Origin of the sequence: Pseudomonas sp. R11F (genome assembly GCF_050312575.1) — a bacterium.
In the GTDB taxonomy this organism is placed as follows: domain Bacteria; phylum Pseudomonadota; class Gammaproteobacteria; order Pseudomonadales; family Pseudomonadaceae; genus Aquipseudomonas; species Aquipseudomonas palleroniana.
Genome location: NZ_JBNPJU010000012.1, coordinates 57,409 through 113,241, shown reverse-complemented (window position 1 = coordinate 113,241; position 55,833 = coordinate 57,409). Strand labels below are relative to the sequence as shown.

The 55,833-nt window shown below is 61.2% G+C and carries 52 protein-coding genes (2 of these 52 cut by a window edge); 30 read left to right on the top strand and 22 right to left on the bottom strand.

From position 1 onward, the window contains the following. From tsaA to rimO, 5 genes are all read right to left on the bottom strand, one after another. Positions 1 to 202: the start of a tRNA (N6-threonylcarbamoyladenosine(37)-N6)-methyltransferase TrmO gene (tsaA, locus tag ACQRBV_RS03045; RefSeq protein WP_090366449.1), read on the bottom strand. The gene continues 494 nt to the left of window position 1, outside the view; 202 of the gene's 696 nt are visible here — the first part of the coding sequence; it begins with the start codon at positions 200 to 202; its stop codon lies off the left edge, out of view. A 3-nt stretch (positions 203 to 205) separates the two neighbouring features. After that, on the bottom strand, positions 206 to 667 hold the full coding sequence (locus ACQRBV_RS03040; RefSeq protein WP_411984420.1) for a DUF1456 family protein: 462 nt from the start codon (positions 665 to 667) through the stop codon (positions 206 to 208). 72 nt (positions 668 to 739) lie between these two features. Continuing rightward, on the bottom strand, positions 740 to 1,450 hold the full coding sequence (locus ACQRBV_RS03035) for an rRNA pseudouridine synthase (protein ID WP_411984421.1): 711 nt from the start codon (positions 1,448 to 1,450) through the stop codon (positions 740 to 742). Between the two features lie 71 nt (positions 1,451 to 1,521). After that, positions 1,522 to 1,995, bottom strand: coding sequence for a GNAT family N-acetyltransferase (locus tag ACQRBV_RS03030; protein ID WP_060753990.1), 474 nt, complete (start codon positions 1,993 to 1,995; stop codon positions 1,522 to 1,524). A gap of 110 nt (positions 1,996 to 2,105) precedes the next feature. Further along, positions 2,106 to 3,446 carry a 30S ribosomal protein S12 methylthiotransferase RimO gene (gene rimO, locus ACQRBV_RS03025; RefSeq protein WP_060753991.1) on the bottom strand — a complete coding sequence of 447 codons (1,341 nt, stop codon included), beginning with the start codon at positions 3,444 to 3,446 and terminating at the stop codon, positions 2,106 to 2,108. Between the two features lie 289 nt (positions 3,447 to 3,735). On the opposite strand from rimO, the gene ACQRBV_RS03020 reads away from it, so the two are divergent. From ACQRBV_RS03020 to ACQRBV_RS03010, 3 genes are all read left to right on the top strand, one after another. Continuing rightward, the gene (locus tag ACQRBV_RS03020; protein WP_090366440.1) at positions 3,736 to 5,637 is read left to right on the top strand and encodes a potassium transporter Kup; all 1,902 of its coding nucleotides are present in this window, start codon (positions 3,736 to 3,738) and stop codon (positions 5,635 to 5,637) included. 225 nt (positions 5,638 to 5,862) lie between these two features. Beyond that, the gene (locus ACQRBV_RS03015; RefSeq protein WP_060753993.1) at positions 5,863 to 6,969 is read left to right on the top strand and encodes an NADH:flavin oxidoreductase/NADH oxidase; all 1,107 of its coding nucleotides are present in this window, start codon (positions 5,863 to 5,865) and stop codon (positions 6,967 to 6,969) included. Between the two features lie 380 nt (positions 6,970 to 7,349). Beyond that, entirely contained in the window at positions 7,350 to 7,535 is a 186-nt protein-coding gene (locus ACQRBV_RS03010) for a hypothetical protein (RefSeq protein WP_060753994.1), read from the top strand. Between the two features lie 60 nt (positions 7,536 to 7,595). On the opposite strand, the gene ACQRBV_RS03005 is transcribed toward ACQRBV_RS03010, so the two are convergent. Further along, positions 7,596 to 9,221 (bottom strand): glucan biosynthesis protein D, encoded by a 1,626-nt coding sequence (locus tag ACQRBV_RS03005; protein WP_411984422.1) that lies wholly within the window; start codon positions 9,219 to 9,221, stop codon positions 7,596 to 7,598. 325 nt (positions 9,222 to 9,546) lie between these two features. Between ACQRBV_RS03005 and ACQRBV_RS03000 the strand changes: the two genes are divergently transcribed. The 15 genes from ACQRBV_RS03000 to ACQRBV_RS02930 all read left to right on the top strand — a co-directional run bounded on the left by ACQRBV_RS03000 (position 9,547) and on the right by ACQRBV_RS02930 (position 25,370). Then, complete coding sequence (locus ACQRBV_RS03000; protein WP_411984423.1) at positions 9,547 to 10,254, top strand: tellurite resistance TerB family protein; 708 nt, start codon at positions 9,547 to 9,549, stop codon at positions 10,252 to 10,254. A 190-nt stretch (positions 10,255 to 10,444) separates the two neighbouring features. Beyond that, positions 10,445 to 12,088: a methyl-accepting chemotaxis protein gene (locus ACQRBV_RS02995; protein WP_218580631.1), complete on the top strand. Its 1,644-nt coding sequence runs from the start codon at positions 10,445 to 10,447 to the stop codon at positions 12,086 to 12,088. Next, entirely contained in the window at positions 12,088 to 12,600 is a 513-nt protein-coding gene (locus tag ACQRBV_RS02990) for a chemotaxis protein CheW (RefSeq protein WP_161549873.1), read from the top strand. Before ACQRBV_RS02995 ends, ACQRBV_RS02990 begins: the two co-directional genes overlap by 1 nt. After that, positions 12,597 to 13,856, top strand: a complete 1,260-nt coding sequence (locus ACQRBV_RS02985; RefSeq protein WP_090366431.1) for a CheR family methyltransferase — start codon at positions 12,597 to 12,599, stop codon at positions 13,854 to 13,856. Before ACQRBV_RS02990 ends, ACQRBV_RS02985 begins: the two co-directional genes overlap by 4 nt. After that, a complete protein-coding gene (locus ACQRBV_RS02980; protein WP_244384136.1) occupies positions 13,853 to 14,554 on the top strand; it encodes a chemotaxis protein CheW in 702 nt (233 codons plus the stop codon). Before ACQRBV_RS02985 ends, ACQRBV_RS02980 begins: the two co-directional genes overlap by 4 nt. Then, complete coding sequence (locus ACQRBV_RS02975) at positions 14,551 to 16,815, top strand: hybrid sensor histidine kinase/response regulator (RefSeq protein ID WP_411984425.1); 2,265 nt, start codon at positions 14,551 to 14,553, stop codon at positions 16,813 to 16,815. Before ACQRBV_RS02980 ends, ACQRBV_RS02975 begins: the two co-directional genes overlap by 4 nt. Then, on the top strand, positions 16,812 to 17,822 hold the full coding sequence (locus ACQRBV_RS02970) for a chemotaxis response regulator protein-glutamate methylesterase (RefSeq protein WP_060754002.1): 1,011 nt from the start codon (positions 16,812 to 16,814) through the stop codon (positions 17,820 to 17,822). Before ACQRBV_RS02975 ends, ACQRBV_RS02970 begins: the two co-directional genes overlap by 4 nt. A gap of 51 nt (positions 17,823 to 17,873) precedes the next feature. Further along, a complete protein-coding gene (locus ACQRBV_RS02965; protein WP_411984426.1) occupies positions 17,874 to 18,875 on the top strand; it encodes a diguanylate cyclase in 1,002 nt (333 codons plus the stop codon). A gap of 110 nt (positions 18,876 to 18,985) precedes the next feature. Continuing rightward, positions 18,986 to 20,081 (top strand): peptide chain release factor 2 gene (prfB, locus tag ACQRBV_RS02960; RefSeq protein ID WP_104995687.1). Its coding sequence is split into 2 segments (ribosomal slippage): positions 18,986 to 19,057 and positions 19,059 to 20,081, totalling 1,095 coding nucleotides; the frame shifts between segments, so codons are not numbered across the junction. A 63-nt stretch (positions 20,082 to 20,144) separates the two neighbouring features. Beyond that, complete coding sequence (gene lysS, locus ACQRBV_RS02955) at positions 20,145 to 21,647, top strand: lysine--tRNA ligase (protein ID WP_060754004.1); 1,503 nt, start codon at positions 20,145 to 20,147, stop codon at positions 21,645 to 21,647. 106 nt (positions 21,648 to 21,753) lie between these two features. Continuing rightward, entirely contained in the window at positions 21,754 to 22,470 is a 717-nt protein-coding gene (locus tag ACQRBV_RS02950; protein ID WP_174554022.1) for a TetR/AcrR family transcriptional regulator, read from the top strand. A gap of 73 nt (positions 22,471 to 22,543) precedes the next feature. After that, positions 22,544 to 23,821, top strand: a complete 1,278-nt coding sequence (locus tag ACQRBV_RS02945; protein ID WP_060754006.1) for a flavohemoglobin expression-modulating QEGLA motif protein — start codon at positions 22,544 to 22,546, stop codon at positions 23,819 to 23,821. A 27-nt stretch (positions 23,822 to 23,848) separates the two neighbouring features. After that, positions 23,849 to 24,754, top strand: a complete 906-nt coding sequence (locus tag ACQRBV_RS02940; RefSeq protein ID WP_060754007.1) for an alpha/beta hydrolase — start codon at positions 23,849 to 23,851, stop codon at positions 24,752 to 24,754. Next, positions 24,751 to 25,077, top strand: a complete 327-nt coding sequence (locus tag ACQRBV_RS02935; protein ID WP_104995690.1) for a hypothetical protein — start codon at positions 24,751 to 24,753, stop codon at positions 25,075 to 25,077. Before ACQRBV_RS02940 ends, ACQRBV_RS02935 begins: the two co-directional genes overlap by 4 nt. A 152-nt stretch (positions 25,078 to 25,229) precedes the next feature. Beyond that, positions 25,230 to 25,370: a hypothetical protein gene (locus tag ACQRBV_RS02930; RefSeq protein ID WP_158510685.1), complete on the top strand. Its 141-nt coding sequence runs from the start codon at positions 25,230 to 25,232 to the stop codon at positions 25,368 to 25,370. Positions 25,371 to 25,420: 50 nt separating this feature from the next. Here the strand turns inward: ACQRBV_RS02930 and ACQRBV_RS02925 are convergent, their stop codons facing one another. The 3 genes from ACQRBV_RS02925 to ACQRBV_RS02915 all read right to left on the bottom strand — a co-directional run bounded on the left by ACQRBV_RS02925 (position 25,421) and on the right by ACQRBV_RS02915 (position 27,315). Next, a complete protein-coding gene (locus tag ACQRBV_RS02925) occupies positions 25,421 to 26,206 on the bottom strand; it encodes an OmpA family protein (protein WP_060754009.1) in 786 nt (261 codons plus the stop codon). A gap of 55 nt (positions 26,207 to 26,261) precedes the next feature. Further along, complete coding sequence (locus ACQRBV_RS02920) at positions 26,262 to 26,687, bottom strand: DUF4398 domain-containing protein (protein WP_060754010.1); 426 nt, start codon at positions 26,685 to 26,687, stop codon at positions 26,262 to 26,264. A gap of 283 nt (positions 26,688 to 26,970) precedes the next feature. Then, positions 26,971 to 27,315, bottom strand: coding sequence for a hypothetical protein (locus tag ACQRBV_RS02915; protein WP_060754011.1), 345 nt, complete (start codon positions 27,313 to 27,315; stop codon positions 26,971 to 26,973). A 183-nt stretch (positions 27,316 to 27,498) separates the two neighbouring features. On the opposite strand from ACQRBV_RS02915, the gene ppc reads away from it, so the two are divergent. From ppc to ACQRBV_RS02885, 6 genes are all read left to right on the top strand, one after another. Continuing rightward, the gene (ppc, locus tag ACQRBV_RS02910; RefSeq protein ID WP_244384134.1) at positions 27,499 to 30,126 is read left to right on the top strand and encodes a phosphoenolpyruvate carboxylase; all 2,628 of its coding nucleotides are present in this window, start codon (positions 27,499 to 27,501) and stop codon (positions 30,124 to 30,126) included. Between the two features lie 297 nt (positions 30,127 to 30,423). Next, complete coding sequence (gene adk, locus ACQRBV_RS02905) at positions 30,424 to 31,071, top strand: adenylate kinase (protein ID WP_010212617.1); 648 nt, start codon at positions 30,424 to 30,426, stop codon at positions 31,069 to 31,071. Positions 31,072 to 31,161: 90 nt separating this feature from the next. After that, positions 31,162 to 31,848, top strand: a complete 687-nt coding sequence (tsaB, locus tag ACQRBV_RS02900) for a tRNA (adenosine(37)-N6)-threonylcarbamoyltransferase complex dimerization subunit type 1 TsaB (protein WP_060754013.1) — start codon at positions 31,162 to 31,164, stop codon at positions 31,846 to 31,848. Positions 31,849 to 32,008: 160 nt separating this feature from the next. Beyond that, positions 32,009 to 32,311, top strand: coding sequence for a hypothetical protein (locus tag ACQRBV_RS02895; protein WP_060754014.1), 303 nt, complete (start codon positions 32,009 to 32,011; stop codon positions 32,309 to 32,311). Next, positions 32,311 to 33,171, top strand: a complete 861-nt coding sequence (locus tag ACQRBV_RS02890) for a DUF72 domain-containing protein (protein ID WP_090366420.1) — start codon at positions 32,311 to 32,313, stop codon at positions 33,169 to 33,171. The genes ACQRBV_RS02895 and ACQRBV_RS02890 overlap by 1 nt, the downstream gene beginning before the upstream one ends. A gap of 27 nt (positions 33,172 to 33,198) precedes the next feature. Next, the gene (locus ACQRBV_RS02885) at positions 33,199 to 34,026 is read left to right on the top strand and encodes an isocitrate lyase/PEP mutase family protein (protein WP_411984427.1); all 828 of its coding nucleotides are present in this window, start codon (positions 33,199 to 33,201) and stop codon (positions 34,024 to 34,026) included. 1 nt (position 34,027) lies between these two features. Here the strand turns inward: ACQRBV_RS02885 and ACQRBV_RS02880 are convergent, their stop codons facing one another. Next, a complete protein-coding gene (locus ACQRBV_RS02880) occupies positions 34,028 to 34,648 on the bottom strand; it encodes an energy transducer TonB (RefSeq protein ID WP_198762310.1) in 621 nt (206 codons plus the stop codon). 96 nt (positions 34,649 to 34,744) lie between these two features. Between ACQRBV_RS02880 and ACQRBV_RS02875 the strand changes: the two genes are divergently transcribed. Further along, entirely contained in the window at positions 34,745 to 35,527 is a 783-nt protein-coding gene (locus ACQRBV_RS02875; protein ID WP_060754018.1) for a class I SAM-dependent methyltransferase, read from the top strand. 121 nt (positions 35,528 to 35,648) lie between these two features. On the opposite strand, the gene ACQRBV_RS02870 is transcribed toward ACQRBV_RS02875, so the two are convergent. Continuing rightward, complete coding sequence (locus ACQRBV_RS02870) at positions 35,649 to 36,284, bottom strand: TetR/AcrR family transcriptional regulator (protein WP_060754019.1); 636 nt, start codon at positions 36,282 to 36,284, stop codon at positions 35,649 to 35,651. 93 nt (positions 36,285 to 36,377) lie between these two features. Between ACQRBV_RS02870 and ACQRBV_RS02865 the strand changes: the two genes are divergently transcribed. Both ACQRBV_RS02865 and ACQRBV_RS02860 read left to right on the top strand, forming a co-directional pair. Beyond that, positions 36,378 to 37,478: an efflux RND transporter periplasmic adaptor subunit gene (locus ACQRBV_RS02865; RefSeq protein WP_244697758.1), complete on the top strand. Its 1,101-nt coding sequence runs from the start codon at positions 36,378 to 36,380 to the stop codon at positions 37,476 to 37,478. A 6-nt stretch (positions 37,479 to 37,484) separates the two neighbouring features. Next, positions 37,485 to 40,547 carry an efflux RND transporter permease subunit gene (locus ACQRBV_RS02860; protein ID WP_104995697.1) on the top strand — a complete coding sequence of 1,021 codons (3,063 nt, stop codon included), beginning with the start codon at positions 37,485 to 37,487 and terminating at the stop codon, positions 40,545 to 40,547. A 68-nt stretch (positions 40,548 to 40,615) separates the two neighbouring features. On the opposite strand, the gene ACQRBV_RS02855 is transcribed toward ACQRBV_RS02860, so the two are convergent. Genes ACQRBV_RS02855 through plsB form a run of 3 tightly spaced genes read right to left on the bottom strand, consistent with a single transcriptional unit; the run spans position 40,616 to position 44,287 of the window. Further along, entirely contained in the window at positions 40,616 to 41,305 is a 690-nt protein-coding gene (locus ACQRBV_RS02855; RefSeq protein WP_090366411.1) for a DUF4197 domain-containing protein, read from the bottom strand. Positions 41,306 to 41,328: 23 nt separating this feature from the next. Then, on the bottom strand, positions 41,329 to 41,730 hold the full coding sequence (locus ACQRBV_RS02850; RefSeq protein WP_411984428.1) for a YbaY family lipoprotein: 402 nt from the start codon (positions 41,728 to 41,730) through the stop codon (positions 41,329 to 41,331). Between the two features lie 52 nt (positions 41,731 to 41,782). After that, positions 41,783 to 44,287, bottom strand: a complete 2,505-nt coding sequence (gene plsB / locus ACQRBV_RS02845; protein WP_060754024.1) for a glycerol-3-phosphate 1-O-acyltransferase PlsB — start codon at positions 44,285 to 44,287, stop codon at positions 41,783 to 41,785. 180 nt (positions 44,288 to 44,467) lie between these two features. Between plsB and ACQRBV_RS02840 the strand changes: the two genes are divergently transcribed. Further along, positions 44,468 to 44,677 carry a cold-shock protein gene (locus ACQRBV_RS02840; RefSeq protein ID WP_017844724.1) on the top strand — a complete coding sequence of 70 codons (210 nt, stop codon included), beginning with the start codon at positions 44,468 to 44,470 and terminating at the stop codon, positions 44,675 to 44,677. Between the two features lie 132 nt (positions 44,678 to 44,809). Here ACQRBV_RS02840 and ACQRBV_RS02835 read toward each other — a convergent pair whose 3' ends face one another. The 4 genes from ACQRBV_RS02835 to ACQRBV_RS02820 form a co-directional block, all read right to left on the bottom strand. Then, on the bottom strand, positions 44,810 to 45,187 hold the full coding sequence (locus ACQRBV_RS02835; RefSeq protein ID WP_060754025.1) for a hypothetical protein: 378 nt from the start codon (positions 45,185 to 45,187) through the stop codon (positions 44,810 to 44,812). A 55-nt stretch (positions 45,188 to 45,242) separates the two neighbouring features. Beyond that, positions 45,243 to 46,052, bottom strand: coding sequence for a putative RNA methyltransferase (locus ACQRBV_RS02830; RefSeq protein WP_411984429.1), 810 nt, complete (start codon positions 46,050 to 46,052; stop codon positions 45,243 to 45,245). Continuing rightward, complete coding sequence (gene dapE, locus ACQRBV_RS02825; RefSeq protein ID WP_161549860.1) at positions 46,052 to 47,203, bottom strand: succinyl-diaminopimelate desuccinylase; 1,152 nt, start codon at positions 47,201 to 47,203, stop codon at positions 46,052 to 46,054. The genes ACQRBV_RS02830 and dapE overlap by 1 nt, the downstream gene beginning before the upstream one ends. A gap of 259 nt (positions 47,204 to 47,462) precedes the next feature. Beyond that, positions 47,463 to 50,054, bottom strand: a complete 2,592-nt coding sequence (locus ACQRBV_RS02820; protein ID WP_161549859.1) for a glycosyltransferase — start codon at positions 50,052 to 50,054, stop codon at positions 47,463 to 47,465. A 211-nt stretch (positions 50,055 to 50,265) separates the two neighbouring features. Between ACQRBV_RS02820 and tcdA the strand changes: the two genes are divergently transcribed. After that, the gene (gene tcdA / locus ACQRBV_RS02815) at positions 50,266 to 51,081 is read left to right on the top strand and encodes a tRNA cyclic N6-threonylcarbamoyladenosine(37) synthase TcdA (protein WP_081086991.1); all 816 of its coding nucleotides are present in this window, start codon (positions 50,266 to 50,268) and stop codon (positions 51,079 to 51,081) included. A gap of 85 nt (positions 51,082 to 51,166) precedes the next feature. Here tcdA and ACQRBV_RS02810 read toward each other — a convergent pair whose 3' ends face one another. From ACQRBV_RS02810 to ACQRBV_RS02795, 4 genes are all read right to left on the bottom strand, one after another. Further along, positions 51,167 to 51,592, bottom strand: a complete 426-nt coding sequence (locus ACQRBV_RS02810; protein WP_104995700.1) for a SufE family protein — start codon at positions 51,590 to 51,592, stop codon at positions 51,167 to 51,169. Next, positions 51,589 to 52,794, bottom strand: coding sequence for an aminotransferase class V-fold PLP-dependent enzyme (locus tag ACQRBV_RS02805; RefSeq protein WP_090366399.1), 1,206 nt, complete (start codon positions 52,792 to 52,794; stop codon positions 51,589 to 51,591). Before ACQRBV_RS02805 ends, ACQRBV_RS02810 begins: the two co-directional genes overlap by 4 nt. A gap of 69 nt (positions 52,795 to 52,863) precedes the next feature. After that, on the bottom strand, positions 52,864 to 53,898 hold the full coding sequence (dapD, locus tag ACQRBV_RS02800; protein WP_198762316.1) for a 2,3,4,5-tetrahydropyridine-2,6-dicarboxylate N-succinyltransferase: 1,035 nt from the start codon (positions 53,896 to 53,898) through the stop codon (positions 52,864 to 52,866). A gap of 32 nt (positions 53,899 to 53,930) precedes the next feature. Beyond that, positions 53,931 to 54,239, bottom strand: a complete 309-nt coding sequence (locus ACQRBV_RS02795) for an arsenate reductase (RefSeq protein ID WP_229999207.1) — start codon at positions 54,237 to 54,239, stop codon at positions 53,931 to 53,933. Between the two features lie 267 nt (positions 54,240 to 54,506). On the opposite strand from ACQRBV_RS02795, the gene ACQRBV_RS02790 reads away from it, so the two are divergent. Beyond that, on the top strand, positions 54,507 to 55,833 hold the 5' portion of the coding sequence (locus ACQRBV_RS02790) for a Na+/H+ antiporter (protein ID WP_104995702.1). The gene runs 317 nt beyond the window's last position; the window shows 1,327 of its 1,644 coding nt (coding positions 1–1,327); the start codon lies at positions 54,507 to 54,509; the stop codon falls past the right edge of the window.

Below are 55,833 nucleotides of genomic sequence, written 5' to 3'. Positions count from 1 at the left end.
CTTCCAGGGCCTGATGAAACAGGAACAGCAGCCACACATGGCTGACCTGTTCCAGGCCCTGCACCGCCTCACCGCCGTCAAACGGCGCCACCAGTTCCAGCACGCCACGCGCGGCAGGCGCCAATTGTGGCTGGCGTGGAATGGCGAATTTCTCCTTGAAGCAGGAGCGCACAAAGCCGACGGGGGAGACGTTGTAACCCATGGTTCAGGGGCGAACGCGCAGCGTCAGGCCCTTGAGGAAGTTACGCAGCAACTGATCGCCGCACGGGCGATAGTTGGTGTGGCCGAACTTGCGGAACAGTGCGCTCAGTTCCGGTTTGGACACTGGGAACTCGGCGGCCTTGAGGATCGCGTGCATGTCGTCTTCCTTCAGTTCGAAGGCCACACGCAGTTTCTTGAGGATGATGTTGTTGGTCACCGGGGTTTCGATCGGTTGCGGCGGACGACTTTCGTCCTTGCCGCGCTTGAAGATCACCAGGCCATCGAGGAAGTGAGCCATGACTTCGTCCGGGCAGAACACAAAGCCTTCTTCCTCATCCTTCTTGAGGTAGGTCAGCAAATCGTCCTTGGTCACGTCCATGCCGCCGAGCTTGATGATTTCGACCATCTTGTTGTCGCTGATGTCGAGCATGTAGCGCACGCTGCGCAGTACGTCGTTGTGAATCATGGTAGGCAATCCTGGTATTCAACTGAGGACACCGCCGCCATGGGGGCGATGTCGATAAAAAGGGGCAGTGGCTTAGAACTTCTCTTTGGCGGACAGGTAGCGCCATTGGCCCACCGGCACTTTGCCGATGGACACGCCGCCGATGCGGATGCGCCGGATGGCGATGACTTTCAAGCCGACCGCTTCGCAGAACAAGGCAATCACGCCCGGTTGCGGGTTTTTCATCGCAAAACGCAGGCGGTTTTCGTTCTGCCAGCTGGCTTTGACCGCCGGCAGTTCCTTGCCTTTGTAAGTCAGGCCGTGGTTCAGACGGTTCAGGCCATGGGCAACCATCTCGCCTTCGACCTCCACCACATATTCCTGCTCGATCTTGGCGGCGTCGGCGGTCAACTTGCGCAGAATTTTCCAGTCCTGGGTAAACACCAGCAGGCCGCTGGCGTTGGCTTGCAGATCGGCGCTGGCGGTCAGGCGCAGGAAGTGGCCCTTGAGCGGGCGTTTGCCGAAACGGTGTTCGTCCGACAAGGTTTCTGCGCTGATCGAGGCCATGGCGGTCTCGGCATCCACGCCGGCAGGCGCGTGCAGCAGGAGGGTCACCGGCTCTGGCGCGGTGGCCTTGGCCTCGGGGTCGAGTTCGACTTTTTGGGTGGTGACCTTGAACTGCGGTTCGTCGATCACTTCACTGTCCACCGAGACCCAGCCGCCTTCGATAAACAGCTCAGCCTCCCGACGGGAGCAGCCAACCAGTTCGATCAGACGTTTGGAGAGGCGTATGGGGTCAGTCATGACAAGGGCCGTAACAAAAGGGGGCAGCTATTGTACCTGTGTGGGCGCGGTTAATCCCGGCTCCATTTCATTTAGCCGGGTTGGGCTCGTTGCTGCACCTGGCGCAAACGCATGTGCAGCAGAGGATACGGCTGGCCCAAGCCATCCTGCTCTGCGCGTCCGATCACCTCGAACCCTTGTTTGAAGTAGAAGCCCAGGGCCTGCGGGTTCTGTTCGTTGACGTCCAATTCATCGGCATTCAGGTGCTCGATCGCGTATCGCAACAGTTGGCGGCCCAGGCCCTGGCCACGGTGCTGGGGGGCGATAAACAACATCTCGACCTTGCCGCCCGCTACCCCGGCAAACCCGGTGATGCGTTGGTTCCGGTCTTTGGTGCAGATCAGCATGACCGAGTCCAGGTAACGCGTCAGCACCAGTTCCTTAAGCAATACGATGTAACTGTCCGGCAGGAAATCGTGGGTCGCCCGCACCGAGTCTTCCCAGAGCTGCGCCAGGTGCGTGTAGTCGCTGCTTTTGGGTGTATGGATAACTGAATGCTGACGCATGCCCGCTGCCCCTTGCCGATGATCGGCGACGATGGGCAAACGATAGACCTAAAAAAGCCCCGCATCTTGTCCAGAGGCAGGGCTTTTTCAAAATATTTCAAAGGCGCTGATCAGTCGCGCTTTTCAGCCCACAAATCGTATTCGTCGGCATCGGTCACGGTGCACCAGACCTTGTCGCCTGGCTTCAAGCCGCTGGCATCGTCGATGAACACGTTACCGTCGATCTCCGGCGCATCGAAGAAGCAGCGGCCCACCGCGCCTTGCTCGTCGACTTCGTCGATCAGCACTTCGATTTCCTTGCCGATGCGCAGTTGCAGGCGCGCCGAGCTGATGGCCTGCTGGTGCGCCATGAAACGCTCCCAACGGTCCTGCTTGACGTCATCCGGCACCACGGCCAGGTCCAGCAGGTTGGCCGGGGCACCTTCGACCGGCGAGTACTGGAAGCATCCGACGCGGTCCAGCTGCGCCTCAGTCAACCAGTCCAGCAGGTACTGGAAGTCCTCTTCGGTTTCGCCAGGGAAGCCGACGATGAAGGTGGAGCGGATGATCAATTCCGGGCAGATCTCGCGCCAGTTCTTGATGCGCGCCAGGGTCTTGTCTTCGAAGGCCGGACGTTTCATGGCCTTGAGCACTTTCGGGCTGGCGTGCTGGAACGGGATGTCCAGGTACGGCAGGATCTTGCCGGCGGCCATCAACGGGATCAGTTCGTCGACGTGCGGGTACGGGTAAACGTAGTGCAGGCGCACCCACACGCCCAGGCTGCTGAGGGCTTCGCACAGTTCGGTCATGCGGGTTTTCACCGGCGCGCCGTTCCAGAACCCGGTGCGGTACTTCACGTCGACACCGTAGGCGCTGGTGTCCTGGGAGATGACCAGCAGCTCTTTCACGCCGGATTTGACCAGGCGCTGGGCTTCGTCGAGGACGTCACCCACCGGGCGGCTGACCAGCTTGCCGCGCATCGAGGGGATGATGCAGAAGCTGCAGCTATGGTTGCAGCCCTCGGAAATCTTCAGGTACGCGTAGTGGCGCGGGGTCAGCTTGATACCTTGCGGTGGCACCAGGTCGATCAGCGGGTTGTGGTCCTGCTTGGGCGGCACCACTTCGTGCACGGCATTGACCACCTGCTCGTACTGCTGCGGGCCGGTCACGGCCAGCACGCTTGGGTGCACGTTGCGGATGTTGCCTTCTTCCACGCCCATGCAGCCGGTCACGATGACCTTGCCGTTTTCCTTGATGGCTTCGCCGATCACTTCCAGGGATTCGGCCTTGGCCGAGTCGATGAAACCGCAGGTGTTGACCACCACTACGTCGGCGTCCTGATAAGTGGACACCACGTCATAGCCTTCCATGCGCAGTTGCGTCAGGATGCGCTCGGAGTCTACGAGCGCCTTCGGGCAACCCAGGGAAACAAAGCCGACCTTGGGATTGGCCGTTGCGGGAGTGGTGGACATGTCTAACCTCGGTATTGAATGACGCCGCCAGTCGGGCACGACAAGGCGGTAGACGGGCGCTTGGCGCGCCTCTGATCAAAAAGTGCGCAATTCTAGCGACGGGCAACGCACTTGACCAGCTTTATACAGGGAAATACGACGAGTGCTGCGCTATGCTTCGCGCCGTTGCGCACGGGTAAAACCCCGAGGTCAATAAAACGTCTGTTACGAGAAGTAAATCAGCGCATGCTAGGGTCAGCTCAGATGCGCTGGTTATATAAGACCTCAGGTCAAAGGGCAGGAGTGGTTGATGGGTCAGGCAAGTAGTCAGGCAGCAGGTGCCGAGCATTCCAACGCAAAGCCGATTGGCATGCTGGTGGCGGCGGTCGGGGTGGTTTACGGCGATATCGGTACCAGCCCGCTCTATACCCTTAAAGAAGTGTTCACAGGTGGTTACGGGGTTCAGGTCAACCATGACGGGGTCTTCGGCATTCTCGCGCTGATCTTCTGGTCACTGATCTGGGTGGTGTCGATCAAATATGTACTGTTCATTCTGCGTGCCGATAACCAGGGCGAGGGCGGCATCATGGCCCTGACGGCGCTGGCGCGGCGGGCGGCGTCGCCGTACCCGAAACTGCGTTCGGTGCTGGTGATCCTCGGCTTGATCGGCGCTGCGCTGTTCTACGGCGACAGCATGATCACCCCGGCGATCTCGGTATTGTCGGCGGTCGAGGGTCTGGAGCTGGCCTTTGACGGTCTCGAACGCTGGGTGGTGCCGCTGTCGCTGGTGGTACTGGTCGGGCTGTTCCTGATCCAGAAGCACGGCACCGACCGCATCGGCAAGCTCTTCGGGCCGGTGATGGTGGTGTGGTTCCTGGTATTGGCCGGGCTTGGCATCCACGGCATTTTGCAACACCCGGAAGTGCTCAATGCACTGAACCCGGCGTGGGGCGTGCGTTTCTTCGTGTCCCATCCCGGCATGGGCGTGGCGATTCTCGGCGCCGTGGTACTGGCGCTGACCGGTGCCGAAGCCCTGTATGCCGACATGGGCCACTTCGGGCGCAAACCAATCGCCCGTGCCTGGTTTGCCCTGGTACTGCCGGCGCTGGTGCTCAACTACTTCGGCCAAGGTGCTTTGCTGCTGGAAAACCCCGAGGCGGCGCGTAACCCGTTCTACCTGCTGGCACCGGACTGGGCATTGATCCCGCTGGTCGCGCTGTCGACGCTGGCCACGGTGATTGCGTCCCAGGCCGTGATTTCCGGGGCGTTTTCCCTGACCCGCCAGGCGATCCAGCTGGGTTACATCCCGCGCATGCACATCCAGCACACCTCCAGCGCCGAGCAAGGCCAGATCTACATCGGCGCGGTGAACTGGTCGCTGATGGTCGGCGTGATCCTGCTGGTGCTGGGTTTTGAATCCTCCAACGCCTTGGCTTCGGCTTACGGGGTGGCGGTGACGGGCACGATGCTGATCACCAGCATCCTGGTATCGGCGGTGATGCTGTTGCTGTGGAAATGGCCACCGGTGCTGGCGATTCCGGTCCTGATCGGTTTCCTGCTGGTGGACGGCCTGTTCTTCGCCGCCAACGTACCCAAGATCGTCCAGGGCGGCGCCTTCCCGGTGTTGGCGGGGATTGTGCTGTTCATTCTCATGACCACCTGGAAGCGCGGCAAAGAGCTGCTGATGGATCGCCTTGAGGAAGGCGGGCTGCCGCTGCCGATTTTTATCAGCAGCATCCGCGTGCAGCCGCCGCATCGCGTGCAGGGCACGGCTGTGTTCCTTACCGCGCGGCCTGACGCAGTGCCCCATGCGCTGTTGCACAACCTGTTGCATAACCAGGTGCTGCATGAGCAGGTGGTGATGCTGACGGTGGTCTACGAAGATATACCGCGCGTGCCCGCTTCACGGCGCTTCGAAGTGGACGCCTACGGGGAAGGGTTCTTCCGGGTGATCCTGCATTTCGGCTTTACCGATGAGCCGGATGTGCCCGAAGCCTTGAAACTGTGCCATCTGGACGACCTGGATTTCAGCCCGATGCGTACCACCTACTTCCTCAGCCGCGAAACGGTGATCGCCTCGCGTATCAAGGGCATGGCGCGGTGGCGTGAAAGCTTGTTTGCCTTCATGTTGAAGAATGCCAACGGCAACCTGCGCTTCTTCAAGCTGCCGGTAAACCGGGTGATCGAGCTGGGCACCCAGGTCGAGATGTAAGTTTTTGCAGCACGGGAGCCGGCAATCGGCTCCCGCTTTGTTTCTGAACCCTGTGCAATCCATCGTTGTCGACTAGGCTCTAAGCACTGTTATGCAGGAGCGCGCTTGCCCACGAAAAACGTCAACGTTAACGCGTTTATCCTGGATGAGCGCGGCGCCCGTGAGGCTTTCGCGAGCAAGCGCGCTCCTGCAAAAAGTGCCCAAAAAGTCCAGAAGAGGTGCGCCATGAGTCAGCTGCTCGAACCTTACACACTGCGCCAATTGACCCTGCTCAATCGTATTGCGGTGTCGCCGATGTGCCAGTATTCCAGCGAAAACGGCCTGGCCAATGACTGGCACCTGGTGCACCTCGGCAGCCGTGCCGTGGGGGGCGCCGGCCTGATATTTACCGAAGCCACCGCCGTCACTGCCGATGGCCGCATCACTGCCCAGGACCTGGGCCTGTGGAACGACGAACAGATCGAACCCCTGCAGCGCATCACGCGGTTTATTGCGGCCCAGGGGGCAGTGGCCGGTATTCAACTGGCCCATGCCGGGCGCAAGGCAAGCACCCATCGGCCGTGGATCGGCAAACACGGGAGTGTCACGCCGCAAGAAGGCGGCTGGGTGCCGGTGGGGCCGTCGCCGATCGCCTTTGATCCCAACCATACCCAACCCAAGCCGCTGGACGAGGGGCAGATCCAGCAGGTGATAGCCGATTTTGTCGCTGCCGCCAAGCGCGCCTTGACCGCCGGGTTCGAAGTGGTGGAAATCCACGCCGCCCACGGCTACCTGCTGCACCAATTCCTGTCGCCCCTGAGCAATCAGCGTCAGGACCGCTATGGCGGTTCCTTTGAAAACCGCATCCGGCTGGTGCTGGAGGTGACCGAGGCCGTCCGCGCCGTGTGGCCCCAGGAGTTGCCGTTGTTTGTGCGGGTGTCGGCCACCGACTGGGTGGAAGATGGCTGGAACCCCGATGAAACCGTGGAGCTGGCGCGCCGCCTCAAAGACCTCGGCGTGGACTTGATCGACGTGTCTTCCGGCGGCACCGCCGCCAATGCCGAGATTCCCACCGGCCCGGGCTACCAGACCCGTTTTGCCGAGCGAGTGCGCAAAGAGTCCGGTATTGCCACCGGCACTGTCGGCATGATCACGGAGCCGGCCCAGGCCGAACACATCCTGCGTACCTGCCAGGCGGACATCATTTTCCTCGCTCGTGAACTGCTGCGTGACCCTTATTGGCCGTTGCATGCCGACGATGATCTGGGCGGGCGCAAAGCCATCTGGCCGGCGCAGTACCAACGGGCGACCCATCGCGACCAGCCGATACACGAGTCGGATCTCAGGGACTGATCACCTGCACACGCAGCCAAAACCCACCCTGGCACGGTGGGTTTTTTCTTGCCTGCGTTTAACTGGCATGTCGATCCTGGATCGCTGAAAAGGGACTTCTCAATGTAGGTCGAAGGCGTATTAAAAGGTCCGCGCAGGCTTATGAACGCCCGCTGTATCGTCCTCTTCGTGAGAATGCCCTGTAGGTGTTTGTTACCGAAGAAAAATTTTAAGTGAATACTCTAAAAAAATCCCACGCATGGCGAGATAGTTTCTACGCTTAGGGGAAGCCCGGTTTCTGGCCCAGGGAATCAGGCTGTGAGTCCTTGAAGGCATTGCGTTTCACGGCAGGCGGGTAATGGGCATGAGGAATATTTGATCGATTTCAGGAGAAGCAGTCCATGGCCAAGTCCTATGGTGTAGCGGGTGTGGTGGTGTCTTTTCTGACCCGCAGGGTGTTCTTGCGTAGCCGAAGGTTGAGTTCGGATGAGGCCGAATTACTGGCGCAGTACCGCGCCTTGACCGAGAGCGATCAAGTGGCGATGCGGTATCTGATCGGGGCGATGAAGAGTGTTTCGCGGTTCTGAGCCACCCGCTTGATAATGTGGGAGGCGCGATGCCCCTCCCACATTATGGCAACCGGTGCGTCAGGTGTACTTGCGCTGTTCCGGTGCCGGCGGGAAGTATTGATACAGCCAGGTTTCACTCAGGGTACGGTCCTGCGTGCGGATAAACAGCCGCAATTCCACGGGCTCGACGCTGTCGCTGGTGGGGTACCAATCGAACAGAATGCGATAGCCCTTGATGTTGTCGAGCACCAGCACGCTGAAATCCTTCACCTGGCCATGGGAGCAGGTCACGACCGGCTCAATCCCGGTGCCGGCCGGCAGGCGGTCCAGGCCGCCGCCCTTGAAGTCCACGGCAAACCGGCGCGCCCACACTTCAGGGTAGTGCTCGCCCGGTGCCCAACCTTCGGTAAAGCCACCCATGCCTGAGCGTGTGGCGTCGACCTGCGCCAACGGTGTGCTGACCGGCGGTAATGCGCTCCAGTAAAGCTTGTAGCCATAGTTGAGCGAATCGCCGGCGGCCACGGGCTTTTTTGGGGTCCAGAAGGCCACGATGTTGTCCAGGGTTTCGCCGGTGGTGGGGATTTCCAACAGGTCAATGGAGCCTTCACCCCAAGCGGTCGTCGGTTCGACCCACAGGCTTGGACGCTTGCTGTACCAGTCGACGGTGTCCTGGTAACTGGCAAACTCATGGTCGGTCTGGACCAGGCCGAAACCTTTCGGATCGGTATCGGCAAAGGCGTTGAACTGCAGTTTGGCCGGGTTGTTCAGCGGGCGGCAGATCCACTCACCGTTGCCGCGCCACATCGCCAGGCGGTCCGAGTCGTGGATTTGCGGGTGAATGGTGTCGCACATGCGACGCTCGTGAGTGCCGCAACTGAACATGCTGGTCATCGGTGCGATGCCCAGCTGTTCGATGGCGGTGCGCGCATTGATATGCGCATCGATGGCCATCACCACTTGGTTGGCCTGGCAGTCGATATCGAAGCGGTAAGCCCCGGTGGCGCTCGGCGAGTCGAGCAGGGCGTACACCACAAAGCGCGTGGCGTCCTTGTCCGGCGTTTCAAACCAGAACTGCGTGAAGTCAGGGAATTCCTCGCGTTTTTTCGCGTAGGTATCTATCGCCAGGCCGCGTGCGGAAAGGCCGTATTGGCCAGTGGAGTCCACGGCTCTGAAGTAGCTGGCGCCGAGAAACGACAGCACGTCATGCCGATCCAGTTCCGGCGCCTTGAACAGCTTGAACCCGGAGAAACCCAGGTCGCCGGTCAACTGCTGGGTGTCCACGGTGGTTTTGGCATAGTTGAACAGTGAAGGGCGGAAATGCACCTCGCGCGCCTCACGGGTCTTGGGGTCGACGCTGTGCATGCGCACGGGCGTCTTGAAACCCATGCCGACGTGGAAGAACTGCACGTCCAGTTGGCCGTTCAATTCCTTCCACAGCGAATGGTTACCGTCGTAGCCGATGGCGTTGAAATTCTGCGGTGTCATGTTCGCCAGGGTCGGCGGCAGCACCTGCTTGGTGTCCTTGTATGCGGTCCCGGCGAGTTGTGTGGCCTGGGCCTTCAGCGACTCAAAATCGAAGGCCACGGCCTTGCCATCGGCGGCGCGGTTGCCGGCCCAAGCCTGTGCGGCCAACAGGCCGCTGGCCGACAAACCGGTGTAAGCCGCAATGGCCATGGATGCTTTGAGCAAATTCCTGCGGTGCATAGAGACAACCTGTCGTGAGCAAATCCCGCGCCGGCCTTGGCGCGTGCTGGATTAAAAATAACGGTTCGGACATGCCTTCGGCCAAACGCTACGGACAATAAACAGACGCTGGATAGCTTAAGCGGTTCGATGAGCCAGGAAAATTGATTGATGGCGGCATGATGGCTTTGCATGTGAAACAAAGCATTTCCGCCGCCCCGCTGTCGTTATCTCTGGCCTTACACCGGCGTTACATCTGGAAGCACTCTAGATCGGGGTTTTTTAGCACTTAGTTTTACGCTGGGGGCCTATTGGTCCTATGAACCCAAGTGTCTGGAGGCTGCGAATGAATACCCGTGGATTACTCGATCAGTTGCTCAAGTCTGGCCAGGATATGTTGCAGAACAAAGCTGGTGACCAACGTAAACAGGACGATAAAAGTGCCTTGGGCGGCTTGCTTGGCGGGGGTGGCCTGGGCAGCCTGCTCGGCGGTGCGGGCGGCGGCGCCCTGGCGGCGGGAGCCATGGGCCTGTTGCTGGGCAACAAAAAAGCCCGCAAGTTCGGCGGCAAGGCCCTGACCTACGGCGGGTTGGCGGCACTCGGTGTGATTGCCTACAAGGCCTACGGCAACTGGCAGGCGCAACAGGCCGGCGCAGCGCAAGGCGAACCGCAAACCATCGACCGCCTGCCGCCGGCCCAGGTCGAGCAGCACAGCCAGGGCATCCTCAAGGCACTCGTGGCGGCCGCCAAGGCCGACGGGCATGTCGATGAGCGCGAGCGGGCGCTGATCGAAGGGGAGTTCACCAAGCTGGACAACGACCTCGAGCTACAACGCTGGCTGCACGCCGAGCTCAACAAACCGCTCGATCCGACCGACGTCGCCCGCGCTGCCGCCACGCCGGAAATGGCCGCCGAGATGTACATCGCCAGCGTGATGCTGGTCGACGAAGAAAACTTCATGGAAAAAGCCTACCTCGACGAACTGGCCCGCCAGCTCAAACTCGAACCCGGCCTGAAAGCAGAACTGGAAAAGCAAGTGCGGTTGAACGCATAACCCCAGGTAGCACGCAAAACCAATGTGGGAGGGGCTTGCCCCCGATAGCGGTGGTCAATTATGCATAAACTGCCTGGCACGCTGCTATCGGGAACCAGCCCCTCTCACAACTATTCGCGTCCTCTGCCTGGTCCGGCAAAAGCTGTTGATAAATGCAGGCATCCGCTCAGCTATACTCCCCTGCATTTGAATGGGCCTTCGAGGAATTACTGTGAAGAACTGGACCTTGCGCCAAAGGATTTTGGCTAGCTTTGCGGTCATTATCGCCATCATGCTGTTAATGGTTGTGGTCTCCTATTCACGGTTGCTGAAGATCGAAACCAGTGAAGTCGCGGTGCGTGACGACGCGGTGCCGGGGGTTTACCTCAGTTCGATGATTCGTAGCGCCTGGGTCGACAGTTACCTGCATATCCTGGAACTGATCGGTTCGGGTCAAAACAAGGGGCTGAGCGACACCGACAAGGCTGAGTTCAAGTCCTTCGAAGCGCGCATCCTGCAACAGATGGCCAACTACCAGGCCACCATCAACGGTGGTGACGATCAGGCCGAGTTCGATAGATTCGAAGCCTACCACCAGAATTACAACAAGGCCCTGGCTGCGGTGGTGGATCGCTTGCAAAACAACGACGTCGCCGCTGCGCGCAAGTTGTTTGACACCGAAATGACACCGGCCTGGACCGCAGGCCGCATGAAGCTCAATGACATCATTACCGAAAACAAGAACGTCGCCGACCATGCAACCAACGCGATCGACGCTGCTGTAGAGGCCGCAAAGATCAGCATGTTCGTCTCGCTGGGCCTGGCCATTCTCGCCGCCGCCCTTTGTGGCCTGTTGTTGATGCGCGCGATCACGGGGCCGATGCAGCGCATTGTTTCGATCCTGGGCACCATGCGTGACGGTGACCTGAGCAAACGCTTGAACCTGGAGCGCAAGGACGAATTCGGCGCAGTCGAAACCGGCTTCAACGACATGATGACCGAACTGACTGCGCTGGTGTCCCAGGCCCAACGCTCGTCGGTGCAGGTGACCACCTCGGTGACCGAGATCGCCGCGACCTCCAAGCAGCAACAGGCGACCGCCACCGAAACGGCTGCAACCACCACCGAAATCGGGGCCACTTCTCGCGAAATTGCTGCAACGTCCAAGGACTTGGTCCGCACCATGACCGAGGTATCCACCGCCGCCGACCAGGCTTCGGTCGCTGCCGGTTCCGGTCAGCAAGGGCTGGCGCGCATGGAAGAAACCATGCATTCGGTGATGGGCGCCGCCGACCTGGTCAACGCCAAGCTGGCGATCCTCAATGAGAAGGCCGGCAACATCAACCAGGTGGTGGTGACCATCGTCAAGGTTGCCGACCAGACCAACCTGTTGTCGCTCAACGCGGCTATCGAAGCCGAGAAGGCCGGCGAATACGGCCGCGGCTTTGCCGTGGTTGCCACCGAAGTCCGTCGCTTGGCCGACCAGACCGCAGTGGCCACGTATGACATCGAACAGATGGTGCGCGAGATCCAGTCGGCGGTGTCGGCGGGCGTGATGGGCATGGACAAGTTTTCTGAAGAAGTGCGCCGTGGCATGTTCGAAGTGCAGCAAGTCGGCGAGCAGCTGTCGCAGATCATCCACCAGGTACAGGCCCTGGCGCCTCGGGTGTTGATGGTCAACGAAGGCATGCAGGCCCAGGCCACCGGTGCCGAGCAGATCAACCACGCGTTGGTGCAACTGGGCGATGCCAGCAGCCAGACCGTGGAGTCCCTGCGCCAGGCCAGTTTTGCTATTGATGAATTGAGCCAGGTTGCGGTCGGTCTGCGCAGCGGCGTATCGCGTTTTAAAGTCTGATGAGCGACTTTGCGGCTAAACGCGGCGCCGTCCCGGCAGCGAAAAAGACGTTGTTCCTGGTGTTTCACATCGGCGGCGAACGTTATGCGCTCAAGGCCACGGAAGTGGCCGAGGTGCTGCCGCGCGTGCCGCTCAAACCCATCGCTCATGCGCCGACGTGGGTGGCAGGCATATTTGCCCATCGCGGGGTGTTGGTGCCGGTGATCGACCTCAGTGCGCTGACCTTCGGTACAGCGGCCCAGGTGCGTACCAGTACTCGTCTGGTGCTGGTCAACTACCAGCCGCAACCCTGGATCGAGGCGCGCAGGCTGGGGCTGATCCTGGAGCAGGCTACCGACACCTTGCGTTGCTACCCGACCGAGTTTCAACCCTATGGCCTCGACAATCGGCAGGCGCCTTACCTGGGGCTGGTGCGTGAAGATGCCCAGGGCTTGATGCAGTGGATCGGCGTGTCCGAGTTATTGACCGATGAAGCCCGCGCTTTGCTATTTTCTGCCGAGCTGAGCCTATGAACAGCGACCCCCGTTTCTTTACCTTCCTGAAAGAACGCATTGGCCTGGACGTCGCTTCGGTGGGCGAGGCCATTATCGAGCGCGCCGTGCGCCAGCGCAGCCAGGCCGTGCAGGCGGTGACACTGGAGCACTATTGGCAGCGACTGCAAAGCTCGCAGGACGAGCAGCAAGCGCTGATCGAGGCGGTGATTGTTCCCGAGACCTGGTTTTTCCGGTACCCGGAGTCTTTTGCCACCTTGGCGCGCCTGGCCAAGGCGCGTCTGGCCGAGATCAACCAGCTGCGCGCGTTGCGCATTCTCAGCCTGCCATGTTCGACCGGCGAAGAGCCCTATTCGATTGCCATGGCGTTGCTCGATGCCGGCCTGGCCCCACATCAGTTCAAGGTGCAGGGCATGGACGTCAGCCCGCTGTCGGTAGAGCGGGCGCGGCGCGGGGTGTACGGGAAGAATTCCTTTCGCGGTGGCGACCTTGAGTTTCGCCAGCGCCATTTCACCGAGCAGGCCGACGGTTACCACATTGCCGATCGAGTGCGTGAGCAGGTGCGCCTGCAAGTCGGAAACTTGCTGGACCCTGCGTTGCTGGCGAATGAGCCCAGCTATGACTTCGTGTTCTGCCGCAACCTGCTGATCTACTTCGACCAGCCGACCCAGAAACAAGTCTTCGATGTGCTCAAGGGCTTGACCCATGTCGATGGTGTGCTGTTTATCGGCCCGGCCGAAGGCAGTTTGCTGGGGCGCCATGGCATGCGCTCGATTGGCGTGCCACAGTCCTTTGCCTTCAGCCGACATGTGGAACCGGTGAAGCCTGCGCCGGTTTTCGTGCCGATGCCGGCCCCCGTGCCGGCGCGCAGCGCAGCACCGATCCCGCCCAAACCGCGCCCGTTCAGCACGGTCAGCGCCCAGGTGCTGCCGATCAAGGCACCGCAGACGGACGCGGGTGATTTGCTCAGCCGGATCGCCACTCTGGCCAATGAGGGCAAAAGTGCTGAGGCACGGGCTGCCTGTGAACAGTATTTGAGCAACCACCCGCCGGTCGCCCAAGTGTTTTACTGGCTGGGCTTGCTCAGCGATGTGGCCGGCAGCGCCTTGGAAGCCCAGGGGTATTACCGCAAAGCCCTATACCTGGAACCGCAGCACCCGCAGGCCCTGATGCATCTGGCCGCGTTGCTCGAGTCCCAGGGCGACAGTGCGGGGGCGCGCCGTTTGCAGGCGCGGGCCGCGCGTAGCGAGCGAGCTGACAGTGAGTCCAAACGATGAGTACCTCCGACGAGCTCGACACTGCGGGTCTTGACCTGACCCTGACCGACACCCAACGCATCGACGATTGCTGGAACCGTATCGGCATCCATGGCGACAAATCCTGCCCGTTGCTGGCCGAACATATTCACTGCCGCAACTGCTCGGTGTATTCCGCCGCCGCCACGCGCTTGCTCGACCGCTATGCGTTGCAGCAGGACGATCGCCACGCGATCGCCGCCGACGCCGTCGACGAGAACGTGGCCACCCGTTCCCTGTTGATGTTCCGCCTCGGCGACGAATGGCTGGGCATCGCCACCCGCTGCCTGGTGGAAGTGGCACCGCTGCAACCGATTCATTCCCTGCCGCACCAGCGCTCACGGGCATTGCTCGGCGTAGCCAACGTACGCGGCGCGCTGGTGGCGTGCCTGTCGCTGGTCGAGCTGCTTGGCCTGGACGTCACCGATCATGGCGCGACGGGCGGGCGCATCATGCCGCGCATGTTGATCATCGCCGCGCAGGACGGTCCGGTGGTGGTGCCGGTGGACGAAGTCGACGGTATCCATGCCATCGATGAACGCGCCTTGAAGGCCGCGTCCGCCTCCGGCACCCAGGCCAGCGCGCGCTTCACCCAGGGTGTGTTGCAGTGGAAGGGCCGCAGCCTGCGTTGGCTGGACGAGGCGCAATTGCTGTCCGCCGTGACCCGGAGCCTCACATGACCCCCGACCAGATGCGCGATGCCTCGTTGCTGGAACTGTTCAGCCTGGAAGCCGATGCGCAGACCCAGGTATTGAGCGCGGGCCTGCTGGCCCTGGAGCGTAACCCGACCCAGGCCGACCAGCTTGAGGCCTGCATGCGCGCCGCCCATTCGCTCAAGGGCGCGGCGCGCATCGTCGGCGTGGACGCCGGGGTCAGCGTGGCTCACGTCATGGAGGACTGCCTGGTCAGTGCCCAGGAAAGCCGCCTGTACCTGCAACCTGAGCATATCGACGCTCTGCTGCAGGGCACTGATTTGCTGATGCGCATTGCCACCCCCGGCAATGATGTGGGAGCGGCCGATATTGATGCCTATGTGGCCTTGATGGAACGGCTGCTCGATCCGTCGCAGCCGACTGCCAACGTCGCGCCACCGCCACCACCGCCCGAGCCTGCCCCGGCGCCGATCATTGAAGCGCCTGCACCCGAGCTCGAGCCGGCGTTGCCGCGCCAGAGCAAACCGATGACCGAGGGTGGCGAGCGCGTGCTGCGCGTGACCGCCGAGCGCTTGAACAGTCTGTTAGACCTGTCCAGCAAGTCCCTGGTGGAAACCCAGCGGCTCAAGCCTTACCTGGCAAGCATGCAGCGCCTCAAGCGTATTCAAAGTAACGGCGCACGCGCACTGGATACGCTGGACGGCCAGCTCAGGGCGCTGGATTTGAGCCTCGAAGCCGAGGAGGCGCTGGCCGATACCCGGCGTTTGCTGAGCGAAGCCCAGGCCCTGCTGGCGGAAAAAATCGTCGAGCTGGATGAGTTCGGCTGGCAGGCCGGGCAGCGTGCCCAGGTGCTTTACGACACCGCGCTGGCCTGTCGCATGCGGCCCTTTGCCGATGTGCTGGCCGGGCAGGTGCGCATGGTCCGCGACCTCGGGCGCAGCCTGGGCAAGCAGGTGCGCCTGGAAATCGAAGGCGAAAAGACCCAGGTCGATCGCGACGTGTTGGAAAAGCTCGAGGCGCCGCTCACTCATTTGCTGCGCAATGCCGTCGACCACGGCATCGAAATGCCCGAGCAGCGTATCCTGGCGGGCAAGCCGGCCGAGGGCCTGATCCGTCTGCGTGCCTCCCATCAGGCGGGGTTGCTGGTGCTGGAACTGAGCGATGACGGCAATGGCGTCGACCTTGAGCGCCTGCGCGGGACCATCGTCGACCGGCATCTGTCACCGCCGGAAACCGCCTTGCGTTTGAGCGAGGAGGAACTGCTGACGTTCCTGTTCCTGCCCGGTTTCAGCCTGCGCGATAAAGTTACCGAAGTGTCCGGACGCGGCGTGGGCCTGGATGCGGTGCAGCATATGGTCCGGCAATTGCGCGGCGCGGTGGTGCTGGAGCAGGCGGCGGGGCAGGGCAGTCGCTTCCATCTGGAAGTGCCGTTGACCCTGTCGGTGGTGCGCAGCCTCGTGGTGGAAGTCGGCGGAGAAGCCTATGCTTTTCCGCTGGCGCATATCGAGCGCATGTGCGACCTGTCGCCGGACGATATTGTCCAGTTGGAAGGCCGCCAGCATTTCTGGCACGAGGGCCGGCATGTCGGTCTGGTTGCCGCCAGCCAGTTGTTGCAGCGCCCGGCGGCGCAAAGCAATGACGCGACATTGAAGGTCGTGGTCATCCGCGAACGCGATGCGGTGTATGGCATTGCGGTGGAGCGTTTCATCGGCGAGCGCACCCTGGTGGTGTTGCCGCTGGATGATCGCTTGGGCAAGGTCCAGGACATCTCCGCCGGCGCCTTGCTGGATGATGGTTCGGTGGTGTTGATCGTGGATGTCGAAGACATGCTGCGCTCGGTGGACAAGCTGCTCAACACCGGCCGCCTGGAGCGCATCGCGAGGCGCAGCCAGCAGGCCACCGAAGTTGCGCGCAAGCGGGTGCTGGTCGTGGATGACTCGCTGACCGTACGTGAGCTGCAACGCAAATTGCTGTTAAACCGCGGATATGAAGTGGCCGTTGCAGTCGACGGCATGGACGGCTGGAACGCATTGCGTTCCGAAGACTTCGACCTGCTTATCACTGACATTGATATGCCTCGCATGGACGGTATCGAATTGGTCACACTTCTGCGTCGTGACAGTCGCCTGCAATCGTTGCCGGTGATGGTGGTGTCGTACAAGGATCGCGAAGAAGACCGGCGCCGTGGACTGGATGCCGGCGCCGACTATTATTTAGCCAAAGCCAGTTTTCACGATGACGCCTTGCTCGACGCCGTGGTCGAACTGATCGGAGGAGCCCGGGCATGAGGATTGCGATCGTCAATGACATGTCCCTGGCGGTGGAGGCGCTGCGCCGCGCACTCAGTTTCGAGCCTGCCCACGAAGTGGTGTGGGTGGCCAGCAACGGCCTGGAAGCCGTGCAACGTTGCGCCGAACTGACCCCGGACCTGATCCTGATGGACTTGATCATGCCGGTGATGGATGGCGTGGAAGCCACCCGTCAGATCATGGCCGATACTCCGTGTCCGATCCTGATCGTCACCGTGGACCGCCAGGCCAACGTCAGCCGCGTGTTCGAAGCCATGGGCCATGGTGCCCTGGACGTAGTGGACACACCGGCGCTGGGCGTGGGCAACCCCAAGGATGCAGCGGCGCCGCTGCTGCGCAAGATCCTTAACATCGGCTGGCTGATTGGTCAGCGCGGCAGCCGCGTGCGCGCCGACGCCACGCCGCAACGTGCTACCGGCAAGCGTCAGAGCCTGGTAGCGATTGGCTCGTCGGCGGGAGGGCCGGCTGCCCTGGAAACCCTGCTCAAGGGCTTGCCAGGCGACTTTCCCGCCGCCATTGTGCTGGTGCAGCATGTGGATCAGGTGTTCGCCGCCGGCATGGCCGAGTGGTTGAGCAGTGCGTCCGGCCTGCCGGTGCGCCTGGCCCGTGAAGGCGAACCGCCACAAAGCGGCGTAGTCTTGCTGGCCGGCACCAATCACCACATCCGCCTGCTGAAAAACGGCACGCTGGCCTATACCGCCGAGCCGGTGAACGAGATTTATCGACCTTCCATCGACGTGTTTTTCGAGAGCGTCGCCAGCCACTGGAATGGCGATGCCGTCGGCGTATTGCTGACCGGCATGGGGCGCGATGGCGCCCAAGGGCTCAAATTACTGCGTGAACAAGGATATTTGACCATCGCCCAGGACCAACAGAGTTCGGCGGTGTATGGCATGCCCAAAGCGGCGGCGGCGATTGATGCCGCTGTTGAAATTCGCCCACTGGATAGAATTGCGCCCCGATTGCTGGAGGTCTTTGCAAAATGATCAAAACCTCCCGTGCTGCTGGTTTGCAGGTGGTAATTCAGGTGACTGCACATGAATGATTTACAGCTCGACGACTTCAAGACCGATGAAAATGCCGCCATGGTGTTGCTGGTTGACGACCAGGCGATGATCGGCGAAGCCGTGCGACGCGGCCTGGCCCATGAAGAGAACATCGACTTCCACTTTTGCGCCGATCCGCATCAGGCGATTGCCCAGGCGATTCGCATCAAGCCCACGGTGATCCTGCAAGACCTGGTGATGCCGGGGCTGGACGGCCTGACCCTGGTTCGCGAATACCGCAACCACCCGGCCACCGCGAATATCCCGATCATCGTGCTGTCCACCAAGGAAGACCCGCTGATCAAGAGCGCTGCCTTTGCTGCGGGCGCCAACGACTACCTGGTGAAGCTGCCGGACAACATCGAGCTGGTGGCGCGCATTCGCTATCACTCGCGCTCCTACATGACGCTGCTGCAACGGGATGCGGCCTACCGTGCGCTGCGGGTCAGCCAGCAACAGTTGCTGGACACCAACCTGGTGCTGCAACGCCTGATGAACTCCGATGGACTCACCGGGCTGTCCAACCGTCGCCACTTCGACGAATACCTGGAGCTGGAGTGGCGCCGTGCCATGCGTGACCAGACCCAGCTCTCTCTGTTGATGATCGACGTGGACTTTTTCAAGAGCTACAACGACAACTTCGGCCATGTCGAAGGCGACGAAGCCCTGCGCAAGGTCGCTGCCACCATTCGCGAGGCCAGCAGCCGTCCTTCCGATTTGCCGGCGCGTTATGGCGGTGAAGAATTTGCCCTGGTGCTGCCGAGCACCTCGCCGGGCGGCGCCCGACTGGTCGCGGAAAAGCTGCGCATGGCGGTGGCGGCCCTGAAAATCCCGCACATCGCGCCGACCGAGGGATCGTGCCTGACCATCAGCATCGGCCTGTCGACCCTGACGCCAAAGCAGGGCACGGATTATCGGCAGTTGATCATGGCGGCGGACAAGGGGTTGTATACGGCCAAGCACAACGGGCGCAATCAGGTCGGTATCGAATAACCGGGTGGCAGGGAGCAAACCCTGCCTTTTCGCCAAGCGGGCTGCCGTTTCAGCCCGATTGCCGTTATACTCGCCGGCTTTCAAAAGTTCGCCAACGAGTGCTGCCCGCCATGGAAATCAACCCGATCCTTAACACCATCAAGGACCTGTCCGAGCGCTCCGAAACTATTCGGGGGTATCTTTGACTACGATCAAAAGCATGAGCGTCTGACCGAAGTCAATCGCGAGCTTGAAGATCCGAGTGTCTGGAACAAACCTGAATACGCCCAGGAACTGGGCCGCGAGCGCGCTGCGCTGGCGCAGATCGTCGACACCCTCGACGAATTGAATGCCGGTCTGGCCGATTGCCGAGACCTGCTGGACATGGCCGTCGAAGAAAACGACGAAGGCGCAGTGGGCGATGTCGTCGCCGAGCTGGCCCGTCTCGAGGAAAACCTCGCCAAGCTTGAATTCCGTCGCATGTTCAGCCACGAAATGGACCCGAACAACGCCTACCTGGATATCCAGGCCGGTTCCGGCGGCACCGAAGCCCAGGACTGGGCCAACATCCTGTTGCGCATGTACCTGCGCTGGGCCGACAAACGCGGTTTCGACGCCACCATCATGGAATTGTCGGCCGGTGAAGTCGCCGGTATCAAGGGCGCGACCGTGCATATCAAGGGCGAATACGCCTTTGGTTGGCTGCGTACCGAGATCGGCGTGCACCGCCTGGTGCGCAAGAGCCCGTTCGACTCCGGCAACCGTCGCCATACTTCGTTCTCTGCGGTGTTCGTCTCGCCGGAGATCGATGACAAGGTGGAAATCGAGATCAACCCGGCCGACCTGCGGATCGACACCTATCGCTCCTCCGGCGCCGGTGGCCAGCACGTAAACACCACCGACTCGGCCGTGCGTATCACCCACGTGCCGACCAACACGGTGGTCAGCTGCCAGAACGAACGTTCCCAGCACGCGAACAAGGACACCGCCATGAAAATGCTGCGGGCCAAGTTGTACGAGCAGGAAATGCAGAAGCGCAACGCCGCTTCCCAGGCGCTGGAAGACACCAAGTCGGATATCGGCTGGGGTCACCAGATCCGCTCCTATGTGCTCGACGCGTCGCGGATCAAGGATCTGCGCACCAACATCGAACGCAGCGATTGTGACAAGGTACTCGACGGTGATATCGACGAATACCTGGAAGCCAGCCTGAAATCCGGCCTGTAATCCCTTGCCGGCGATCCCCGGCCGCAGGCCGGGGACAACGAACCTGATGGAAGATTTAAAGACATGAGCGACCAACAACTCGACCCGCAAGCCCTGCAACAGGAAGAAAACTCCCTGATCGCCCTGCGCAAGGAAAAGCTTGCTGCCGAGCGCGCCAAGGGCAATGCCTTCCCCAACGACTTCCGCCGCGACAACTACTGCGATGCCTTGCAGAAACAGTACGCGGACAAGACCAAGGAAGAGCTGGCAGAGGCTGCAATCCCGGTCAAGGTTGCCGGTCGCATCATGCTCGACCGTGGTTCGTTCCTGGTGATCCAGGACATGACCGGGCGTATCCAGGTCTACGTCAACCGCAAGACCTTGCCTGAAGAAACCCTGGCCGCGGTGAAAACCTGGGACATGGGCGACATCATCGCCGCCGAAGGCACCCTGGCCCGTTCCGGCAAGGGTGACCTGTACGTCGAAATGACCAGCGTGCGCCTGCTGACCAAATCCCTGCGCCCGCTGCCGGACAAGCACCACGGCCTGACCGACACCGAACAGCGCTACCGCCAGCGCTACGTTGACCTGATCGTCAACGAAGACGTGCGCCAGACCTTCCGCGTGCGTTCGCAAGTCATCGCGCACATCCGCAGCTTCCTGATGAAGCGCGACTTCCTTGAAGTCGAAACGCCGATGTTGCAGACCATTCCTGGCGGCGCTGCAGCCAAGCCGTTCGAAACCCACCACAATGCGCTGGACATGGAAATGTTCCTGCGTATTGCCCCCGAGCTGTACCTCAAGCGCCTGGTGGTGGGCGGCTTCGAGAAAGTTTTCGAGATCAACCGCAACTTCCGTAACGAAGGCGTTTCGACTCGTCACAACCCAGAATTCACCATGTTGGAGTTCTACCAGGCTTACGCCGACTACGAAGACAACATGGACCTGACCGAAGAGCTGTTCCGCGAGCTGGCGCAGTTGGTCCTGGGCAGCACCGACGTACCGTACGGCGACAAGGTGTTCCACTTCGGCGAGCCGTTCGTGCGCCTGTCGGTGTTCGATTCGATCCTCAAGTACAACCCTGAGTTGACCGCTGACGACCTGAACGACATCGACAAGGCCCGTGCCATTGCCAAGAAAGCCGGCGCCAAGGTGCTGGGTTTCGAAGGCCTGGGCAAACTGCAGGTGATGATTTTCGAAGAGCTGGTGGAGCACAAGCTCGAACAGCCGCACTTCATTACCCAGTACCCGTTCGAAGTGTCGCCGCTGGCCCGTCGCAACGACGACAACCCGAACGTCACCGACCGTTTCGAGCTGTTCATCGGCGGCCGCGAAATCGCCAACGCTTACTCCGAGCTTAACGACGCGCAAGACCAGGCCGAGCGCTTCATGGCCCAGGTGGCCGACAAGGACGCCGGCGACGACGAAGCCATGCACTACGACGCCGATTTTGTCCGCGCCCTGGAGTACGGCATGCCGCCGACGGCGGGCGAAGGTATCGGCATCGACCGCCTGGTGATGTTGTTGACCAACTCACCGTCGATCCGCGATGTGATCTTGTTCCCGCACATGCGGCCACAAGCGTGACCGTAGCGTAATCCGAAGCCGCCTTATATAAGGCGGCTTTTTTATGCGGCGTCTATAAGCGTCAAGCGAACAGCGCCAGATTTTGATCAATGCAAGGATGTGTGTGGTGAACCGCGTAATGGCTCAAGAAGGCGCCGCCGGCATTGCGGCTGCCGTGGCTGAAAGTGTCCAGTACCAGGGCCGCAAGGCCAGTCGCCGGGGCAGCGAGCAACGTCGGCAAGACATTCTCGATGCGGCGATGCGCATCGTGGTGCGTGACGGCGTGCGCGCCGTGCGCCATCGCGCCGTGGCGGCGGAGGCGGGAGTGCCGCTGTCCGCAACCACCTATTACTTCAAGGATATCGATGATCTGCTCACCGACACGTTTGCCCAATACGTCGAACGCAGCGCGGCCTACATGGGCAAGCTGTGGGTGCGCAATGAGGGCCTGCTGCGCGAAATGGTCGCTTATGGTGACGGCAGCCCCGAATCCCGTTCGCAATTGGCCGATGATATTGCGCGGCTGACCGCCGATTACGTCTTGCGCCAGTTGACCAACCGTCGCGAGTACCTGATGGCCGAGCAGGCGTTTCGTCAGGAAGCGCTGCTCAACCCGCGCCTGGCCGAGCTGGTGCGTTCCCACCAGCAGATTCTGTTGCAGGGCACCGGGCAGTTTTTCCAGGTACTGGGCTCTCGCGAGCCGCAACAGGATGCCAAAGTGTTGACGGCGATTATCGGTCGGATGGAGTATCAGGGCCTGCTTGACGGTCTGGAGCCGCTGACCGGTGAAGAGATGCTCGCGATTCTCAAGCGATACATGCATTTGGTGTTGGCCTCGGTCTGACACTACGCTCCAGGTAAAACTCACCTTGCACCTGCAGCGCGCGAGCCGATAACGTTTATAGAGGAAGCACCAGGTGGACGATTACCAGCAGACGATACGCACCTTGTCTGATCGCATTGTGCTGGCGCAAACACCGATTCGCGTCCTTGACGCCGTGAAGTGGGACGAAAATATTCGCCAGGGGTTTCTCAAGGCCAAGGGCAAGGCCATGCCTGCCGTGGATCGTGATTACTACCTCAACCGACCGTTGTCGTTCGATTCCAGCGCCGTGAAGCTGGAGTTCCAGAACATCGAGCGGGACATTACCCGCCGTCTCGGCCAATTCAGCCCGGTCGGGCAGATCATGCGCCGCATGTGCCGCGAGTACCGCATGGTCGTGCGCATGCTCGAAGCCCGCGGCACCGAGGATTTCGGCCTGATTTCCCAGGAGCTGTACGGTGCCGCCTCCGATGCGTTCCATGCCGGCGACCCGACCCTGGCGGACCTCGGCCTGATGCTCTCCGACTACCTGAACAATATCGACGGCCGTGGCGACCTCAAGGACGAAGCCAAGACCCTGACGGCCAAGGATGCCGTCGCCTTGCTGCAAACCCGCTTGAATAAAGTGTTTGGCGAGGCCGAGGAAACCATCCGTGTGTTCGAGTCCGACGGTATCGTCGCCGACGCTGCGGCGGGGGCCGACTACATCAAGATCCGCGCCGACGCGATGTTCAACGAGCGCGATGTGCGCGCCCTGGAGGTGCATGAAGGTCTGGTCCACGTCGGCACCACCCTTAACGGCCTGAACCAGCCGATCTGCACGTTCCTGTCCAAGGGCCCACCGTCGTCCACCGTGACCCAGGAAGGCTTGGCGATTCTGATGGAAATCATCACCTTCGCCTCTTACCCAAGCCGCTTGCGTAAATTGACCAACCGCACCCGCGCCATCCATATGGTGGAAGAGGGCGCCGACTTCCTGCAGGTGTTCGAGTTCTTCCGCGAGCAGGGCTTTGAGATGGCTGAAAGCTACGGCAATGCCAGCCGGGTGTTCCGAGGTTCGGTGCCGACCGGCTTACCGTTTACCAAGGATCTGTCCTACCTCAAGGGCTTTATCATGGTCTACAACTACATCCAGCTCGCCGTGCGCAAAGGCAAGCTGGAGCAAGTGCCGCTGCTGTTCTGCGGCAAGACCACCCTGGAAGACATGCGCACCTTGCGCCAACTGGTCGACGAAGGCCTGGTGGTACCGCCCAAATACCTGCCCGAGCAGTTTCGCGACATGAACGCGTTGGCGGCCTGGATGTGCTTTTCCAACTTCCTCAACCACTTGAGCCTGGACCGGATCGAGGCCGATTACTCCAATATTCTTTAGGGTATTGGCCTGTGGAGGCTTTAACGGATGAGAGTCCTCGGCATTCTGTGCCTGTTACTGACATTGAGCGGCTGCAGTTCGCTGCTGTTCTATCCCGAACCCGGCCTGCCGTTCACGCCGGAAAAAGCGCACCTGCACTACCGTGACGTCACCCTCACGACCGCTGACGGGGTAAAACTTCACGCCTGGTGGTTGCCGGCCAAGCCCGGCGTGCCGCTCAAGGGCACGGTGCTTCACCTGCACGGCAATGGCGGCAACCTGGCCTGGCACCTCGGTGGCAGTTGGTGGTTGCCGGAGCAGGGCTATCAGGTGTTGATGCTCGACTACCGTGGCTACGGGTTATCGGAGGGTAAACCGTCATTGCCGGCGATTTACCAGGATATCGATGCGGCCTGGCAATGGCTCGATCAAGCGCCTGAAACCCGGGGCCAACCCCTGGTTATCCTGGGGCAAAGCCTGGGCGGTGCGCTGGCTGTGCATTACCTGGCCGCGCACCCGGAGCGCCAACCCCAACTGAAGGCCTTGGTGCTGGATGGCGTGCCCGCCAGTTATCGTGACGTAGGGCAATTCGCCTTGAGCACTTCCTGGTTAACATGGCCATTCCAGGTGCCGCTGTCCTGGCTGGTGCCCGACGCCGACAGTGCGATCAACGCCATGCCGGCGCTGACCGGTGTACCCAAGCTGCTGTTCCATAGCCTGGATGACCCGATTGTGCCGCTGGCCAACGGTATCCGCTTGTATCAGGCCGCGCCGCCGCCGCGTGTATTGCAACTGACCCGTGGCGATCATGTGCAGACCTTTGCCGACACGACCTGGCAGACCGTGATGCTGCGTTATCTGGACGACCCGCAGCACTTCAACGGCCTGCGCCGCCTGGGCGAGATCCCGAATTATCCGACTCCTAAAGTTGATTCATCAGAGAGCCCGCAATGAGTGAAGAACGCAACATGATCCCACTGATCCTCACCGGTATCGGCACCATCATCGGTACCGTCGGTTGCCTGTGGTTTTATGGCTACCTGCATTTCGCCAAGCCGGAGGACGCATTGCTTCTGAGCGATTTCACGATGCTCAAGACCGTGCCGGGAGAGGATTACAAAATCTCCCTGACCCCGGCCGCGCAGGTGGCGCAGTGCGTTGACGGTGTGCTGGTGATGTTCGACACCGAACAGAAGGGCCTCAGCGGTGTGCTGGTCAACAACAAGAAACAGGCTGTGCGCTGCCTCGGCCAGGAAACACCGCAACTTCAGCAGTAAATCGCTCCAATTAACCGTTTCTGAAATATCTGGAACCGTATTCCGTAAGACGCCACTCAATGCCCAGTCAGCGGTGCTGACGGGTAACTTACGAATAGTCAGCCAGGGGGGAAGTCACGGTGAATATCGGTGCGATCAGTAGGATGTTGGACATGGCCCGGGCGCAGCAGATTCTGGATGAGTGCAGCGAGTGCGAGGCTGAGTCGCCCCAAGCGAAGCGAGATGAACTGAAGCGCAAGCTGGAGTTTGATCCTTTCGGCGCCGACGAAAATAAACCCCAGATCCAGTACTGAACGAAAAAACCCACCGTCTCCGGTGGGTTTTTTTATCCAGCTTCAATCAATCAGTTAGCCAGGCTGGAGCGCGGCTTGACTGGCTGGTTGTCGTTGGAGATGGTCACTTCAACGCGACGGTTCATGGCACGGCCCGATGCGCTGCCGTTGTCGGCAACCGGGTATTCCTTGCCGTAACCCTGGGTCACGATGCGCGAGATATCCACGCCTTGTTGAGCCAGTGCACGTTGTACCGAAGCGGCACGACGCTCGGACAGGCTCTGGTTGTACGAATCGGAACCGGTGCTGTCGGTGTAGCCTTCGACGATCACTTTACGGTCCGGGTTATCGCGCAGGAACTGCGCCAGCTTGGTGATGTTGACCAGGCCGCTGGATTTCAGGTCGGACTTGTTGGTGGCGAACAGCACGTCACCGAAAGTCACCAGGGTGCCACGATCAGTCTGCTTGGCGTTCAAGCTGTCTTGCAATTGCTTGATCTGCGCATCACGGGCTTGCAGCAGGGCGCGGGCACGTTCGTCACCGGCGTTTTTCAGCTTGGCTTCGGATTCACGCAGCACGATGGTGTCTTTGGCCACTTCAACGCGCTGGTTGGTCAGGTAGGCCAACTGGTCGACTTTCTTCTCGTCTTCCTTGTCACGGTAGGCTTTTTCAGCCTTGTCCAGCCAATCGCTGGCGTCCTTGGTTTCCAGGGCCGCCAACTTGGTGGCTTGCGGGTTGGTCTGCAAAGCCGCGAAATTGGTCTTGGCGTTTTCCAGGTTCTGGTTCGGTGGGGTGGAGCACGCCGCCAGAGCAACGCTCATTGCCAACAGGGCAGGGATCATCAGTTGTTTACGCATAATCGTGTCGTCCTTTCAATTCGATTTCGGGTGCATTGCAATCAGGGGCGGCGGCTTATTGCTGCTTGATAACAGCTGGGCGCATGCCTTCCTGACGCAGCTCCTGAACAGCTTTCTCGGAGTCCTTCACGGCCTGTTGAGCTTTGGCGGCCTGGGCTTTGCGCTCTGCAACGCGAGCGTCCCATTCGGCTTGTTCAGCCAACTGACGGGCTTTGTCGTAGTTCTTGTCGTGCATGGCGATTTCGGCTTCTTTGAGCTTGTCCTGGGCCGATTTCATTTCCACAGCCGCGAACTCGGTACCGCCAGCGCTGACTGCGCTGTTAACAGCCGATTGAGTCACCGCGTATTGCTCAGTCGGAGGGTTGCCTGCGCAACCCGCCAGTACGAAGCTGGTGCCGATCGCCAGCGCGGCCAATTTGAGCCCGCGCAGGTGGTTAAACGAGGATTTGGCAGTGCTGGTTTTCATCGTCTTCAACTCCATTGGATAACTCCTGAAAAACATCAAAATCCACTTCGTTGGTCAGCGGTTGGGGCCCGGCGGTAAAGCTCGAAATGCCCTTTCAAACGGCCGTTCCAAGTTGATGGCTTACTGGCTGTGACCTGAGGCTTTTTTCAAAAGTTCAGAGAAGATGGCGATTTGCCTAAAAAAATATTTGACTGACTGGTCAGCGTTTTTAGGATGGAACTTTCTTCGCGCGCAGCGGTACTCCGAGCCTGTGAAAGGCCCGGAATACAAGGGTTTTACCGGTTTTTAGAGTGGTCCGTCAGTGCTTCTGTTTATCGGCACTCGCCGAAAAATCATGCAGATAGCGTCGCGACAGGCTGAGAAAACGTGGGGTAGGGCCGACGTCCTCATACAACGGATCGCCCTCTTCATCGGTGGCAATCACCTGTTGACCCTTGATGTACGGAAAGCTGGCTTCGAGCTCTTCAAGGGCGGCGCCGATCAGTTCGCCGAGCAGTTCTTCGGTGTGGCGCTTGGGGTACATCTCGGCAATGGCGGCCAGCCTCGCGGCGGCCTCCACATCCAGATGGATCGCGTATTCGGTTTTGGTCATGCGACCCTTGGCGGTTTCTTCCCAATGCTGGGCCAGTTCTCGAATTTTCATGGCTACCTCAATATGCCCGCGGGTTGCGGGCGCTGATGAGTGACCAGTCGCCGATGTGGATAACACGGCGACTCATAGTTGAGACTAGCTGCAATTGATAAGGTTTAAAGCCTTGTCAGAAACCGACGTCGGCGGCACTCTTGAACCCCTGCGCGTCCCGGATTTCTGGCTGGAGATTGGCTGATGAGTGATATCGATGCACGCTTGCGCGAGGATGTTCACCTGCTGGGTGAGCTGTTGGGCAACACCATTCGAGAGCAGTACGGTGATGATTTTCTCGACAAGATCGAGCAGATCCGCAAAGGCGCCAAGGCTGACCGGCGAGGGGCTGGCGATGAATTGAGCGCCAGCCTGAACCAGTTGCAGGAAAATGAACTGCTGCCTGTAGCGCGAGCCTTCAACCAGTTCCTTAACCTGGCCAACATCGCCGAGCAGTACCAGCTGATTCATCGACGCGATGAGTCGCAGCCGGCACCCTTCGAGTCCCGGGTGCTCCCGCAATTGCTGGCCCGCCTGCAGCGCGAAGGTCACAGCAACGAGTCCCTGGCCCGCCAATTGGCGCGGCTGGAGATCGAACTGGTGCTCACGGCCCACCCCACCGAAGTCGCCCGTCGTACCCTGATCCAGAAGTACGATGCGATTGCCGCGCAACTGGCCCTGCAGGATCACCGTGATCTCACCACGGCCGAGCGCGAGCAGATCCGCGAGCGCCTGCAACGGCTGATCGCTGAAGCCTGGCACACCGAAGAAATCCGCCGCGTACGACCCACCCCGGTGGATGAGGCCAAATGGGGCTTTGCGGTGATCGAGCATTCGTTGTGGCACGCCATTCCCAATTATCTGCGCAAGGCCGACAAGGCGTTATTCGCCGCTACCGGATTGCATCTGCCCCTGGAGGCGGCGCCGATTCGTTTTGCCTCGTGGATGGGCGGGGATCGCGACGGTAACCCCAACGTCACCGCACCGGTCACCCGTGAAGTGCTGCTGCTGGCACGCTGGATGGCGGCCGACCTGTATTTGCGTGATGTCGACCACCTGGCCTCGGAGTTGTCGATGCAGCAAGCCAGCCCGGCATTGCAAGCCAGGGTCGGTGACAGCGTTGAACCCTATCGCGCCTTGCTCAAGCAACTGCGTGAACGGCTGCGCGCCACGCGCCAATGGGCGCACACCGCGTTGACGGCCGCCACGCCGGCCACCGCCGAAGTGCTGCAAAACAACCGCGAGCTGCTGGAGCCGTTGGAGCTGTGCTACCAGTCGCTGCATGAGTGCGGCATGGGCGTGATCGCCGATGGGCCGCTGCTCGATTGCCTGCGTCGTGCGGTGACATTCGGCTTGTTCCTGGTGCGTCTCGATGTGCGTCAGGATTCCAGTCGACATTCGGCGGCCATGACCGAAATCACCGATTACCTTGGCCTCGGCCGCTATGAGGACTGGGACGAAGAGGCCCGTATCGCCTTCCTGATGAAGGAGTTGGCCAATCGCCGGCCCTTGTTGCCGGGCTACTTCAAACCCTCTGCGGAGACCGCTGAGGTGTTGAATACCTGCAAGGAAATCGCTGCCGCCCCGGCGGCGTCGCTGGGCTCCTATGTCATCTCCATGGCGGGCGCCGCGTCGGATGTGCTGGCGGTGCAATTGCTGCTCAAGGAGTCGGGCGTTCAACGCCCGATGCGTGTGGTGCCGCTGTTTGAGACCCTGGCCGACCTGGATAACGCCGGGCCGGTGATGGCAACGCTGTTGCAGTTACCGGGCTACAGGGCGCGCCTGCAAGGGCCGCAGGAAGTGATGATCGGCTACTCGGACTCGGCCAAGGACGCGGGCACCACAGCCGCTGCCTGGGCGCAGTACCGGGCGCAGGAACGCCTGGTGGATATCTGCCGCGAGCAACAGGTGGAACTGCTGTTGTTCCATGGTCGCGGCGGCACCGTCGGCCGTGGCGGCGGCCCGGCTCACGAGGCGATTCTGTCGCAGCCGCCGGGTTCGGTGGCGGGGCGCTTTCGCACCACTGAACAAGGCGAAATGATCCGCTTCAAGTTCGGCCTGCCCGACATTGCCGAGCAAAACCTCAACCTTTACCTGGCGGCCGTACTGGAAGCCACCCTGCTGCCTCCGCCGCCACCCGAGCCTGCCTGGCGTGATTTGATGGACGAACTGGCCGCCGACGGTGTCAGCGCCTACCGCGCCGTAGTGCGGGAAAATCCGCAGTTCGTCGAGTACTTCCGCCAATCCACGCCGGAGCAGGAGCTGGGGCGTCTGCCACTGGGCAGTCGCCCGGCCAAAAGGCGTGCGGGGGGCATTGAAAGCCTGCGCGCCATTCCGTGGATCTTCGGCTGGACCCAGACCCGCCTGATGTTGCCGGCCTGGCTGGGCTGGGAGGCCGCCTTGAGCAAGGCGCTGGAACGCGGCGAAGGTGAGTTGCTGGGGCAGATGCGCGAACAGTGGCCGTTCTTCCGCACGCGCATCGACATGCTGGAAATGGTGCTGGCCAAGGCCGATGCCGACATTGCCCGCCTGTATGACGAGCGTTTGGTGCAGCCTGACCTGTTGCCGCTGGGTGCGCACTTACGCGACCTATTGTCGCAGGCATGCAGCGTGGTACTTGGCCTGACCGGTCAGTCGCAACTGCTGGCCCATAGCCCGGACACCCTGGAGTTCATCCGTCTGCGTAACACCTACCTCGACCCTCTGCACCTGCTGCAGGCCGAGTTGCTGGCACGCTCGCGTCAACAGGAAGCCGAGCAAGACAGCCCTCTGGAACAGGCGCTGCTGGTGTCCGTGGCCGGTATTGCCGCCGGCTTGCGCAATACCGGCTGAAGTTTTCCAAGTGTTCTCAACGGCTTGCAGATAAACCACGACGGCCGCCCGGAAACGGGCGGTCGGCGTTTGTGCCGGCGGGTTGCACTCAGGCATACCCTACCTATGACGCATGTTCGGCGCGGGTTCCTGCGACTTTTGGCGGCTTGTATGGTGACGGCCCGCTGTGTATCTTGATCAGCCTTTGGCCGTTTGATTCGGCCTGGACCCACATATTCAAGCTTCATATTTCTACGAGATTTGCCCCTACGCGGCGAATCCGGGCACCATCTCTATAAAAAATTGAGGAGCACATCGATGCGCGTCATTCTGCTGGGAGCTCCCGGGGCCGGTAAAGGTACTCAGGCGAAGTTCATCACTGAGAAGTTCGGCATTCCACAAATCTCCACCGGCGACATGCTGCGTGCTGCCGTCAAGGCCGGCACCGAGCTGGGCCTGATCGCCAAGAGCGTGATGGACAGCGGCGGCCTGGTCTCCGATGACCTGATCATCAACCTGGTCAAGGAACGCATCAGCCAGGAAGATTGCAAGAACGGTTTTCTGTTCGACGGCTTCCCGCGCACCATTCCCCAGGCTGAAGCCTTGGTGAAGGCCGGCGTGGAGCTGGATGCGGTGGTTGAAATCGCCGTCGAGGACGAAGAGATCGTGCAACGTATCGCCGGTCGTCGCGTTCACGAAGCCTCGGGTCGCGTGTACCACACCGTCTACAACCCGCCCAAGGTTGAAGGCAAGGACGATGTCACCGGCGAAGACCTGGTGCAGCGCAAGGACGATACGGAAGAAACCGTGCGCCATCGTCTCTCGGTCTACCATTCCCAGACCAAACCGCTGGTGGACTTCTACCAGAAGCTGTCCGCTGCACAGGGCAAGCCGAAGTACAGCCACATCCCTGGCGTCGGTTCGGTAGAAGCCATCACCGCCAAGGTGCTGCAGGCTCTGAGCTGATTCATTGATCAGCTTCATCTACAACGGCCCGCTTGCGGGCCGTTGTTGTTTATACTGGCGCACTTTTTTTCGACTTGGACACCCACACCGATGAGCACCCTGCTGGCCCTGGACACCGCGACTGAAGCTTGCTCCGTCGCCTTGCTGCACGATGGCAAGGTAACGAGCCACTACGAGGTGATCCCGCGCCTGCATGCGCAGAAGCTGTTGCCGATGATCAAGCAACTGCTTGAGGAGGCGGGCACCACGCTTGCTGCCGTGGATGCCATCGCCTTCGGCCGTGGCCCTGGTGCATTCACCGGCGTGCGTATTGCCATCGGCGTGGTACAGGGCCTGGCGTTTGCGTTGGAGCGCCCGGTGTTGCCGGTCTCCAATCTCGCGGTGCTGGCCCAGCGCGCGCTGCGTGAGCACGGTGCGACCCAGGTCGCGGCGGCCATTGATGCGCGCATGGATGAAGTGTATTGGGGATGCTATCGCGAAACCGCCGGGGAAATGCGTCTGGTGGGGAGTGAAGTGGTTCAGGCGCCAGAGGCGTCCGTATTGCCCGATGACGCCCAAGGCGATTGGTTCGGTGCCGGCACCGGCTGGGGTTACGGTGAGCGTCTCGGCGTGAAGACCGTCGGCCAGGCCGCCGATATGTTGCCCCATGCGCAAGACTTGCTGACCCTGGCGCGTTTCGCTTTCGAGCGCGGCGAAGCGATCCCGGCCGATCAGGCGGCACCGGTTTATCTTCGCGATAAAGTGGCGCAGACCAAGGCCGAACGCGGGATTATTTGACGTCAAAAAGGCGGGATTTGGCCGACAAATTTCGCCAATCGTCAGAATTTGCGCGGGTTTCTAAACCTTTTACAAATTATGTGTTCTAGTTAGCACCAGAGCATTTGCGCGCCATGGAAAGTGCCGCTAAATTGCCATCATCGATTCCGAGTCTGCATGTATGCGTATAGACGGATTTTCCTCACAGTCCTACCCCATCAAACGCAAGCCACGTAAGGCGAGCGTGACGGTAGACGAGTCCGTTGAAGATTCGCCGGACTTCATTGAGTTACAGTCCGACTCGCCCTCCAACGCCCAGGGTTCCACAGGCTCGCGTATCGGCGGTCTGCCTGCCCGCCAGCAAGACATGGTCTTCCCGCGCTCCATGAGCAAAAGCGTCGCCACCGCCCTGGCCAGCTACCTGACCACCGCCGGCTTTGTCGAATGGGATATGGAAGTGCTGGGTCTCGATATCCACATCTGATGCGCCTGCCTTACTACATCGGTTGCCCTTCCTGGAGCGAAAACGCCTGGCGCGAGTATTTGTACCCGGCCGATGCGCGTTCCGGCGATTACCTCGCGCTGTACTCCCAGGTTTTCAACGCCGTTGAAGGCAACACCACATTTTATGCCCGCCCCTCGGCCGCCACGGTGCAACGCTGGGCTGAAATCATGCCTGCGGATTTTCGCTTCACCGCCAAGTTCCCCGGCGATATCAGCCACGGTGGTGACTTGCGTGAGCAATTGCCGGCGGCGGAAAGCTTTGTCGGCTTGATGAGCCCGTTGGGCGAGCGCATTTCACCGTTGTGGCTGCAACTGCCGGCGACCTTTTCGCCACAGCGCCTGGGTGAACTGGCTGGGTTCATCGATGGCCTGGAGCGCCCGCTGGCGGTGGAAGTGCGTCATCCGGAATTCTTCGCCAAGGGTGATGCCGAGCGGATGCTCAACCGTTTGTTGCGTGACCGTGGTGTCGAGCGTATCTGCCTGGATCCCCGCGCCCTGTTCAGTTGCACCTCCACCTCGGCCGCGGTGCTGCATGCCCAATCGAAAAAGCCCAAGGTGCCACCGCGCCCGGCGGCGCTCACCCAGTTTCCTCAGGTACGGTTTATCGGCCATCCGGAACTGGAGGCCAATGACCCGTTCCTGATCCCTTGGCTGGAAAAGATCGCCGGCTGGATCGAGGAAGGGCGCACGCCCTACGTGTTTTTGCACACGTCGGATAATCGCCTGGCCGCGCAACTGGCACTGCGTTTTCACGCCAAATTGATGGTGCGCCTGCCAGGCCTGCCGCCTTTGCCGACCTTGCATCGAGAACCCGCAGCGGAGCAACTGGGGTTACTCTAAGGCTCCTTTTTCCGACAGGAGTCAGCCATGGACGCACAAGCCCTGCGCGCCGATACCTTCAAGGCCCTGTATGAAGGTGATCGCGCCTTCGTCATGCCCAATCCGTGGGACGCCGGTTCCGCCATCATGCTTGCCAGCCTGGGTTTTGAAGCCTTGGCCACGACCAGTGCCGGGTTTGCGTTCAGCCTGGGACGGCCGGATGCCGAGGGCGCGCTATCGCTGGAAGACACCCTTGGCAATGCTTCAATGATTGTCCGGGCGACTTCCCTGCCGGTGGCGGCCGACCTCGAAAACGGCTTCAGCGACACCCCCGAAGGCTGCGCCCAAACCATTTTGCGGGCGGCGGCCACGGGCATCGTCGGTGGCTCTATCGAAGACGCCACCGGCATCGCGGCCGACCCGATCTACCCATTCGATTTATCGGTTGAGCGTGTTGAGGCGGCTGCCGCGGCTGCGCGCAGCTTGCCCTATGCCTTCACGCTGACGGCCCGCGCAGAAAACCTCCTGCACGGGCGCCTGGATCTGCCTGACACCATTCGCCGCCTGCAAGCCTACGCCGAAGCCGGCGCCGATGTGTTGTATGCCCCGGCGTTGCGCACTGCCGAAGAGGTGTTGGCAGTGGTCAAGGCGGTCGCGCCCAAGCCGGTGAATGTGTTGATGTCCGGTGGCTTGAAATTGAGCGTGGCGCAGTTGAGCGAGATGGGAGTGCGGCGTATCAGCGTCGGTTCGGCTTTGGCCCTGGCGGCCTATGGCGAGTTCTACCGGGCGGCGCAGGAAATGTATGAGTCGGGCACGTTCGAATTCACCGAGCGCAAGATGCCGTTCAGCCAGGCCAATGGGTTTTTCAAGCGTTGAATCAGGCGGCCAGGCGCAGGTTGTTGAGGATCAGTGGGCGCGCCCAGTGGTAATCGAAGTCCAGCGCCTTCTGTTGCGCCTCCAGCTCTTGCGGTGGGTACGGCGTGGCTGGCGGTGGCAGCAGGTCCAGCTCGAACTCGGCAATCGGCAGATGCAGTGGGCGCGGTTGCGGTGCGGGGCCAGGTTCAGGCAGTGGTTGGCCGGCGTTCAGCACGAGCGGGCGAACCCAGCCGCTGTCGAAATTCTGCTGGCGCTGCTGGGCGACAATTTCTTCTGGCGCAAAGGGCGTGGCGGGGGGCGGCAGCAACTCGGTTTCGAATTCGGCGATCGGCAGGAACAGCGGCTCAGGTGGGGCGATTTCGGTGTCTTTTACGTCGCATTCACGCTGGGTGAGGATCTGCGCCAACAGATCGGCGCCTTCGCTGGGTTCTACCGCAGGGTCCAGGGTTGCAGGCGCCTTGATGGCCAGCGCGTTCGGTGAATCGCCAAGCTGTTCGGCCAACGCTCGGGCGAAGAAGTCCTGCCACACATGACTCACCCCGGCCAGCGCTTGGGTATTGCGCAGGCCGTAATGGTTATGGGTCGGCAGTACACCGATGGTTAGGGGAAGAATGTCTGACATTTTTCTCGGTCGACGCTCAGCTCTGGCAAAATACCTGACTGTTGGTTTTATCGGCCAGTGTTGGCCGATCCTTAATATTTTTGAGCGTAGCGATTGATGAGCGAACAACCAGCGGCCAGCCGCATTCGGGTCGAGGCCTTGGCCGAAGGTTTCCAGGCGCGTGCCGAGCAATGGGCTGAGCAGCTTGGGCTGCCGTTGCAGCTGGAGGCGGCGGACTTTTCCCTGCAGGTCGGGGAACAGGGACTGCAACTGCAACAGCTTGGGCCCGACGCACCGGGGCCGGTGCGTGTGGATTTTGTCGAAGGCGGCGCGGCGCACCGGCGCTTATATGGCGGTGGCAGCGGGCAGATGATCGCCAAGGCCGTGGGCATCGCCCAGGGCGTGCGCCCGCGTGTGCTGGATGCCACGGCCGGGCTGGGCAAGGATGCGTTCGTACTGGCGAGCCTGGGCTGCGAGATGAGCCTGATCGAGCGTCAACCGCTGATCGGCGCTTTGCTCGAAGATGGCCTGGCACGCGGCGCGGATGATTTCGAGGTGGCGCCGATCGTGGCGCGCATGCAACTGCTCAAGGGCAACTCCATCGACGTGATGCTCAATTGGCAAGGCGAGCCACCCCAGGTGATCTACCTGGACCCGATGTTCCCCCACCGTGAGAAAACTGCCCTGGTAAAGAAAGAAATGCGCCTGTTCCGCCCCTTGGTGGGCGATGATCCGGACGCGCCGGCGTTGCTCGCGGCCGCACTGGCCCTGGCCAGCCACCGTGTGGTGGTCAAGCGCCCACGCAAGGCGCCGTGTATTGAGGGGCCCAAGCCGAGCCATGCGTTGGATGGCAAGTCCAGCCGGTATGATATTTACCCGAAGAAAGCGCTCAAGCCCTGACTCTTCATTGGCCTTGAGGGCCTCATCGGGAGCAAGCCCCCTCCCACACTTGAGTGTATTCACAAATCAAATGTGGGAGGGGGACTGCCCCCCGATGAGGCCACCCGGATAACACCCGGGCTCAGGCCCGATAAGCCCGCATAAACAACCCCACCACTTCCTGCACATGGGCTTCGGCGGCTTCCTCGCTCAGTTGTCCGCCGCAGCCGTATAGCAAACAGAAGTTCGCCGTGCCCTTGAGCAGGCAGAAGAAATGTTCGGCTGCCGTAAACGGCTTATCGATGCTCAGGGCGCCGCTCTGGTCGATCTTGCCGAGCAGGCGCTCCATCCCCTGGAGCATGCGCATGGGGCCGGCTTCGAAGAAGATCTGTGAGAGTTTCACGTCCTGATTGCCGGTGGTCATCATCAGGCGGTGCAGGTTCACCGATTCTGCGCTGTTGATCAGCCGATGAAAGCCCCGTGCGATGTTCAGCAGCACGGTCTCCACGGGCACACCTTTGGGGAGCTCGAAATACATCACCGGTAACTGTTCTTCGCACGTGGCCACCACGGCAGCGGTGAACAGGGTTTCTTTGTCGGTGAAATGGCTATACACGGTCAATTTTGACACGCCGGCCTCAAGGGCCACGGCATCCATGCTGGTACTGGTGTAGCCATTGCTCAGAAACAGGGTTTTCGCTGCTTCGAGGATTGCCTGGCGTTTTGCCATGTCCTTGGGGCGCCCGGGGCTATTGGTGTTCACAGGATTGTCGGACATTTTCACCTTTAATACTGGACTGGCGAGTTTGGTATTAATAACATACTGGCCAGTATAATTATTCCTAGCTTCATTTGCGAAAGGTCCTTCAGCATGCGCAGCACTTTCCTGCCCCTTGCGTTGCCTGCCAGCCTGGCCTTCCTGTTGGCCGCCTGCGGCCATGAGGAAGCGGCCCAAACCACCATCCGCCCGGCCATGGTGGTGCAACCACAGCCATCCGCACAGGCGATGGAAAGTTATCCGGGTGAAGTGCGTGCCCGTTACGAGCCGGACCTGGCCTTTCGCATCGGCGGTAAAGTCAGCAAACGCCTGGTGGAGGAGGGTGAGCGGGTCAAGGCCAATCAACCCCTGGCCGAACTCGACCCCCAGGACGTGCGCCTGCAACTGGAAGCCACCCGCGCCCAGGTGGTCGCCGCCGAGGCCAACCTGAGCCTGGTGCGTGCCGAGCGTGATCGCTACAAGACCCTGATGGATCGTCAGATGGTCAGCCGCTCCCAGTATGACAATGCCGAAAACCTCTACCGATCCGGTGAGGCGCGCCTCAAGCAGATCAAGGCCGAGTTCGACGTGTCCAGTAACCAGGCCGGTTACGCCGTGTTGCGCGCGCCGCAGGACGGTGTGGTCGCCAAGCGTGCAGTGGAAGTCGGGCAAGTGGTGTCAGCCGGCCAGACCGTGTTCACCCTGGCCACCGATGGCGAGCGCGAAGTGTTGATCAGCCTGCCTGAACAAGGCTTTGGCCGGTTCAAGATCGGTCAGCCGGTGTCGGTCGAATTGTGGAGCCAGCCGGACCAACGCTTCACCGGGCACATCCGTGAACTGTCCCCCGCTGCAGACCCCAAGTCGCGGACCTTCGCCGCCCGTGTTGCCTTCACCGGCGGCAAAGTCCCGGCCGAACTGGGCCAGAGCGCTCGCGTTTTCATCCAGGCGGAGGGCGCGGTCGCGCTGTCGGTGCCGTTGTCGGCCCTCAGTGCAGAGAATGGCGCCTCCTACGTCTGGCGCGTGCAACCCGACAACACCCTTAAGCGTACTCCGGTGCGCATCGGTGCCTTCGGCGAAAAAACCGTACCGGTGCTGGAAGGCCTGGCGCCCACCGATTGGGTGATTGCGGCGGGCGTGCATGTGCTCCATGAGGGCCAGCAAGTGCGCCCGGTGGACCGCTCCAACCGCGTTGTGAATCTGGCGACCAAGGAGTAGTCCCCGATGGGTTTCAATCTTTCCGAATGGGCGTTGCGTAATCGCCAGATCGTACTGTTCCTGATGATCCTGCTGGCGGTGGTCGGCACCCTGTCCTACACCAAGCTGGGGCAAAGCGAAGACCCGCCGTTTACCTTCAAGGCCATGGTGATCAAGACCAACTGGCCCGGGGCCACGGCCCAGGAGGTTTCGCGGCAGGTCACCGAGCGCATCGAGAAAAAACTGATGGAGACCGGCGACTATGAGCGCATTGTCTCGTTCTCGCGCCCCGGCGAGTCCCAGGTCACCTTTATGGCCCGCGACTCGATGCACTCCGCGCAGATTCCGGAGTTGTGGTACCAGGTGCGCAAGAAGATCAGCGACATTCGCCAGACGTTGCCGCCGGATATCCAGGGGCCGTTTTTCAACGATGAATTCGGTACCACCTTCGGCAACATCTATGCGCTGACCGGCGACGGCTTCGACTATGCCGTGCTCAAGGACTACGCCGACCGTATCCAGATTCAACTGCAACGCGTGCCGGATGTGGGCAAGGTCGAGCTGCTGGGCCTGCAGGACGAGAAAATCTGGATCGAGCTGTCCAACCTCAAGCTCGCCACCCTCGGCCTGCCCTTGGCGGCCGTGCAGCAAGCCTTGCAGGAGCAGAATGCGGTCTCCACGGCGGGCTTCTTTGAAACCCCGACCGAGCGCGTACAGCTGCGGGTGTCAGGCAACTTCAAGACCGTGGAGGAGATTCGCAACTTTCCGATTCGCGTCGGTGACCGTACCTTCCGTATTGGTGACGTGGCCGACATCCACCGTGGCTTCAACGATCCACCGGCGCCGCGTATGCGCTACATGGGCGCCGACGCGATCGGCCTGGCCGTGGCCATGCGTGACGGCGGCGACATTCTGGTACTGGGCAAGGCCCTCGAAGGGGAGTTCGCACGCCTGCAGAAGAATCTTCCCGCGGGTATGGAACTGCGCAAGGTGTCGGACCAGCCGGCGGCGGTAAAAACCAGCGTCGGCGAATTCGTCCAGGTGTTGGCCGAGGCATTGGCCATTGTATTGCTAGTGAGCTTTTTCTCCCTTGGCCTGCGCACCGGCATGGTGGTGGCCCTGGCGATTCCGCTGGTGTTGGCGATGACCTTTGCCACCATGTATTACCTCGGCATCGGCCTGCACAAGATCTCCCTTGGCGCTCTGGTACTGGCGCTGGGCTTGCTGGTGGACGACGCGATCATCGCCGTGGAAATGATGGCGATCAAAATGGAGCAGGGCTACGACCGGCTCAAGGCGGCGAGCTTTGCCTGGACCAGCACGGCGTTTCCGATGCTTACGGGGACGTTGATCACGGCGGCGGGCTTCCTGCCGATTGCCACTGCGCAATCGAGTACTGGCGAATACACCCGCTCGATCTTCCAGGTGGTGACCATCGCACTGTTGGCGTCATGGGTCGCCGCCGTGGTGTTTGTGCCGTACCTGGGGGAAAAGCTCCTGCCGGACCTGGCAAAGATTCACGCAGCCAAACACGGCGCCGATGGCCCTGATCCCTACGGCACACCCTTCTACCAACGCGTAAGAGGTCTGGTTGAGTGGTGTGTGCGTCGGCGCAAAACCGTGATCGTCCTGACCTTGCTGCTGTTTATCGGCTCGGTTGCGTTGTTCCGCTTCGTGCCGCAGCAGTTCTTTCCGGCTTCGGGGCGCCTGGAGCTGATGGTCGACTTGAAACTGGCCGAAGGCGCGTCCCTGAGCAACACGGCCGACCAGGTCAAACGCCTGGAAGCCTTGCTCAAGGACCACGCCGGCATCGACAACTATGTGGCCTATATCGGCACCGGTTCGCCGCGTTTCTACCTGCCGCTGGACCAGCAATTGCCGGCGGCCAGCTTTGCGCAATTTGTGGTGTTGGCCAACACCATTGAAGAACGTGAAACCCTGCGCACCTGGCTGATCGAAACCCTCAACGAACAATTCCCAGAGCTGCGTTCGCGGGTCACACGCCTGGAGAACGGCCCGCCCGTGGGGTACCCGGTCCAGTTTCGCGTGACGGGCGAGCACATCGAAGAAGTGCGTGCCCTGGCGCGCAAAGTCGCCGCCAAGGTTCGCGAAAACACCCACGTGGTCAATGTGCACCTGGACTGGGAAGAGCCAAGCAAGATCGTCTACCTCAACATCGATCAGGACCGCGCCCGTGCGCTCGGTGTCAGCACCGCCAACTTGTCGAAGTTCCTGCAGAGTTCGCTGACTGGTTCCACCGTCAGCCAGTACCGTGAGGACAACGAGTTGATCGAAATCCTCCTGCGCGGCACCGTGCATGAACGCACCGAACTGTCGTTGCTGCCCAGCCTGGCGGTGCCGACCGACAACGGCAAAAGCGTAGCATTGTCGCAGATCGCCACCCTTGAATATGGCTTTGAAGAGGGCGTCATCTGGCACCGCAACCGCCTGCCGACCGTGACTATCCGTGCCGACATCTATGGCAAGGAACAACCGGCGACCCTGGTCCAGCAAATCCTGCCGACTCTTGAGGGTGTGCGTGCCGAACTGCCGGATGGTTACCTGCTCGAAGTGGGCGGCACCGTCGAAGACTCCGCCCGTGGCCAGAACTCGGTGAAGGCCGGCGTGCCGTTGTTCATCGTGGTGGTACTGACCTTGCTGATGTTGCAGCTGCGCAGTTTCTCACGCACTGCCATGGTGTTTCTGACGGCGCCACTGGGCTTGATCGGCGTGACGTTGTTCCTGCTGGTGTTCCGCCAGCCCTTCGGCTTCGTGGCCATGCTGGGCACCATCGCGCTGTCAGGGATGATCATGCGTAACTCGGTGATCCTGGTGGACCAGATCGAACAGGACATCAAGGCGGGTCTCGCGCCGTGGCAGGCGATCATCGAAGCTACCGTGCGACGCTTCCGACCGATTGTACTGACTGCGCTGGCGGCAGTCCTGGCGATGATCCCGCTATCGCGCAGCGTGTTCTTCGGGCCAATGGCCGTGGCGATCATGGGCGGGTTGATAGTGGCGACGGCGTTGACACTGTTGTTTCTGCCGGCCCTTTACGCGGCTTGGTTTCGAGTCAGGAAGGATGCCTGACCTGCTTGCGTAGCTGAAGGTAGTTGCGCCCAGCCGGTTGGAACGGCCTGGGCGCAGCCAGGGGGACGTTACAGCGCGCCGAACACCTTCTTCGCCAAACTGGTGGCTGCTGCCGCCGGGTTCTTGCGGATGGTTTCTTCCTGCTGCGCAATCATCTTGAACAGCCCGTCCAGCGCCTGCTCGGTCACGTAGTTTTCAACGTTGGCATTCTTGGCATCGAGCGCGCCGAAGGCCGCGGCCTTGCCGGCCAGGGCGTTGTACTGTTGGGCCACGCCCACCTTGTCGGTGGCGGCCTTGACGATCGGCAGGAACTTGGCACGGATCTGGTCACGGCTGCTTTTGTTCAGGTACTGAGTCGCCGAATCCTGGCCGCCGGTGAGGATGCCTTTGGCGTCGGTCACGCTCATGTTCTTCACCGCATTGACCAGGATCGGCTGCGCCTGGGTCACGGCGGTTTCTGCCGCCTTGTTCATGCTGGTTTCCAGTTGCGTGACCTGATCACCCATGCCGAACATCTTCAGCTTATCGGCGACTTTGCCGAGCTTGCCGGGCAGGCCGATCCTGACTTCAGGGTTGTTGCTGAAACCACCGGGTACGCCCAGTTGTTTCACGGCGATCTGTGCACCCTGGGTCAGTGCGTCCTTGAGGCCGCCGTTGGCGTCGCCCTGGGACAGGCTGCCAAGGTCCAGGGCCATGGCGTTGGCACCGAGCAGCAGGCCGGCACACAGGGCGGTAAGGCGAAGGGAGTTACGGAGCATGGGCGCTTCCTTGAGTTCGTGAATCAGTGGGCGACGGCATCAACACGCAGGCGCAGCGGTGGTTGAGCCTGGCCGTCGAGCTGTACGGCGTGCCGCTCGGTGGTGACAAACAGTAGCTTGCCCTCCAGTTCGATGCGAGCGCTGACCGAGTAACTGTGGCCCGGCTTGACTTGCGCAGGGTCGTAGCTCAGGTGAAAGGGCAGCGGGACCTGGCCTTTGACCGGGCCTTTCTGTTCGGCGAGCGTCACGGCCGGGGCGTCCATCAGGGACACGTCCTGCAGACTCACGCTCAAGGTGGCCGTTGGCGGCAAGGCAATGCGTTGCAGATAGAACACTTCGCCGTCGAGGCTGGCCTTGGGGGCTGGGGTCATGGACTGGCAGGCTCCGAGCAGGGCGGCGAGGCCCAGGAGGATGATTTTTTTCATGGTGCAGCTCCTTTTTCAACGGCGCCGAAAACCACCCGGCGCCTGATTCAATCTAGCGGGTTTCTGGCGTGTCGACGGATGCCTCGGCCGCGCCGTCAACCCGATGCAGGGCCACTTGCCGGATCGACAGGCGAATGTCTGCCGGCAGCACGCGTTTCGCCGCGCCTTCGGCCAACTCACCGAGCAGGTCGTGGTAACTCAACTTGCCGGCCTCATCACGGCGCAGCACATCTTGCTCCAGCAATGTCTGGATGAAATGTCGGAAAAGGCTTTTGTCGAAGAATTCCGGAGCGTTCAGGCCATGCAGGATCGACAGGCGCTGGGCCATGATCGTGCAGAGGTCTTCCAGTTCTTCGGCGCTGATGCTGTTCTGGCCGCTGTTGAGCAGCAGCGAGATGGCCATGTAGAAGCGCTGCAGGGTCTGAGCAATGCTTTTGGACAGCAGTGTCAGCAGCACAAAGTGCCGTGAGCTCGGGGCCGGGCGCAGGTAGACGGCGTTCTCGAAGCGCAGCAGGCCCTGTTCCACAAACGCTTGCAGCCATTGATCGACGACGGCGTCCAGCTCTTCCAGTGACCAGCGGATAAACAGCTCCGATTGCAGGTACGGATAGAGCGCGCGGGTGTAGCGCAGGATCTGTTCGCGGCTCATCCGCGAGCTGCTCTGGAAAAAGCTGGCCAGCAACGCCGGCAGGGCGAAGATGTGCAGCACGTTATTGCGGTAGTAGGTCATCAGGACGGCGTTCTGTTCGTCCAGATACAGGATCTTGCCCAGGGCGTCGCTCTGCTCCGACAACAGGGCCATGTCCTTGACGTGCTTGATCAACGCCAGGCCGTTGCCCTCGGGCAGGGTGGTGTGGGGCGAGTAGGGCACGCTGCGCAGCAACGCCAGGTACAGGTCCAGTTGACGCGCCATGGCCTGTTCATCCAGGGCCAGGCGCGTGGTGGACAGCAGTGCCAGGGCCACCAGGTTCACCGGATTCACCGCCGCAGCTTCGTTCAAATGGCGCGCCACCTGTTCACCGAGGCGGTGCGTGGTTTCATTGAGCCATGCCGGTTTGTAGTTCGGGCCGAGTTCCTGGGCGCGCCAGTCCGGTTGCTCGCCGTCGAGGAACTCGGCCAATTTGATCGGCTCGCCGAAGTTGACCGCGACCTGGCCGAAACGCTGCTTGAGCGCGCCGACGACTTTGAAAATATCGAAGATCGACTCTTTTTTCTTGCTCGCCCCACGCAGTTCGCCGAGGTAAGTACGGCCTTCGAGCACGCGTTCGTAGCCGATGTACACCGGTACGAAGACGATCGGCGTGCGTGATGAACGCAAGAAACTGCGCAGGGTGATCGCCAGCATCCCGGTTTTCGGTTGCAGCATGCGCCCCGTACGTGAACGTCCACCTTCGACGAAGTACTCCACCGGGAAACCTTTGGTAAACAAGGTATGCAGGTATTCGTTGAACACGGCGGTGTACAGCGGGTTGCCCTTGAAGGTGCGGCGCATGAAAAACGCACCGCCACGGCGCAGCAGGCTGCCGATCACCGGCATGTTCAGGTTGATGCCGGCGGCGATATGCGGCGGGGTCAGGCCGTTCTTGAACAGCAGGTACGACAGCAGCAGATAGTCGATGTGGCTGCGGTGGCAAGGCACGTAGATGACCTCGTAGCCCTGGGCAACCTTTTGCACGCCTTCGATGTTGTTGACCTTGATGCCATCGTAGATTTTGTTCCAGAACCAACTGAGCACCACTTCCAGGAAGCGGATCGCGGTGTAGGTGTAGTCCGAGGCGATTTCGTTGCCATAGCGCAGGGCCAGTGCCTTGGCTTTTTCCGGGGCGATTTTTTCCCGCTCGGCTTCTTCCGCAATGGCTTGGCGCACCAGCGGCATATTGACCAAACCCTTCACCAGGTTACGGCGGTGGGACAGATCGGGGCCGATCACGGCGGTCTTCAGGTTACGAAAGTGCACACGCAGGATGCGTTGAGCCATGCGTACGGTGCGTTCGTGACCTTTATTGTGCTCGATCAATTCACGCAGGTTAATTGGCGCAGAGAATTGCACACGGGTCTTGCGACCGAGGATCAGGATGCTCAGCAGCCGGCGCAGACGCCCGGTGACGGCCCAACTGTCGGCAAACAGCAGCTTCCACGGGCTGGACTCGCTCTCGGGCGATTGGCCCCAGAACACGCTGACCGGAATGATTTGTGCATCTTCCTCGGCGCGTTCGCTCAGGGTATCGACCAGCCGGGTCAGGGTCGGCGGTGCGCCTCGCTTGTCCTGGCGGCCGAGCCAGTCGGGGTCCGGCGTGAGGTAGAAGAACGCGGCGGGTTCGATCAGTGGGCCTACCGAGACCGGCAGCACCGGGCGCGGCAGGCCGGCCTTGGTGCATTCGGCATCGACCACGGCCAATTCGGTGAGAGAAGGCGATTGCAGGACATAGAACACTGGCCGGCTGCGGTCGAGGTTAAGGGTTAGGGACGACTGGTTGATCGTCTCCGAGCGAACCCAGAGGTACAACAGTCGGCGCAAGGTGCCAAACACCAGACGGCGGAACGGGGAGCGGGTCATAGGCGTGCTGCTTCAAGTGGGAAAAACCGAGCAGATGCTCGGGCGGGTAGTGTGCCGTATTCGCCGAAAATCGGCAAAAAGCGGCTAAATAAACTTGAGTTGAAGCTTTTTGAGCCTGCCATATACTCGGCAGTTCAATGCGGCTCACTCAACAATAAAAAGCATGTGGGAGAAAAACAGATGACAACGCGCGAAACCGGCAATGTGAAGTGGTTCAACGATGCCAAGGGCTATGGTTTTATCCAACGCGAAGATGGCAAGGATGTGTTTGTGCACTACCGCGCCATTCGGGGTGAAGGCCACCGCTCCCTGGCTGAAGGCCAGCAGGTGGAATACGCCGTCGTGAGCGGCGAGAAAGGCTTGCAGGCAGAGGATGTGGTCGGCCTCTAAGCCCACCGCTGAACAACTGTGGGAGGGGGCTTGCTCCCGATAGCGATGGGCCTGTCAGCTTAATGTGCAACTGACCCACTGCAATCGGGAGCAAGCCCCCTCCCACTTTTTGATTCGGTTCACACTGGCGGATCAGGCCGTTTTCCAGGTGATCTGCTCTTCACCGTCGGCGCTGATGCGAATCCAGGTGTCGGCGCTTTCCTCACCTTCTTCCTCAACCCAGGTGCCCGGTGCACAACGCACTTCCACGTTCAGCGCGGCAAAGGCTGCGCGGGCGCAGGCGATGTCGTCGTCCCAGGGTGTCTGGTCGCTTTCCAGGTACAGGCTGTTCCATTTGCCCACGGCTTTGGGCAGCCAGGTCACGGGTACAGTGCCGGCTTTGCACTTGTAAGTCTGACCTTTCTGGACCCAGTCGGTGCATGGGCCCAGGGCGGCGCCCAGCCAGGCGGCAATGGCCTTGTGGTCGACGTCGGCGTCCTTCAGGTAAATCTCGATATCAGGTTGGCGCATGGATGTTCCTCGTTGCGGGATTTAAAAAATCCATTCGCGGATACTAAAAAGTCGGTTATTGAAGCACGAAATAATCGTAGCGCATTGACACCGTCACCTGCAGCGGCTCGGCCGCCTCGATCACCTGTGCGCGGCGCTCGGCGCTGGCGCGCCAGCCGTGTGGCGTCATGGCCAGCAGGTTGGCACGGTCTTCGGGCCTGGCCAGGCTCAGGGTGAACGTCAGGGTTTCGCTGTGCGCCAGGTGCATGCCGTCCGGCACCAGGGCCAGATGCTTGTCGTCGGTGTACTCGCGCACTTCGTCATACAGGCGCTCGCGCAGCTCCATCAAGTGGCCGCTGGTCGGGCCGACCTTCATCAGGCCGCCGCCAGGGCTGAGCAGGCGTTTGGCTTCCTGCCAGTCCAACGGGCTGAACACGCTGGCGAGGAACTGGCAACTGGCGTCCGCCAACGGCACGCGAGCCATGCTGGCGATCAACCAGGTCAGCGCCGGGTTACGCTTGCAGGCACGCTTGACCGCTTCCTTGGAGATATCCAGCGCGTAGCCGTCGGCATGCGGCAGCGCCTCGGCGATCTGCGCGGTGTAGTAACCCTCGCCGCAACCGATGTCGACCCAGCGTTGCGGCGCCCGTTCGGCGGCCAACTCGGCCAGGCGCCTGGCGACCGGCGCATAGTGCCCGGCGTTGAGGAAGTCGCGGCGCGCCTCGACCATGGCCAGGTTGTCGCCCGGGTCGCGGCTGTTCTTGTGCTGTACCGGCAGCAGGTTCAGGTAACCCTGGCGCGCACGGTCGAAGCGGTGCCCGGCCAGGCATGCCACGCCGTTGTCCACCGCGTTGAGCGGTGCGCTGCAAATGGGGCAGGCGAGCATCAGGCGAGCAACTTGATCAGGGTCTGGTAATAGATTTCGGTCAGCACGTCGAGGTCACTGGCCAGGATGCGCTCGTTGACCTGGTGAATGGTTGCGTTGACCGGGCCCAGTTCGACGACTTGAGTGCCGAGCGTTGCAATGAAGCGCCCGTCCGACGTACCGCCGCTGGTGGACGCCTGGGTGTCGCGCCCGGTAATCGCCTTGATGCTGGCGGAGACCGCATCCAGCAGGGCACCCGGTTCGGTCAGGAACGGCAGGCCCGACAAGGCCCAGTCCACATGCCAGTCCAGCGCGTGCTTGTCGAGGATGGCCGCCACGCGTTGTTGCAAGCCTTCGACGGTGGATTCGGTGGAGAAACGGAAGTTGAACACCGCCTTCAGCTCACCTGGGATCACGTTGGTGGCACCGGTGCCGGAGTTGAGGTTGGAAATCTGAAAGCTGGTCGGCGGGAAAAACGCATTGCCGTCATCCCAGTGCTCGGCAGCCAATTCGGCCAGGGCCGGAGCCGCCAGGTGAATCGGGTTCTTCGCCAGGTGCGGGTAAGCCACGTGACCTTGTACGCCGCGCACGGTCAGGGTAGCGCCGAGGGAACCACGACGGCCGTTCTTGACCACATCGCCCACCAGCGTGGTGCTCGACGGTTCGCCGACGATGCACCAGTCCAGGCGCTCCTTGCGGGCCGCCAGACGTTCGATCACGGCCTTGGTGCCGTGGTGCGCCGGGCCTTCTTCATCGCTGGTGATCAGGAAGGCCACCGAGCCCTTGTGGTCCGGGTAGTCGGTGACGAAGCGCTCGGAGGCCACGAGCATGGCCGCCAGGCTGCCTTTCATGTCTGCCGCGCCACGGCCGCAGAGCATGCCGTCTTCGTCGATCAGGGCATCGAACGGGTCATTCTGCCAGGCCTGCACCGGGCCGGTTGGCACCACATCGGTGTGACCGGCAAAACACAGCACCGGGCCGTCGTGCTTGCCATGGGTGGCCCAGAAGTTGTCCACGTCTTCAATGCGCATCGGCTCAAGCTTGAAACCGGCGTCACCCAGGCGCTGCATCATCAGCTTCTGGCAGTCGGCATCGATCGGTGTGACCGAGGGGCGACGGATCAGGTCGATTGCGAGTTGAAGGGTCGGCGAAAGGTCGGCATGGGCCGTCATGGGAAAACTCCGGAAGCGTGTCGTGGCGCAGAACGAATGTGAAATACGGCACCGATTCAGTGTGGGGGGGGGCGGTGCGACGATTCGACTTGCTCCCGATTGAGGGGTGTCAGTCACTGTCTGTGTTGACCGGTACACCGCTATCGGGAGCAAGCCCCCTCCCACATAAAGCATTGGCGCAAGGCTGGCGCATAAAACGGCCGTTATCTTATAGCAAAACGGCGGCCAGAGGCCGCCGTTTAGTGCATTGCGCAAGTTTTTACGCGGCCGGCGCGGGTTCCGGTTTCGGCGCAGGTTTTGGCAACGAAGACAGGAACGCCATGATCAAGGCCGCCACATACGGCAGCGATTGCACCAGCAGCATCACCACCCAGAAGCGCATGTCATTGCTCGGCAGGCCCTGCACCAGGTAGATCCCCAGCGCCGCGCCCCACAACAGCAGCATGATGAACATCTCTTCACGGGCTTCCGAGATCGCGACCCAGAAGCCGTGGTTATCCGCGTTTTTCGGTGTACGGAAGAACGGAATACTGCTGGTGAAGAAACCATACAGCACCGCCTTGGCGATGGTATGGGACAACGCCAGGCCGGCCAGGGCTGCGCAGAACGCGTCCTTGAGGTTCACGCCTACCGCACGGCGGTAGAGGAAGATGATCTTGCCGACCTTGAACACGAACAACGCCAACGGCGGGATCGCGAAAATCAGCAACGGCGGGTCGACCCGCGTCGGCACGATGATCATCGCGGCCGACCACAACAGCGCGCCGACGGTGAAGAAGATGTTCATGCCATCCGCCACCCACGGCAACCAGCCCGCGAGGAAGTGGTAGCGCTGGCCACGGGTCAGCTCGGTATCCTTGCCGCGCAACAGGCTGGCGGTGTGACGCTTGATGATCTGGATCGCGCCATAGGCCCAGCGGAAACGCTGTTTCTTGAAGTCGATAAAGGTATCCGGCATCAAGCCTTTGCCGTAGCTGTCGTGGTAGTACGCGGCCGACAGACCTTTTTCGAACACCCGCAGGCCCAGTTCGGCGTCTTCACAGATGCACCAGTCGGCCCAGCCCAGCTCTTCGAGCACCGAACGACGGGTCATGGTCATGGTGCCGTGCTGGATGATCGCGTCGCGGTCGTTGCGGGTAACCATGCCGATATGGAAGAAACCCTTGTATTCGGCATAGCAGAGCTTCTTGAAGGTGCTTTCGTTCTGGTCGCGGTAATCCTGCGGCGACTGCACCACGGCGATTTTCGGGTCGGCGAAGTGCGGCACCATGTGCTTGAGCCAGTTGGGCGACACGCAGTAGTCCGAGTCGATCACCGCGATCACTTCGGCATCCTTGGCGGTATGCGGGATCAGGTAATTCAATGCGCCGCCCTTGAAACCGGCCAGGGGCGAGACATGGAAGAACTTGAAGCGCGGGCCCAGGGTTTCGCAGTAGTCGCGCACCGGCTCCCACACCGCCGGGTCCTTGGTGTTGTTGTCGATGATCAGGACTTCGTAGTCCGGGTAATCGAGGGCGGCCAGGGCGTCGAGGGTCTGTTTGACCATCTCCGGCGGCTCGTTGTAGCACGGCACGTGGATCGATACTTTCGGGCGGTAGTGCGAATCCCCTTCCACCGGCAGGAATTCACGCCGACGCTTGTGGGTCCATACCGCTTCGGCCAGTTCGTGGGCCTCGGTCAGCAACACGATAAACACGCCGAGTGCACCGAGTGCCAGCAAGATACCGACGGTCACGCTGAACCAGGTGCTGTATTGCTGGCTGTAGTCGTAGCCGATCCATACCAGCACCGAACCGCACAGGAACGCGATAAAGGTCAGGAAGGTACGGCCACGCTGGCGCAGGGCCGAGCCGTCGATCATCAGCAGGGTGAGGGACAACAGCGCAAGCACCACCGAGCCGATGGCCAGAACGCGCCATTGCGGGATCGCCACGACCGGGCCTTCGAAATTGAATTTCTGCTGGCGTGCCGCGTTATAAACGCCCCAATAGGCGCCCGCCGAACCTTCGTCGCTGACTTTCCACGGCTGATCGAAGGCCTCGATCACGAAGTAGTTGTAACCTTGGCGGTTCAGCTTGTTCACCAGGGTGCGCAGGTAGATGGCCTGGTCCGCCGGGGACGTTTCGTTGCCACCGCGCATGCGTCCGTTACTCGGCCAGCCAACCTCCGACAGCAGCAGCGGCTTTTTCGGGAACAGTTTCTTCAGGTCCCGGGCACGGTCGAGTACGTACTGGCCAGCCTTGTCCATCGGAATAAATTCCCAGAACGGCAGGATGTGCGCGGCGATCAGGTCGACGTGCTTGGCCAGTTGCGGGTTCTTCTCCCAGATGTGCCATTGCTCGGAGGTGGTCACCGGCACTTTCACGGCGGCGCGCACCCGGTCCAGCAGCACGATCAGTGCTTGCGGGGTGATTTCCTCGCGGAACAACGCCTCGTTACCGACCACTACGCGCACGACACTGCGCGAGCTGTTGGCAATCTCGATGGCGCGCTGGATTTCGCGTTCGTTACGCTCAAGGTCCGGGCTGATCCAGATCCCCAACGTCACGCGCAGGCCGAATTCTTCGGCCAGTTTGGGGATGTCGCCCAAGGTGCCGTCGACCGAGTAAGTACGGATGTTGTCCGTCAGCTTGCTCATGATCGCCAGATCCTGGCGCATCTGGTCGTCGGTCGGGTACTGGTCTTTCTGTGGGAACTGGCCTTGCTGGAACGGCGAGTAAGAGAACCCGGAGATCTGTTCAGGCCAGTTGGGGGTAGTGACCGGGCGATTGATCAGCGCCCAGAAGCCGGTGAACAGCGCGGCAATTGCCAGCACTACCACCAGGTTGAGTCCAAATTTACGCGATGACATGGCGGTTTCGGGTTCCAAAGGCTGTGGAACGAAAAGAGGTGTCGGCCAACGCCGAACGGCGCGCATCCTACACTGGCACTTCCCTGAGCGTACAGCGGACAGAGAAAAGCCGGACGTTAGTCAGCGAAAGCCCTCCTAAGTTCTTTACTTGTAGCTTGTCGCTTCGAACTTGTCGCTGCGTAGTCCATAATGCGCGCCGGTTTTTGGGGTAATGGTCATGAGTACAGAAGATCCGCGGTTTGCAGGCGTCGCCCGCTTGTATGGCATTGAGGGACTGGAACGCTTGAAGGCGGCCCATGTGGCCATTGTCGGCGTGGGCGGCGTTGGCTCCTGGGCGGCGGAAGCCATGGCCCGCTGCGGGGTGGGCGAAATATCGCTGTTTGACCTGGACGATGTCTGCGTGAGTAACAGCAACCGCCAGTTGCATGCCTTGGACAGCACCGTGGGCAAGCCCAAGGTCGAGGTAATGGCTGAGCGCCTGCGCGGTATTAACCCGCACTGCACGGTCCATGCGGTGGCCGACTTCGTGACCCGCGACACCATGGCCGAGTACATCACCCCGGATATCGACTGCGTGATCGACTGCATCGACGCCGTCAACGCCAAGGCTGCGCTCATTGCCTGGTGCAAGCGCCGCAAGATCCAGATCATCACCACCGGTGGCGCCGGCGGGCAGATCGACCCGACGTTGATCCAGGTATGCGATTTGAACCGCACGTTCAACGATCCGCTGGCCTCCAAGGTTCGCTCCACCTTGCGCCGCGACTACGGGTTCTCGCGCACCGTGACCCGCCATTACAGCGTGCCGTGCGTGTTTTCCACCGAGCAGCTGCGCTACCCGAAGCCGGATGGCAGCATCTGTTTGCAGAAGAGCTTCGTCGGGGATGGGGTCAAGCTGGACTGCGCCGGTGGGTTCGGCGCGGTGATGATGGTCACGGCCACGTTCGGGATGGTGGCGGCGACCAAGGCAGTGGACAAGATTGTGGCCGGGGTACGCCGGCCTTCCGAGCGGACCAAACCCACTTAGCGTTCACTGCTAAAAAAGTGTTCAGTGTGGGAGGGGGCTTGCTCCCGATAGCGGTGGATCAGCCAATATATCGAGTGACTGACACTCAGCAATCAGCAGCAAGCCCCCTCCCACAAAGTTCGCGCATACGTTGCAACACCGCATTCAAGCCGTTGCTGCGCGACGGTGAAAGTTGACGGGAAAGCCCCAACTGGTTGAACCAGTCGGGTAGGTCTAACGTTTGCAACTCTGCCGCCGACAAGCCATTGACCCGCACCAGCAGCAAGGCTACCAAGCCACGGATCATGCGCGCATCGCTGCTCGCGGCAAATTGCCAATGCCCATGCTCCAAGCGTCCCACCAACCACACCAGGCTCTCACAGCCCTGCACCAGGTTGGCCTCGACCTTGTCCTCATCTGCCAATGCGGGCAGCCGTTCGCCCCATTGCATCAGCATCCGCGCGCGCTGTTCCCAGCTGCCGACCGACTGAAAGGCTTCCAGCGCAGCCAGCGCTGCCACCGGCATGCTCATCGCAACATATCCAGCGCCTGGTCCAACGCTTCAAAAAAGCGTTCCAGGTCATCCGAGTCGTTGTAAAGCGCCAGGGATACACGGATCGCCCCGGACAAGTGCATCGCCTTGAGCAGCGGCATCGCGCAGTGGTGCCCGGCGCGCACGGCGATGCCCTGCTCGGTCAGCAGGTGCGCCAGGTCGGCGTTGTGCACGCCGTCCACGACAAAGCTGACCAGCGCGACCTGCGGTGCTCCGAGCACGCGCACGCCGTTTCGCGCTTTCAGCCCGCGCAACAGATAGTCATGCAACGCGGCTTCATGGGCGAGCACTGCCGGTTGATCCAGCGAACTCAGGTAATCCAGGCTGGCGCCCAGGCCGATCACACCGGCAATCGGTGGCGTGCCGGCTTCAAACCCCAGCGGTGCGCTGCGAAAGCTCGCGCTGTGGTAGTCCGCCTGTTGCACCATCTCGCCGCCAAACTGCCAGTGGCGCAGGTGATGCAGGGCTTCATTGCGCCCGAACAACACCCCGACACCGTCCGGGCCGTACAGCTTGTGACTGGAAAAAACGTAGAAGTCGCAGCCCAGTGCCTGCACGTCATGACGGCCATGGACGATCCCTTGGGCGCCATCCACCACGGTCAATGCGCCGTGTGGGTTGGCCAGTGCCAGCAAGGCTTGCAGTGGCTGCCAGGCGCCGAGCACATTGGATAGCTGGCTCACCGCCAGCAGCCGCGTGCGTGGGCCGATCAGTTCGGCGGCGGCTTGCAGGTCGATCACGCCATCATCGTCCAGCGGCAGGACCACCAGCGTGAGTGCGCGGCGCTTGGCCAGTTGCTGCCAAGGCAGAAGGTTGGCGTGATGTTCCAGGGCGCTGATGACTATCTCATCGCCCGCATTGAATAAGTGCTCCAGGCCGTAGGCCAGGAGGTTCAGCGCAGCAGTCGCGCCATGGGTAAACACGATTTGCCCGCTGTCACCTGCGTTCAACCACTGTGCGACTTTGCTGCGGCTGTCTTCGAAAGCCTGCGTCGCATGGGCGCCGGGCAAATGCTGGGCACGATGCACATTGGCTGCGCCGTTGGCGTAGTAATGGCTGATGGCATCCAGCAAGGCCTGGGGTTTTTGTGTGGTGGCGGCGTTGTCCAGATAGGTCTGGTCTTGCCGTTGCAGGGTGGCGATGGCCGGGAAATCGGCGCGCCAGGGAGAGGGCACAAGCATGGTGTTCAAGACTCGTATAAGCGAGCCGCAACCCGAAGGCGCGGCCCGCTAGTGGCATCGAGTGGCTGCTTAGTTGTGAGCGTGCAGCGCTTCGTTCAGTTCGATGGCCGATTTGTGGGTTTTGCACTCCACGGCACCGGTCTCGGAGTTGCGACGGAACAACAGGTCCGGCTGGCCGGCCAGCTCGCGAGCCTTGACCACCTTGACCAGTTGGTTGTGCTCGTCCAGCAGGGCAACCTTGGTCCCGGCGGTCACGTACAGGCCCGACTCCACGGTGTTGCGGTCGCCCAACGGGATGCCGATACCGGCGTTGGCACCGATCAGGCAGCCTTCGCCAACCTTGATCACGATGTTGCCGCCACCCGACAGGGTACCCATGGTGGAGCAACCGCCGCCCAGGTCCGAACCTTTGCCGACGAACACGCCCGCCGAGACACGACCTTCGATCATGCCCGGGCCTTCGGTGCCGGCGTTGAAGTTGACGAAACCTTCGTGCATCACGGTGGTGCCTTCGCCCACGTAGGCGCCCAGGCGCAGGCGTGCCGCGTCAGCGATACGTACGCCGCTCGGCACCACGTAGTCGGTCATTTTCGGGAACTTGTCCACCGAGAACACTTCCAGCAACTCGCCACGCAGGCGCGCTTCCAGTTGGCGTTCGGCCAGCTCGTTGATGTCGATGGCGCCCTGGCTGGTCCAGGCCACGTTCGGCAGCTGTGGGAACACGCCGGCCAGGCTCAGGCCATGCGGCTTGACCAGACGGTGGGACAGCAGGTGCAGCTTGAGGTAAGCCTCAGGCGTGGAGGTCAGCGCAGCGTCTTCGGCCAGCAGGGTGGCAACCAGCGGAGTGTGGCTTTCCGCCAGGCGGTTGAGCAGCGCAGCTTGGGTCGCATCGACATTCTTCAGTGCATCGGCCAGTTGCAGCGCTTGGCTGATGGTGAAGGTGATCGCCTGATTGCCGCCGGTGTAACCCAGGATCGGTTTGATGGCGGCGACGATTTCGGCCGATGGGTTGAGCAGTGGCTGTGCGTAAAACACTTCCAGCCAGGCGCCTTGACGGTTTTGAGTGCCGACGCCGAAGCCCAGGCTGAACAGGGAATTGGACATGCTGTTACCTCTACAAAAATGGAAGGGCTGGCCTACTTCAGGGCCGCCGAATAACTATCTGGCTTGAAGCCAATCAGGGTTCTGTCTCCGAGATCCAGCACCGGGCGCTTGATCATCGAGGGTTGCGCGAGCATCAATTCAATGGCTTTCGACTGATCGAGATCGGCTTTGCGTTCGTCTTCGAGTTTGCGAAAGGTGGTGCCCGCACGGTTCAAAACCACCTGCCAACCGTGCTCGTTGCACCATTGGGTCAAGTGTTCGCGGTCGATACCGGCCGTTTTGTAGTCGTGGAACTCATAGCTCACCCCGTGCTCGTCGAGCCAGGTGCGCGCTTTTTTCATGGTGTCGCAGGCTTTGATGCCGAAAAGGTGCAACGTTTTGCTTGAAACGGTCAAGGAATTGCCCCCTTTGAGCGTGTGAAAACAGAAAGTCACGGATTATGCCACGACCAGCGGCCTCTGGTGCCCCTCGTCGTGCTGACGTGCGACTTATGGACAAATGCCGGTGGCGGCATAGGTGCGTACCATAGCGGGGTAATATGGCACTTCAACGGCCAGTTGTTGCCTGATGTGTGTCGTTGCGAGTCGATTGTCCGGGAACCCCGCGTTATGCAAACCGCCTACACCGTTCTTATCCTGCTGATGCTGGTCAGCGTTTCGCGTCTTGTCGGGCGTGTCATTCCCCTGCCGTTACCCTTGGTGCAGATCGCCGCCGGAGCCTTGCTGGCCTGGCCTACGCTGGGGTTGCACGTGGCGCTGGACCCGGAGCTGTTCCTGTTTCTGTTCCTGCCACCGTTGTTGTTCTCCGATGGCTGGCGCATGCCCAAGCGTGAGTTGTGGCGGCTGCGTGGCCCGATCCTCACGTTGGCGGTGGGGCTGGTGCTATTCACCGTGGTGGGTGCCGGATACTTTATTCATTGGCTATTGCCTTCCATCCCGCTGCCGGTGGCCTTTGCCCTGGCGGCCGTATTGTCGCCGACGGATGCCGTGGCGGTGTCGGCCATTGCCCAGAACCGTTTACCCAAGCCGCTGATGCACATGCTGCAGGGCGAAGCCTTGATGAATGATGCTTCGGGTCTGGTGACGTTCAAATTCGCCTTGGCGGCGGCATTGACGGGGGTGTTTTCCCTGGCGGATGCCAGCCTGACATTCGTCCTGGTGGCCTTGGGTGGTTTGGCGATTGGTGTGGCGTTGAGCTGGCTGGTGGGGCGCCTGCGCGCCTGGATGATTGCGCGAGGTTGGGATGACCCGGCCACCCACGTGGTATTCATGTTGCTGCTGCCATTCGCAGCTTATGTGCTGGCCGAACGGCTAGGCGCGTCGGGCATTTTGTCGGCGGTGGCGGCGGGCATGATGCAAAGCTGGCTCGACCTGTTGCCGCGCCAGACCAGCACCCGCTTGCTCAATCGCAGTGTCTGGTCGCTACTGGAATTTGCCTTCAACGGTTTGATCTTCCTGCTGCTGGGTCTGCAATTGCCGGACATCATCAAGGCGGTGGTGAGCCATGAACCGACGCTATGGCCGACGTTGCTGTATCGCTGCCTGGATGTGGTCGCGATCTTTCTGGTGCTGGTGATCCTGCGATTCATCTGGGTGCAGAGCATCTGGCGGTTGTCGGGCTTGTTGCGCAGGTTGCGTGGGAAAAGTGAACTGACCCTGGTACCTACAGCCCGCTCCTGCTGGTTGCTGACCGTCGGTGGGGTACGCGGTGCCGTGACCTTGGCCGGTGTGATGTCGGTGCCTTTATTGCTGGCGCCGGGGCAAGACTTCCCTGAGCGTGACCTGCTGATCTTTATCGCCGCCGGCGTGATCCTGCTCTCATTGGTCGCTGCCTGCATTGCCTTGCCGTTGCTGCTGCGTGGCATCGAGCAGAGTCCCGATGAAAAGCGCCATCGCGAAGTGCGTGAGGCTTGGAAGAAGACCGCCGTGGCGGCGA

Coding starts and splice junctions, on each gene's coding strand:
- ACQRBV_RS03000 (WP_411984423.1), top strand. CDS start 9,547: ATGAATACCCGTGGATTACTCGATCAGTTGCTCAAGTCTGGCCAGGAT.
- ACQRBV_RS02810 (WP_104995700.1), bottom strand. CDS start 51,592: ATGAGCATGCCGGTGGCAGCGCTGGCTGCGCTGGAAGCCTTTCAGTCG.
- ACQRBV_RS02840 (WP_017844724.1), top strand. CDS start 44,468: ATGACAACGCGCGAAACCGGCAATGTGAAGTGGTTCAACGATGCCAAG.
- ACQRBV_RS03040 (WP_411984420.1), bottom strand. CDS start 667: ATGATTCACAACGACGTACTGCGCAGCGTGCGCTACATGCTCGACATC.
- ACQRBV_RS02875 (WP_060754018.1), top strand. CDS start 34,745: ATGAGCGAACAACCAGCGGCCAGCCGCATTCGGGTCGAGGCCTTGGCC.
- ACQRBV_RS02965 (WP_411984426.1), top strand. CDS start 17,874: ATGAATGATTTACAGCTCGACGACTTCAAGACCGATGAAAATGCCGCC.
- ACQRBV_RS02860 (WP_104995697.1), top strand. CDS start 37,485: ATGGGTTTCAATCTTTCCGAATGGGCGTTGCGTAATCGCCAGATCGTA.
- ACQRBV_RS02805 (WP_090366399.1), bottom strand. CDS start 52,794: ATGCTTGTGCCCTCTCCCTGGCGCGCCGATTTCCCGGCCATCGCCACC.
- ACQRBV_RS02855 (WP_090366411.1), bottom strand. CDS start 41,305: ATGCTCCGTAACTCCCTTCGCCTTACCGCCCTGTGTGCCGGCCTGCTG.
- ppc (WP_244384134.1), top strand. CDS start 27,499: ATGAGTGATATCGATGCACGCTTGCGCGAGGATGTTCACCTGCTGGGT.
- ACQRBV_RS03015 (WP_060753993.1), top strand. CDS start 5,863: ATGAGTCAGCTGCTCGAACCTTACACACTGCGCCAATTGACCCTGCTC.
- ACQRBV_RS02820 (WP_161549859.1), bottom strand. CDS start 50,054: ATGTCATCGCGTAAATTTGGACTCAACCTGGTGGTAGTGCTGGCAATT.
- plsB (WP_060754024.1), bottom strand. CDS start 44,287: ATGACCCGCTCCCCGTTCCGCCGTCTGGTGTTTGGCACCTTGCGCCGA.
- ACQRBV_RS02985 (WP_090366431.1), top strand. CDS start 12,597: ATGAACAGCGACCCCCGTTTCTTTACCTTCCTGAAAGAACGCATTGGC.
- rimO (WP_060753991.1), bottom strand. CDS start 3,446: ATGTCCACCACTCCCGCAACGGCCAATCCCAAGGTCGGCTTTGTTTCC.
- dapE (WP_161549860.1), bottom strand. CDS start 47,203: ATGACGGCCCATGCCGACCTTTCGCCGACCCTTCAACTCGCAATCGAC.
- ACQRBV_RS02895 (WP_060754014.1), top strand. CDS start 32,009: ATGCGTATAGACGGATTTTCCTCACAGTCCTACCCCATCAAACGCAAG.
- ACQRBV_RS02870 (WP_060754019.1), bottom strand. CDS start 36,284: ATGTCCGACAATCCTGTGAACACCAATAGCCCCGGGCGCCCCAAGGAC.
- ACQRBV_RS03005 (WP_411984422.1), bottom strand. CDS start 9,221: ATGCACCGCAGGAATTTGCTCAAAGCATCCATGGCCATTGCGGCTTAC.
- ACQRBV_RS03035 (WP_411984421.1), bottom strand. CDS start 1,450: ATGACTGACCCCATACGCCTCTCCAAACGTCTGATCGAACTGGTTGGC.
- ACQRBV_RS02920 (WP_060754010.1), bottom strand. CDS start 26,687: ATGGAGTTGAAGACGATGAAAACCAGCACTGCCAAATCCTCGTTTAAC.
- ACQRBV_RS03010 (WP_060753994.1), top strand. CDS start 7,350: ATGGCCAAGTCCTATGGTGTAGCGGGTGTGGTGGTGTCTTTTCTGACC.
- ACQRBV_RS02995 (WP_218580631.1), top strand. CDS start 10,445: ATGGGCCTTCGAGGAATTACTGTGAAGAACTGGACCTTGCGCCAAAGG.
- ACQRBV_RS02850 (WP_411984428.1), bottom strand. CDS start 41,730: ATGAAAAAAATCATCCTCCTGGGCCTCGCCGCCCTGCTCGGAGCCTGC.
- ACQRBV_RS02935 (WP_104995690.1), top strand. CDS start 24,751: ATGAGTGAAGAACGCAACATGATCCCACTGATCCTCACCGGTATCGGC.
- ACQRBV_RS02885 (WP_411984427.1), top strand. CDS start 33,199: ATGGACGCACAAGCCCTGCGCGCCGATACCTTCAAGGCCCTGTATGAA.
- ACQRBV_RS02865 (WP_244697758.1), top strand. CDS start 36,378: ATGCGCAGCACTTTCCTGCCCCTTGCGTTGCCTGCCAGCCTGGCCTTC.
- ACQRBV_RS02830 (WP_411984429.1), bottom strand. CDS start 46,052: ATGCTCGCCTGCCCCATTTGCAGCGCACCGCTCAACGCGGTGGACAAC.
- ACQRBV_RS02940 (WP_060754007.1), top strand. CDS start 23,849: ATGAGAGTCCTCGGCATTCTGTGCCTGTTACTGACATTGAGCGGCTGC.
- adk (WP_010212617.1), top strand. CDS start 30,424: ATGCGCGTCATTCTGCTGGGAGCTCCCGGGGCCGGTAAAGGTACTCAG.
- ACQRBV_RS02880 (WP_198762310.1), bottom strand. CDS start 34,648: ATGTCAGACATTCTTCCCCTAACCATCGGTGTACTGCCGACCCATAAC.
- ACQRBV_RS02890 (WP_090366420.1), top strand. CDS start 32,311: ATGCGCCTGCCTTACTACATCGGTTGCCCTTCCTGGAGCGAAAACGCC.
- tsaB (WP_060754013.1), top strand. CDS start 31,162: ATGAGCACCCTGCTGGCCCTGGACACCGCGACTGAAGCTTGCTCCGTC.
- ACQRBV_RS02980 (WP_244384136.1), top strand. CDS start 13,853: ATGAGTACCTCCGACGAGCTCGACACTGCGGGTCTTGACCTGACCCTG.
- ACQRBV_RS02915 (WP_060754011.1), bottom strand. CDS start 27,315: ATGAAAATTCGAGAACTGGCCCAGCATTGGGAAGAAACCGCCAAGGGT.
- ACQRBV_RS02835 (WP_060754025.1), bottom strand. CDS start 45,187: ATGCGCCAACCTGATATCGAGATTTACCTGAAGGACGCCGACGTCGAC.
- ACQRBV_RS02795 (WP_229999207.1), bottom strand. CDS start 54,239: ATGAAAAAAGCGCGCACCTGGCTCGACGAGCACGGGGTGAGCTATGAG.
- ACQRBV_RS02990 (WP_161549873.1), top strand. CDS start 12,088: ATGAGCGACTTTGCGGCTAAACGCGGCGCCGTCCCGGCAGCGAAAAAG.
- ACQRBV_RS02975 (WP_411984425.1), top strand. CDS start 14,551: ATGACCCCCGACCAGATGCGCGATGCCTCGTTGCTGGAACTGTTCAGC.
- ACQRBV_RS03020 (WP_090366440.1), top strand. CDS start 3,736: ATGGGTCAGGCAAGTAGTCAGGCAGCAGGTGCCGAGCATTCCAACGCA.
- tcdA (WP_081086991.1), top strand. CDS start 50,266: ATGGTCATGAGTACAGAAGATCCGCGGTTTGCAGGCGTCGCCCGCTTG.
- lysS (WP_060754004.1), top strand. CDS start 20,145: ATGAGCGACCAACAACTCGACCCGCAAGCCCTGCAACAGGAAGAAAAC.
- dapD (WP_198762316.1), bottom strand. CDS start 53,898: ATGTCCAATTCCCTGTTCAGCCTGGGCTTCGGCGTCGGCACTCAAAAC.
- ACQRBV_RS02970 (WP_060754002.1), top strand. CDS start 16,812: ATGAGGATTGCGATCGTCAATGACATGTCCCTGGCGGTGGAGGCGCTG.
- ACQRBV_RS03030 (WP_060753990.1), bottom strand. CDS start 1,995: ATGCGTCAGCATTCAGTTATCCATACACCCAAAAGCAGCGACTACACG.
- ACQRBV_RS02930 (WP_158510685.1), top strand. CDS start 25,230: ATGGCCCGGGCGCAGCAGATTCTGGATGAGTGCAGCGAGTGCGAGGCT.
- ACQRBV_RS02925 (WP_060754009.1), bottom strand. CDS start 26,206: ATGCGTAAACAACTGATGATCCCTGCCCTGTTGGCAATGAGCGTTGCT.